This window comes from Isoptericola sp. NPDC055063, assembly GCF_053608125.1.
The window spans coordinates 151,479-203,063 of the sequence record NZ_JBSGUW010000006.1; the positions used below are offsets into that span (position 1 = coordinate 151,479).

44 protein-coding genes are annotated in these 51,585 nt (G+C 74.2%); 32 read left to right on the forward strand and 12 right to left on the reverse strand.

Annotated elements, in window-relative coordinates:
* The first annotated feature begins 350 nt into the window (after positions 1 to 350).
* A complete protein-coding gene (locus ACWF41_RS09300) occupies positions 351 to 1,298 on the forward strand; it encodes a tyrosine recombinase XerC (protein ID WP_380324036.1) in 948 nt (315 codons plus the stop codon).
* A 37-nt stretch (positions 1,299 to 1,335) separates the two neighbouring features.
* Here the strand turns inward: ACWF41_RS09300 and ACWF41_RS09305 are convergent, their stop codons facing one another.
* Positions 1,336 to 1,911 (reverse strand): dihydrofolate reductase family protein, encoded by a 576-nt coding sequence (locus ACWF41_RS09305; RefSeq protein ID WP_380324033.1) that lies wholly within the window; start codon positions 1,909 to 1,911, stop codon positions 1,336 to 1,338.
* Positions 1,912 to 1,983: 72 nt separating this feature from the next.
* Entirely contained in the window at positions 1,984 to 2,805 is an 822-nt protein-coding gene (locus ACWF41_RS09310) for a murein hydrolase activator EnvC family protein (protein ID WP_380324030.1), read from the reverse strand.
* 714 nt (positions 2,806 to 3,519) lie between these two features.
* On the opposite strand from ACWF41_RS09310, the gene rpsB reads away from it, so the two are divergent.
* The 6 genes from rpsB (at position 3,520) to ACWF41_RS09340 (ending at position 9,340) form a co-directional block, all read left to right on the forward strand.
* Positions 3,520 to 5,076 carry a 30S ribosomal protein S2 gene (gene rpsB / locus ACWF41_RS09315; protein WP_452182404.1) on the forward strand — a complete coding sequence of 519 codons (1,557 nt, stop codon included), beginning with the start codon at positions 3,520 to 3,522 and terminating at the stop codon, positions 5,074 to 5,076.
* A gap of 229 nt (positions 5,077 to 5,305) precedes the next feature.
* Positions 5,306 to 6,073, forward strand: a complete 768-nt coding sequence (gene pyrH / locus ACWF41_RS09320; RefSeq protein ID WP_380326771.1) for a UMP kinase — start codon at positions 5,306 to 5,308, stop codon at positions 6,071 to 6,073.
* Between the two features lie 67 nt (positions 6,074 to 6,140).
* Positions 6,141 to 6,698: a ribosome recycling factor gene (gene frr, locus ACWF41_RS09325; RefSeq protein WP_380326774.1), complete on the forward strand. Its 558-nt coding sequence runs from the start codon at positions 6,141 to 6,143 to the stop codon at positions 6,696 to 6,698.
* A 2-nt stretch (positions 6,699 to 6,700) separates the two neighbouring features.
* Positions 6,701 to 7,594, forward strand: a complete 894-nt coding sequence (locus tag ACWF41_RS09330) for a phosphatidate cytidylyltransferase (protein ID WP_380326777.1) — start codon at positions 6,701 to 6,703, stop codon at positions 7,592 to 7,594.
* Positions 7,595 to 7,604: 10 nt separating this feature from the next.
* The gene (gene rlmN, locus ACWF41_RS09335) at positions 7,605 to 8,792 is read left to right on the forward strand and encodes a 23S rRNA (adenine(2503)-C(2))-methyltransferase RlmN (RefSeq protein WP_380326780.1); all 1,188 of its coding nucleotides are present in this window, start codon (positions 7,605 to 7,607) and stop codon (positions 8,790 to 8,792) included.
* On the forward strand, positions 8,789 to 9,340 hold the full coding sequence (locus ACWF41_RS09340; protein WP_380326783.1) for a DivIVA domain-containing protein: 552 nt from the start codon (positions 8,789 to 8,791) through the stop codon (positions 9,338 to 9,340). The genes rlmN and ACWF41_RS09340 overlap by 4 nt, the downstream gene beginning before the upstream one ends.
* Positions 9,341 to 9,441: 101 nt before the next feature.
* Here ACWF41_RS09340 and ACWF41_RS09345 read toward each other — a convergent pair whose 3' ends face one another.
* The gene (locus ACWF41_RS09345; RefSeq protein ID WP_380320480.1) at positions 9,442 to 9,840 is read right to left on the reverse strand and encodes a MerR family transcriptional regulator; all 399 of its coding nucleotides are present in this window, start codon (positions 9,838 to 9,840) and stop codon (positions 9,442 to 9,444) included.
* An 89-nt stretch (positions 9,841 to 9,929) separates the two neighbouring features.
* On the opposite strand from ACWF41_RS09345, the gene ACWF41_RS09350 reads away from it, so the two are divergent.
* Positions 9,930 to 11,210: an MFS transporter gene (locus tag ACWF41_RS09350; protein WP_380320483.1), complete on the forward strand. Its 1,281-nt coding sequence runs from the start codon at positions 9,930 to 9,932 to the stop codon at positions 11,208 to 11,210.
* A gap of 46 nt (positions 11,211 to 11,256) precedes the next feature.
* On the opposite strand, the gene ACWF41_RS09355 is transcribed toward ACWF41_RS09350, so the two are convergent.
* Complete coding sequence (locus ACWF41_RS09355; protein WP_380320486.1) at positions 11,257 to 12,027, reverse strand: hypothetical protein; 771 nt, start codon at positions 12,025 to 12,027, stop codon at positions 11,257 to 11,259.
* Positions 12,028 to 12,241: 214 nt separating this feature from the next.
* Here ACWF41_RS09355 and dxr point away from each other — a divergent pair, with 214 nt between their 5' ends.
* The gene (gene dxr / locus ACWF41_RS09360; RefSeq protein WP_380320489.1) at positions 12,242 to 13,429 is read left to right on the forward strand and encodes a 1-deoxy-D-xylulose-5-phosphate reductoisomerase; all 1,188 of its coding nucleotides are present in this window, start codon (positions 12,242 to 12,244) and stop codon (positions 13,427 to 13,429) included.
* 68 nt (positions 13,430 to 13,497) lie between these two features.
* On the forward strand, positions 13,498 to 14,820 hold the full coding sequence (locus ACWF41_RS09365; protein ID WP_380320492.1) for a M50 family metallopeptidase: 1,323 nt from the start codon (positions 13,498 to 13,500) through the stop codon (positions 14,818 to 14,820).
* A gap of 7 nt (positions 14,821 to 14,827) precedes the next feature.
* Here the strand turns inward: ACWF41_RS09365 and ACWF41_RS09370 are convergent, their stop codons facing one another.
* Entirely contained in the window at positions 14,828 to 17,203 is a 2,376-nt protein-coding gene (locus ACWF41_RS09370; protein WP_380320495.1) for a glycosyltransferase, read from the reverse strand.
* A 133-nt stretch (positions 17,204 to 17,336) separates the two neighbouring features.
* Here ACWF41_RS09370 and ACWF41_RS09375 point away from each other — a divergent pair, with 133 nt between their 5' ends.
* The gene (locus ACWF41_RS09375; RefSeq protein WP_380320498.1) at positions 17,337 to 18,122 is read left to right on the forward strand and encodes a DeoR/GlpR family DNA-binding transcription regulator; all 786 of its coding nucleotides are present in this window, start codon (positions 17,337 to 17,339) and stop codon (positions 18,120 to 18,122) included.
* Between the two features lie 27 nt (positions 18,123 to 18,149).
* On the opposite strand, the gene ACWF41_RS09380 is transcribed toward ACWF41_RS09375, so the two are convergent.
* The 4 genes from ACWF41_RS09380 to ACWF41_RS09395 form a co-directional block, all read right to left on the reverse strand.
* Entirely contained in the window at positions 18,150 to 18,992 is an 843-nt protein-coding gene (locus tag ACWF41_RS09380; RefSeq protein WP_380320501.1) for a class II fructose-bisphosphate aldolase, read from the reverse strand.
* 63 nt (positions 18,993 to 19,055) lie between these two features.
* The gene (locus ACWF41_RS09385; RefSeq protein WP_380320504.1) at positions 19,056 to 20,003 is read right to left on the reverse strand and encodes a 1-phosphofructokinase family hexose kinase; all 948 of its coding nucleotides are present in this window, start codon (positions 20,001 to 20,003) and stop codon (positions 19,056 to 19,058) included.
* Entirely contained in the window at positions 20,000 to 20,950 is a 951-nt protein-coding gene (locus ACWF41_RS09390) for an ROK family protein (protein WP_380320507.1), read from the reverse strand. Before ACWF41_RS09390 ends, ACWF41_RS09385 begins: the two co-directional genes overlap by 4 nt.
* Positions 20,947 to 21,843, reverse strand: a complete 897-nt coding sequence (locus tag ACWF41_RS09395; RefSeq protein WP_380320510.1) for an SIS domain-containing protein — start codon at positions 21,841 to 21,843, stop codon at positions 20,947 to 20,949. Before ACWF41_RS09395 ends, ACWF41_RS09390 begins: the two co-directional genes overlap by 4 nt.
* 206 nt (positions 21,844 to 22,049) lie before the next feature.
* Between ACWF41_RS09395 and ispG the strand changes: the two genes are divergently transcribed.
* The 10 genes from ispG (at position 22,050) to ACWF41_RS09445 (ending at position 34,595) form a co-directional block, all read left to right on the forward strand.
* Positions 22,050 to 23,192 carry a flavodoxin-dependent (E)-4-hydroxy-3-methylbut-2-enyl-diphosphate synthase gene (ispG, locus tag ACWF41_RS09400; protein WP_380320538.1) on the forward strand — a complete coding sequence of 381 codons (1,143 nt, stop codon included), beginning with the start codon at positions 22,050 to 22,052 and terminating at the stop codon, positions 23,190 to 23,192.
* A 69-nt stretch (positions 23,193 to 23,261) separates the two neighbouring features.
* Positions 23,262 to 24,191: a GNAT family N-acetyltransferase gene (locus ACWF41_RS09405; RefSeq protein ID WP_380320513.1), complete on the forward strand. Its 930-nt coding sequence runs from the start codon at positions 23,262 to 23,264 to the stop codon at positions 24,189 to 24,191.
* A gap of 170 nt (positions 24,192 to 24,361) precedes the next feature.
* Positions 24,362 to 26,704 carry an ROK family protein gene (locus ACWF41_RS09410; protein WP_380320516.1) on the forward strand — a complete coding sequence of 781 codons (2,343 nt, stop codon included), beginning with the start codon at positions 24,362 to 24,364 and terminating at the stop codon, positions 26,702 to 26,704.
* Entirely contained in the window at positions 26,704 to 27,633 is a 930-nt protein-coding gene (locus tag ACWF41_RS09415; protein WP_380320520.1) for an ABC transporter permease, read from the forward strand. Before ACWF41_RS09410 ends, ACWF41_RS09415 begins: the two co-directional genes overlap by 1 nt.
* Positions 27,626 to 28,516, forward strand: coding sequence for an ABC transporter permease (locus tag ACWF41_RS09420; protein ID WP_380320523.1), 891 nt, complete (start codon positions 27,626 to 27,628; stop codon positions 28,514 to 28,516). Before ACWF41_RS09415 ends, ACWF41_RS09420 begins: the two co-directional genes overlap by 8 nt.
* Complete coding sequence (locus ACWF41_RS09425) at positions 28,513 to 29,511, forward strand: ABC transporter ATP-binding protein (RefSeq protein WP_380320526.1); 999 nt, start codon at positions 28,513 to 28,515, stop codon at positions 29,509 to 29,511. The genes ACWF41_RS09420 and ACWF41_RS09425 overlap by 4 nt, the downstream gene beginning before the upstream one ends.
* Entirely contained in the window at positions 29,492 to 30,553 is a 1,062-nt protein-coding gene (locus tag ACWF41_RS09430) for an ABC transporter ATP-binding protein (RefSeq protein ID WP_380320529.1), read from the forward strand. Before ACWF41_RS09425 ends, ACWF41_RS09430 begins: the two co-directional genes overlap by 20 nt.
* Positions 30,553 to 32,148 carry an ABC transporter substrate-binding protein gene (locus ACWF41_RS09435; protein ID WP_380320532.1) on the forward strand — a complete coding sequence of 532 codons (1,596 nt, stop codon included), beginning with the start codon at positions 30,553 to 30,555 and terminating at the stop codon, positions 32,146 to 32,148. The genes ACWF41_RS09430 and ACWF41_RS09435 overlap by 1 nt, the downstream gene beginning before the upstream one ends.
* 174 nt (positions 32,149 to 32,322) lie before the next feature.
* The gene (tdh, locus tag ACWF41_RS09440) at positions 32,323 to 33,405 is read left to right on the forward strand and encodes an L-threonine 3-dehydrogenase (protein ID WP_380347118.1); all 1,083 of its coding nucleotides are present in this window, start codon (positions 32,323 to 32,325) and stop codon (positions 33,403 to 33,405) included.
* Positions 33,405 to 34,595 (forward strand): glycine C-acetyltransferase, encoded by a 1,191-nt coding sequence (locus ACWF41_RS09445; protein WP_452182415.1) that lies wholly within the window; start codon positions 33,405 to 33,407, stop codon positions 34,593 to 34,595. The genes tdh and ACWF41_RS09445 overlap by 1 nt, the downstream gene beginning before the upstream one ends.
* Before the next feature lie 37 nt (positions 34,596 to 34,632).
* Here ACWF41_RS09445 and ACWF41_RS09450 read toward each other — a convergent pair whose 3' ends face one another.
* Complete coding sequence (locus ACWF41_RS09450; RefSeq protein ID WP_380325100.1) at positions 34,633 to 35,550, reverse strand: DNA-formamidopyrimidine glycosylase family protein; 918 nt, start codon at positions 35,548 to 35,550, stop codon at positions 34,633 to 34,635.
* Between the two features lie 104 nt (positions 35,551 to 35,654).
* On the opposite strand from ACWF41_RS09450, the gene ACWF41_RS09455 reads away from it, so the two are divergent.
* Complete coding sequence (locus tag ACWF41_RS09455; RefSeq protein WP_380325103.1) at positions 35,655 to 37,460, forward strand: proline--tRNA ligase; 1,806 nt, start codon at positions 35,655 to 35,657, stop codon at positions 37,458 to 37,460.
* A gap of 15 nt (positions 37,461 to 37,475) precedes the next feature.
* Here the strand turns inward: ACWF41_RS09455 and ACWF41_RS09460 are convergent, their stop codons facing one another.
* Positions 37,476 to 38,597 carry a DUF4439 domain-containing protein gene (locus tag ACWF41_RS09460; protein ID WP_380325106.1) on the reverse strand — a complete coding sequence of 374 codons (1,122 nt, stop codon included), beginning with the start codon at positions 38,595 to 38,597 and terminating at the stop codon, positions 37,476 to 37,478.
* A gap of 187 nt (positions 38,598 to 38,784) precedes the next feature.
* Between ACWF41_RS09460 and ACWF41_RS09465 the strand changes: the two genes are divergently transcribed.
* The 7 genes from ACWF41_RS09465 (at position 38,785) to truB (ending at position 46,045) form a co-directional block, all read left to right on the forward strand.
* The gene (locus tag ACWF41_RS09465; protein ID WP_380325109.1) at positions 38,785 to 39,384 is read left to right on the forward strand and encodes a ribosome maturation factor RimP; all 600 of its coding nucleotides are present in this window, start codon (positions 38,785 to 38,787) and stop codon (positions 39,382 to 39,384) included.
* 2 nt (positions 39,385 to 39,386) lie between these two features.
* Complete coding sequence (nusA, locus tag ACWF41_RS09470) at positions 39,387 to 40,454, forward strand: transcription termination factor NusA (RefSeq protein ID WP_380325112.1); 1,068 nt, start codon at positions 39,387 to 39,389, stop codon at positions 40,452 to 40,454.
* A gap of 15 nt (positions 40,455 to 40,469) precedes the next feature.
* On the forward strand, positions 40,470 to 40,814 hold the full coding sequence (locus ACWF41_RS09475) for a YlxR family protein (protein WP_380325115.1): 345 nt from the start codon (positions 40,470 to 40,472) through the stop codon (positions 40,812 to 40,814).
* A 185-nt stretch (positions 40,815 to 40,999) separates the two neighbouring features.
* Complete coding sequence (gene infB / locus ACWF41_RS09480; protein ID WP_380325117.1) at positions 41,000 to 43,852, forward strand: translation initiation factor IF-2; 2,853 nt, start codon at positions 41,000 to 41,002, stop codon at positions 43,850 to 43,852.
* A 104-nt stretch (positions 43,853 to 43,956) separates the two neighbouring features.
* Positions 43,957 to 44,418 carry a 30S ribosome-binding factor RbfA gene (gene rbfA, locus ACWF41_RS09485; RefSeq protein ID WP_380326560.1) on the forward strand — a complete coding sequence of 154 codons (462 nt, stop codon included), beginning with the start codon at positions 43,957 to 43,959 and terminating at the stop codon, positions 44,416 to 44,418.
* Between the two features lie 98 nt (positions 44,419 to 44,516).
* Positions 44,517 to 45,053: an orotate phosphoribosyltransferase gene (gene pyrE / locus ACWF41_RS09490; protein ID WP_380326563.1), complete on the forward strand. Its 537-nt coding sequence runs from the start codon at positions 44,517 to 44,519 to the stop codon at positions 45,051 to 45,053.
* Positions 45,054 to 45,076: 23 nt separating this feature from the next.
* Positions 45,077 to 46,045, forward strand: a complete 969-nt coding sequence (gene truB, locus ACWF41_RS09495) for a tRNA pseudouridine(55) synthase TruB (RefSeq protein WP_380326566.1) — start codon at positions 45,077 to 45,079, stop codon at positions 46,043 to 46,045.
* Positions 46,046 to 46,100: 55 nt separating this feature from the next.
* On the opposite strand, the gene ACWF41_RS09500 is transcribed toward truB, so the two are convergent.
* On the reverse strand, positions 46,101 to 47,219 hold the full coding sequence (locus tag ACWF41_RS09500; RefSeq protein WP_380326569.1) for a hypothetical protein: 1,119 nt from the start codon (positions 47,217 to 47,219) through the stop codon (positions 46,101 to 46,103).
* 113 nt (positions 47,220 to 47,332) lie between these two features.
* Between ACWF41_RS09500 and ACWF41_RS09505 the strand changes: the two genes are divergently transcribed.
* From ACWF41_RS09505 to ACWF41_RS09515, 3 genes are all read left to right on the forward strand, one after another.
* Positions 47,333 to 47,926, forward strand: a complete 594-nt coding sequence (locus ACWF41_RS09505) for a TetR/AcrR family transcriptional regulator (protein WP_380326572.1) — start codon at positions 47,333 to 47,335, stop codon at positions 47,924 to 47,926.
* A 96-nt stretch (positions 47,927 to 48,022) separates the two neighbouring features.
* On the forward strand, positions 48,023 to 48,997 hold the full coding sequence (locus ACWF41_RS09510; protein WP_380326575.1) for a bifunctional riboflavin kinase/FAD synthetase: 975 nt from the start codon (positions 48,023 to 48,025) through the stop codon (positions 48,995 to 48,997).
* 469 nt (positions 48,998 to 49,466) lie between these two features.
* Positions 49,467 to 51,443 carry a peroxidase family protein gene (locus ACWF41_RS09515; protein ID WP_380327104.1) on the forward strand — a complete coding sequence of 659 codons (1,977 nt, stop codon included), beginning with the start codon at positions 49,467 to 49,469 and terminating at the stop codon, positions 51,441 to 51,443.
* Positions 51,444 to 51,585 lie beyond the last annotated feature (142 nt).

A 51,585-nucleotide genomic window follows, 5' to 3' on the forward strand; every position in this document is an offset into this window, starting at 1 on the left:
TAGAAACGTCCCCGTTCGTGGGACCCCGCGATTGCCGCGTTCTCGAGGGCGAAACCGTCGAACGTGGCGACCCTGCCTCTCCCCGCCGCGCCCCGCGGCGGTGACCCGCGCCGCGGCGCGAGGGGCGTGCGGAGTGCTGCAGGCGGCGCGCGGAGGCGGTGAGGGGAGCTACGGGCAGCGCGCGGAGGTGGTGAGGGGCTACGGGCAGCGACTGGAGGAGGCGAGGGGAGGCGCGGGCAGGCTGCGCGCCGGGAGGAGGGCGCGGCCGGGCCGGACGGGCTGGCGTGCGGAACGAGACACGCGCGCCGCCCTCACCCGCCTCGCGGCCCCTCAGGGGCACACTGACCTGGGTGGACACCGATCCTGACCTGCCGCCGCTGCCGGCGCAGCTCGACGAGGCGCTGGCCCGCTTCGACGAGTTTCTCGAGGTCCAGCGAGGCCATTCGGCCCACACGCGCCGGGCCTATCGGGCGGACGTGGGTTCGCTGCTGCGGTACGCCGTGCGCCACGGGGTGACGGACCTTCCCGGCGTGGACGTGGCGATGCTGCGCGGCTGGCTCGCCACGCAGGCCGAGCGCGGGCTGGCGCGGGCCACGATCGCCCGGCGCGGCGCCGCGGCCCGCACGTTCCTGCGCTGGGCCTACCGAGTGGGCCTGGTGGCCGGCGACCCGACTGCTCGCCTCGCCAGTCCGAAGGTGCCCCGCACGCTGCCGACGGTGCTCAGCGCGGAGGCCGCGTCGGCGCTGCTCGACGCCGCACGCGAGACCGCGCACGCCGCGGAGCCCGACGACCGACCCGCGGCGCTGCGCGCCTGGGCGGCGGCGGAGCTGCTGTACGGGAGCGGGATCCGGGTCGGCGAGCTCGTCCAGGTGGACGTCCCGGCCGTCGACCTCACCGAGCGGCTCGTGCGGGTGCTGGGCAAGGGCGGCAAGGAACGGGTCGTGCCCTTCGGGGTGCCCGCGGCGCGCGCCGTGTCGGAGTGGCTCGCGTCCGGCCGGCCGGCGCTCGTTCGGCCGGGCTCCGGTGCCGCGCTCCTGCTCGGCGCGCGCGGCGGACGGTGGGGGCAGCGTCAGGTCCGCGACGCGGTGCACCTGCTGGCCGCGAAGGCCGGGGTCGAGGACGTCGCCCCGCACGCGCTGCGGCACTCGGCGGCCACCCACCTGCTGCAGGGCGGGTCCGACCTGCGGTCCGTGCAGGAGGTCTTGGGGCACTCGGACCTCGGCACCACCCAGCGGTACACCCACGTGGACGACGAACGTCTCCGCAAGGTGTTCGTGCAGGCCTTCCCCCGCGCCTGACCGGGCGCCCGAGCTCCCCCGCCGCCGCGCGCTCGTCCTACGCGCCGCGCCGGACCACCCGGTAGCGCAGCGACGTGCGGGCGCCGACGTCCTGGACGCTCACCTTCTCCAGAGTGGTGCCTGGCGGCACCGATCCCGGACCGTCGCCGAACAGGCGGACGCCCCCGCCGAACAGGACCGGCACGACGTCCACGGCCAGCTCGTCGACGAGCCCGCCGGCCATGAGCTGGCGGAACAGGTTCGCGCCGCCGATGAGGCTCACGTCGCGGTCGCCCGCCGCCTCGACCGCGCGCGAGACGGCCTCCTCGACCCCGCCCGTGACGAACGTGATCCAGAGCCGTTCGTTCCGCTTCGGCGCGACGGGCGGCGGCTCGTGCGTCACCACGAAGATCGGCACCTGGTACTCGTAGCCGTCCGCGTATCCGTCGGGGTCCTCGGCGAGGTCGTAGGTGCGGCGGCCCATGAGCACCGCGCCGGTCTCCTCCTGCAGCTGCTGCATGTACGCGGTGCTCTCGGGTGAGCCGAAGTCCGCGTACAGGGCTCCGAAGTTCCCGCCGGCGTCCTGCACGTACCCGTCCAGCGACACGGTCGCCCCCGCGATCACCTTGGCCATGACATCTCCCTCGTCGAGCGTGCGGTCGCGAGGAGAGACGGTCGCGCGGCGCCGTACTCATCTGTCCCGCCCTCACGGGCCGCCGGGGAGCAGGACGATCGGGGCGTCCTCGCCGACGAGCGCGAGCGGGTCCAGGTAGACCTCGCCGCGCAGCACGCCCCAGTGCAGGCACCCGGCAGGTGCGCAGTGCCCAGGGGTTCGGGCGAGCGAGCCGATCGTGTCGCCGCGGCTCACGGCGGTGCCGAGGTCGACCCCGGCTGTCACCGGCTCGAACGTCGACCGCAGGCCGCCGGCATGCGTGACCACGACGACCGGCTTGCCCGCGACCGAGCCGGCGAAGGACACGGTCCCGTCCGCCGGCGACCGCACGGGCTCGCCCACCGCCGCGGCGAGGTCGACGCCGCGGTGCCCGGCCTGCCATCGCTCGGCCGGCGGGTCGAACTCGTGCAGGACCGGACCCGGCACGGGGCGCGCCCAGCCGCCGCGCGGCGCCAGGTCGCCGGCCAGGTCGCCGGCCAGGTCGCCGGCCAGGTCGCCGGCCAGGTCGCCGGCCGCGTCGCCGGCCGCGTCGCCTGCGGGGTCGCCTGGGGGGTCGCCTGGGGCGCCTGGCCCCGCGCTCGCGGGGACGCCGGCGGGGCTGGTCGGCACAAGCGCGTGGCCCGCCGCTGCCGCCGGGACCATGGCCGTCGTCGTCGCGCCGACCGTGCCCGCCGCGTCGGTCACACGTGTCCACTCCGCCACGGAGCGCCCGGCGAGCTGCAGGCCGGTGCCGGTCGACCAGGTCGTGACGGGAGCACGGACGCCGCCCCGATTGCTGGCGCCCGCATCGAGGCCGCCCCCGACGACGACGGCCGCGGCGCCGAGCAGCAGCGCCAGCCCGGCGAGCAAGGCCACACGGGCGGCCCCGCGTGCTGCAGGCCAGCCCGGCACGGACGCGTCGGCCGGGGGCAGTGGCGTCGGCGACGAGGCGTGTGTCGGCGTGGAAGCGTGGGGTGGCGTGGAACCCGGAGCTCGTGGCGCGTTCGGGCGGGGGAACGGTGCGCCGGGGGCGGAAGTCATGCGGGCAGCCTGACCGGGCCCGGCCGGCGGTGGTGCGGCGGCGTTCGTCGCTGTGGACGAAGGTGTCCTGGGGGCAGGCTCCGATCCGGGCGATCGCTGGGGGACGGCGTCGGCGACGGGCAGCACCCGCGGGCGGCACCGGGTGTGACGAGGCCGGTCCGGGGAGCGCCGGATCGCCCCTTCCCGTCGGGTAGACTGGTGGGTGCGATCGGCTTGTGCCTCGCCCCCCGACCTCTCGGTGTTTCGTGTCCGTCCTCGACGGTCCCGGCCCGCCGACCGGGTGGTGCGGAACGAGCAGGTCGACATCGCGCGTCACGTACGCGCCCCGCGTCCCGGTCCGCCGGTCGCAGGGTGCGGCCGCGTCGGCAGCGGTCCGAGCCCGGTCTCCCGGGAGCGGTGCCGGCCCGGCGTGACGCCAGGGGTGGTGGGCCAGATGCCCGTCACCGACGAACCGAGTACCGCGACCGGACTCCTGCCGAGGGTGCAGGGCCGGTCGCCTGACGCGCGTGCCGCCCGGATGATCCGGCGCACGCGGCGAAAGGACGTGTCATGGCCGTCGTGACCATGCGCCAGCTCCTCGAGAGCGGTGTCCACTTCGGGCACCAGACCCGCCGTTGGAACCCGAAGATGAAGCGCTTCATCTTCACCGAGCGCAACGGCATCTACATCGTCGACCTCCAGCAGTCGCTGTCGTACATCGACCGCGCGTACGAGTTCGTCAAGGAGACCGTCGCCCACGGCGGCACCATCCTCTTCGTCGGCACCAAGAAGCAGGCGCAGGAGCCGGTGGCCGAGCAGGCCGCCCGCGTCGGCATGCCGTACGTGAACCACCGCTGGCTGGGCGGCATGCTCACCAACTTCACCACCGTGCACAAGCGCCTCCAGCGCCTCAAGGAGCTCGAGGAGATCGACTTCGACGACGTCGCCGGCTCCGCGCTGACGAAGAAGGAGCTCCTCGTCCTGCGCCGCGAGAAGGACAAGCTCGCGCGCACGCTGGGCGGCATCCGTGACATGGCCAAGACGCCGTCGGCGGTCTGGGTCGTGGACACTAACAAGGAGCACCTCGCCGTCAACGAGGCCCGCAAGCTGGGCATCCCCGTCGTCGCGATCCTCGACACCAACTGCGACCCCGACGTCGTCGACTACGCGATCCCGGGCAACGACGACGCGATCCGCTCCGTCACGCTGCTCACCCGCGTGATCGCGGACGCCGCGGCCGAGGGCCTCATGCAGCGCCACTCGGGCAAGAAGGGCGAGGCCGACCAGACCGCCGAGGCCGAGCCGCTGGCCGAGTGGGAGCGCGAGCTCCTGGCCGGTGCCGGCATGCTCGACGTCAAGAAGGCGCTCGACGAGGCCGACGGCAACGCCGAGCAGGCGATCGAGATCATCCGCAAGAAGGGCCTGGCGCGCGCCGCCAAGCGCGAGGGCAACGCGACCACCGAGGGCCTCGTGGCCGTCAAGGTCGAGGACGCCGCCGCCGGCCAGGTCGCCACGATGATCGAGCTCGACGCCGAGACGGACTTCGTCGTCAAGAACGCGACGTTCGTCGCGCTCGCCGACTCGGTGCTCGAGGCCGCCGCCGCCGCGGGTGCCACGGACGCCGAGTCCGCGCTCGCCGCCCCGGCCGCCGAGGGCACCGTCGCCGACGCGATCGCCGCGCAGGGTGCCACCCTGGGCGAGAAGATCGTGCTGCGCCGCGTGGCCCGCCTCGAGGCGCCGAAGGTCACGACCTACCTGCACAAGACCGCCAAGGACCTGCCGCCGTCGATCGGCGTGCTCGTCGCCACGGACGACGCGGCCGAGCCCGTCGCCAAGGACGTCGCGCAGCACATCGCGGCCCTGGCCCCGCGGTTCCTGTCCCGTGAGGACGTCCCGGCGGACGTCGTCGAGAAGGAGCGCGAGATCGCGCGCGAGGTTTCGATCGCCGAGGGCAAGCCCGAGGCCGCTCTGCCGAAGATCGTCGAGGGTCGCCTCAACGGCTTCTTCAAGGACGCGGTCCTCGTGGACCAGCCCCTGGCCAAGGACACGAAGACGACGGTCGCCAAGCACGTCGCCACCACCGGCGGCAACCTGCTGGGCTTCGTCCGCTTCCGCGTCGGCAGCTGACAGCCGCCTGCGTCCAGGCCCGACCGCACCGTGCGCGGTGCGGTCGGGCCTGTCGCATACCCACCCGCGCCGGCTGACGGGGCGGGATCCGGCGTCCGGTGCCAGGATGCGCGGAGGGTGACCACCTTCGGTCGGGCGGCGCGGGCCCGACCACGCCCGCGGCGTCGAGCGCCGCGCGGCGACGCAGGACATGCCGACGAGGCATGCGGAACAGACCGAGAGAGCGACGGTGACGCACGTGACCGAGACCAACCAGACCGAGCCGACCGCCGCGGCGGGCGAGGACGCACCGGCACGCCGGGTGCTGCTGAAGCTCTCCGGCGAGACCTTCGGCGGCGGCAGCGTGGGCCTGGCCACCGACGTCGTGCGCCGCATCGCCCAGGAGATCGGCGACGCCGTCCGCCAGGGCGTGCAGGTCGCGATCGTCTCCGGCGGGGGCAACTTCTTCCGCGGTGCCGAGCTGTCCCGGGCGGGCCTGGACCGTGCCCGCGCCGACTACATGGGCATGCTCGGCACGGTGATGAACTGCCTGGCGCTGCAGGACTTCCTGGAGCAGGACGGCGTGACCACCCGCGTGCAGACGGCGATCACCATGGGGCAGGTCGCGGAGCCGTACATCCCCCTGCGGGCGATCCGTCACCTCGAGAAGGGGCGCGTCGTGATCTTCGGCGCCGGGGCGGGCATGCCGTACTTCTCCACCGACACGGTGTCGGTGCAGCGCGCCCTGGAGACGCACTGCGACGAGGTCCTCATGGGCAAGAACGGTGTCGACGCCGTCTACTCCGCGGATCCGCGCACGAACCCGGACGCCGAGCGGCTCGAGCACCTGACCTACACCGACGCCCTGGTGCGCGGCCTGAACGTGATGGACGCGACCGCGCTCTCGCTGTGCCGGGACAACGACGTGCGCATGCGCGTCTTCGGCCTCGAGGAGCCGGGTAACGTGACCCGCGCGCTGCTGGGCGACAAGATCGGCACGCTGGTCACCACGCACTGACGCTGCGCGGTACCGAGCACGACCCACCGACGAGCACGACGAGCACGACGACGAGAATGGAGCACCGGTGATCGACGACACCCTCCTCGAGGCCGAGGAGAAGATGGACAGGGCGATCGAGGTCGCCAAGGAGGACTTCGCAGGCATCCGCACCGGCCGTGCGAACGCCGGCATGTTCTCGAAGATCACCGTGGACTACTACGGCGCGCCCACGCCGCTGCAGCAGCTCGCGTCGTTCAACATCCCGGACGCGCGCACGGTGCTCATCTCCCCGTTCGACAAGGGCTCGATGACGACGATCGAGAAGGCGCTCCGCGAGTCCGACCTCGGCGTCAACCCGTCGAACGACGGCAACGCGATCCGCATCGTCATGCCCGCCCTCACGGAGGAGCGCCGCCGCGACTACGTGAAGATGGCGAAGACGAAGGCGGAGGACGCCCGCATCTCCGTGCGCAACGTCCGCCGCAAGGCCAAGGAGGAGCTGGACCGCATCGTCAAGGACGGCGAGGCCGGCGAGGACGAGGTGGCCCGTGCCGAGAAGGAGCTGGAGTCGCTGACGAAGAAGCACGTCGACGCGATCGACGTGCTGCTCGCCGGCAAGGAGAGCGAGCTGCTCGAGGTCTGATGGTGACCCATCCCCTCGAACCGGGCGAGGACGCGTCCCCGCTCGATCCGGCCACCGGCGGTGCCACAGGCCCGACCTCGTCGCGCGCGGGCCGCAACCTGCCCGCGGCGATCACCGTCGGGGTGCTCCTGCTCCTCGGCGTGGCGGCGTCGCTGTGGTTCCGACCGGAGCCGTTCGTGGCGGTCGCGGCCGTCGCGGTGGGCGCGGCGCTCTGGGAGCTGCGCCAGGCGTTCGCGCGGCGCGACATCCGGCTGCCCATGCTCCCGCTCCTGGTGGGCGGCGTCGGCATGGTGGTCTCGGCATACACGTCGGGGCCCGAGGCGCTGCTGGTCGCGTACGTCCTGACGGTGGGTGCAGTGGTCGTCTGGCGGGTGCTGGACGGCCCGGGGCCGCAGGCCCTGCGCGACTCGGCGGCAGCCGTGTTCGCGGCGACGTACGTGCCGTTCCTCGCGGGCTTCGTGCTCCTGATGCTGGCGCAGCCGGACGGCGAGCTGCGCGTCGCGCTGTTCATCCTGCTCGCCGTCGCGAACGACACCGGCGGCTACATCGCCGGAGTGACGATGGGCCGCCACCCGCTGGCGCCCACCGTGAGCCCGAAGAAGACGTGGGAGGGCCTGGCGGGATCGGTCGTCCTCGCCACGGCGGTGGGCGTCGCGGGCGCGGTGCTCGCCCTCGGCGCCAGCCCGCTGCTCGGCGTCCTCCTCGGGGTCCTCACCGCGATCACGGCCACGGTGGGCGACCTCGCCGAGTCGCTCATCAAGCGCGACCTAGAATTGAAGGACATGGGTTCGCTGCTCCCGGGCCACGGGGGCGTGCTGGACCGCCTCGACTCGCTGGTCGTCACCGCACCGTTCGTGTACCTCGTGCTCACCATGGCGCCGTCCGGCGCCCTGTAAGGAACCTGTCATGCCCCCCACCCCCACCCGCGCGGCGACGTCCGGCACCGACCTCGGGATCCCCGCGGTCCGGCCGGGCGACGAGACCGCACCCCTCCCGCTGCAGATGGCGCCGCGCCGGCGGGGCAAGCCGCCGAAGCACTTCGCCGACCTCACGCCGGCGGAGCGCGTCGCGTCGATGGAGGCGATGGGGGAGAAGCCGTTCCGGGCCAAGCAGCTCGCCACGCACTACTTCCAGCACTACACGTCCGACCCGGAGCAGATGACCGACCTGCCGGCGAAGACGCGCGAGGCCATCGCGACCACGATGTTCCCGCCGCTCATCCGCCCCACACGCCGCCTCGAGGCCGACGGGGGCACGACGGTCAAGACGCTGTGGCACCTGTTCGACGACGCCAAGGTCGAGTCGGTGCTCATGCGCTACCCGCACCGGACCACGCTGTGCGTGTCGTCCCAGGCGGGCTGCGGCATGGCGTGCCCGTTCTGCGCGACGGGGCAGCTCGGCCTCACCCGCAACCTCTCGACGGCGGAGATCCTCGAGCAGGTGCGCGCCGCGAACCGGTCGCTCGCGGAGGGCGAGATCCCCGGCGGTCCCACGCGCCTGAACAACCTCGTGTTCATGGGCATGGGCGAGCCGCTGGCGAACCCGAAGGCGGTCTTCGAGACGGTGCGCGCGCTGGTCGCGCCGCAGCCCGAGGGTTTCGGCATGTCGGCGCGCAACATCACCGTCTCCACGGTGGGTCTGGTGCCCGCGATCGAGAAGCTGACGAAGCTCGAGATCCCGGTGACCCTGGCGCTCAGCCTGCACGCGCCCGACGACGACCTGCGCAGCGAGCTCGTGCCGATCAACACCCGCTGGAGCGTGGACGAGGCGCTCGACGCCGCCCGACGCTACTTCGAGGTCACGGGCCGCCGCGTGTCGATCGAGTACGCGCTCATCAAGGACATGAACGACCACGGCTGGCGCGCCGACCTGCTGGGGGAGAAGCTCAACGCCCGCGGTCGCGGCTGGGTGCACGTCAACCCCATCCCGCTCAACCCCACGCCCGGCTCGATCTGGACCGCGAGCGAGCGTGATGTCGAGGACGAGTTTGTGGCACGCTTGCGCGGGCACGGCATCCCCACCACGATCCGTGACACCCGCGGGAGCGACATCGACGGCGCCTGCGGGCAGCTGGCTGCGGAGGAGGACGAGTGAGCGCACTGTTCAGCACGGTGTCCGCGATGCGCACCGGGTACGACCGCGACGAGGTCGAGGACTTCTTCGACCACGCGCGGCAGGCCTACGAGGGACGCACCGCGGAGCCCCTGTCGCACGCCGACATCCAGGTGTCGACGTTCGACCTGGTGCGCGGCGGGTACGACACGCACGAGGTCGACGCGGCGCTGGACCGGCTGGAGGCGGCGTTCATCGCGCGCCAGCGCGCCGAGTACGTCGCGGCGCACGGGCAGGAGGCCTGGATGGCCGCCCTCGCCGACCGCGCCCGCACGATGTACGGGCGCCTGGGCCGGCCCGACGGCGAGAAGTTCGCCCCGGCGGAGCGTGGCGCTCAGGGTTACGACACCGACGACGTGGACGCGCTGTGCGACCGGCTCGTCGCGTACTTCGACCGCCAGGAGCCGCTGACGTCGTCCGAGATCCGCTCGGCCACGTTCAGCCGCGCCAAGGGCGCGGACGCGTACGCCGAGGGCCCGGTGGACCGGTTCTTCGCCCGCGCGATCGAGGTGCTGCTCGGGGTCGAGTGACCTCGGCACCCGCATCGACGCGCGCCCGCAGGGGCCGCCGACCTCCGGGTCGGCGGCCCCTGCGCAATTCGTGATGGCCTGGGCCGTCGTGGTGGCCGGCGTCAGCCCGCCGGCGACGACGCGGCGGCCGCCTCGGACAGCAGCGCGGCGTGCTCGGTGCGGGCGAGGAATTCGCGGATCGTGTCGCGGCTTCGGGTGAGGCAGGCGATGCGGTCCTCGATGCCGCCGAGCTCGCCGGCGAGCAGCTCCGCGACGGTCCGCGGGCAGGTGGGGTGGTCCTGCGCGCTCGCGTCCTCCATGTCGAGGAGCACCTTGACGAGCCGCGTGGGGATCCCGGCGCGGACCATGCCGGCGACCCGCCCCACCCGCTCGACGTCGGCGTCGCCGTAGTCGCGGTAGCCGTTCGCCGCCCGCTCGGCCGTCAGCAGCCCCTGCTGCTCGTAGTACCGCACCAGTCGCGGCGCCACCCCGGTGCGCCGCGCCACCTCGCCGATCCGCATGCCGGCCTCCCGCCGTCGCCCGCTCGCCCCGGGCCCCGCCGCGGGGGCCCTTGACATTGACATCGATGTCAAACTCTAGCGTCGGTGGCATGACGACACCACGCCCCACCGCCCTCGTCCCCGACCGGCTGCCGTGGCCCTCCCTCCTCGTCCTCGGGGCGGCGACCTTCGCGATGGTCACCGCCGAGATGCTGCCCACCGCGGTGCTGCCGCAGATGAGCTCCGGCCTCGGGGTGCCCGAGGCGCGGACCGGCCTGCTGGTGTCGGTCTGGGCCGCCGTCGTCGTGGTCGCGAGCTTCCCCCTGGTCCGCCTCGTGCGGGGCCGGGACCGGAGGGCGGTCATCGCCGTCGCGCTGACCGTGCTCGCGGCGTCGGCGGCGGCCACTTCGCTCGCCCCGTCGTACGGCGTGGCGGTGGGCGCCAGGCTCGCGGGCGCGGCCGCCGTCGGGCTCCTGTGGGCCAGCGCCAACGCGCACGTGGCCGATCTGGTGCCCGACCGCCTCCTCGCGCGGGCCGTCGCCGTGGTGCTCGGTGGCGCGACGCTCGGCATGGTGCTCGGGACCCCGGTCGCGAGCCTCGTGGCGCGCGCCGCGGGCTGGCGCGCCGCCTTCGGCGGGCTGGCCGTCCTCACGCTCGTGGTGGCCGTCGCCGTCCGCGCGCTGGTCGCCCGGTCCTCTGCGGCTCCCGTCCCCGTCGCCGCCCGCCCGGACGGGGTGCCGGGCGGTGCGCCGGGCCGGGTGCCGGGGGCCGGTCCGATGGTCGCGGTCACCGTGGTCGTGGGCGTCCTGCTCGTCGGGCACTACGGCGCCTACACCTTTGTGACGCGGATCGTCGAGTCCCCGGCGGCCGGGATCCCCGGCGGCGTAAGCGCCCTGCTCCTGCTCTTCGGCCTGGCGTCTGCCGCGGGGGTCGTGCTGGCGGGGCGGTACGGCGCACGGACCTCGCCCGGGCTCGCCGTCGCCGCGGGCGGGACGGCGCTCTCGCTCCTCGGCCTCGCGACCGTCGACGGGCGCCCGGCGCTCGGGGTCGCCGTCATCGTGGCCTGGGGCGTGAGCTCGGGCGCGCTGCCCCCGCTCGCGCAGACCCTGATCCTGCGGCTCGGCGGCCCGGCCCGGCGCGCCACGGCGGGCGCGCTCATCCCCGTCGTGTTCAACGGGGGGATCGCCGTGGGGGCGGCGGCCGCGTCCCTCGTCGTGGCGCGGGGAGGCGTGGACGCCCTGCCGGTTCCCGCGGCGGCGGTGGTCGCGGCGACGACGGTCGCGCTCGCTGTGGGCGCCTGCAGCTGGTCCGACCGCGCGCCGTCCGGCGGCGAGCCGCGGCGGCGGCCCGGTACTCCCGCCGTCGCCGCGTCTCCCCGGGCCGGGCGGTGACCTGAACGCGGTGCCGGGTCAGGAATGCCGGGTCAGGTGTGCCGGGTCAACAGTGCCGGGCCACCGGGCGGCCGGTGCCGGTGTTGAGGTAGGCGTCCGAGACCCAGTTGCTGCGGCCGATCCTGTACCAGAGGTTCGTGGTGCCGCGGCTGCCGGAGACCCACTGCCCGCGGGAGTAGCACAGGAGCGGTACCCGGGCCGTGTTGGCGGCGAGCCCCGTGCGCGCCCGCGCGGTGCTCGGCCCGGACCGGACGTTGAGGGTGCGCCCGTTCGTCACGACGATGCCGGTGCGGGCCGAGCCCTGCCACAGATATGTGACGTCGATCCAGGCGTTGCGCGGCAGGAGCAGGCCGTGACGGTACGTGCCGTCGGCGAGGTCGATGCCCGCGGGGTTGGTGACCTTGCGCCCGTACAGGTCCCGCCCGCCGTTGTACCCGAGCCGGTACGCGGCGGAGGCCTCCGGGGTGCCCTTGGGCAGGCTGCGCGCGGCGTGCCGCGTCGAGCTCCAGTAGTCGTCGACGCTGTTCCAGGGGCCGACGTCCCACACCGGCGCGTACTCGCAGCGGGTGCTGCCCGCCCGGCACACCCGGACGGAGTACGCGCCGGAGCCCTTCGGCGAGAGAGCGCGCCGTGAGGGGAGCGCGACGAAGTGGTCGTTCTTGCGGATCTTGTGCCCGTTGGCGGTGCGCTTGCCGACCAGACCTTCGCGGGTCGCGTAGATGCGGTGTGTCTCGCCGTCGCCGTCCGCTGCGGCCGGGGCGGCAGTGGCCACGACCGAGCCGGACACGAGGACGACGAGACCGGCAAGTGCCGCCACGGGCCTCTTACCGACTATCACGCGATAAGTACGCATGTTTGCGAACGTAACCGGCCTCACACCCGTCCGCGACCGGGCGCGGACGCCTGACGTCGGGAAGTCAAGCACCGGCGCGGGTGAAGTCTGGGCATCTCCGCGGCGTGTCGCCGGGCCCGCCGGACGGCGTCGCACACCACCGCACCGCCGCCGTCGCGCGCCTGGGATGATGGGCGACATGTCCGCCGACGCACCCCGCACCGTGACACTCCTCGGCTCCACCGGCTCGATCGGCACCCAGGCGATCGACGTCGTCCAGGCGCACTCAGGGAGGTTCCGGGTCGAGGCACTGAGCGCCGGCGGCTCGGACGTCGCGCTGCTCGCCGAGCAGGTCGCCGTCACGGGCGCGCGCGCGGTCGCCGTCGCCGACGCCGGGCGGGCGGAGGACCTGCGGACCGCGCTGGCCGACCGCCTTGGCCAGGGCGCCGCGGGCGTCGAGGTGCTCGCCGGCCCCGACGCGGCCACCGAGCTCGCCGGGCGCGGCAGCGACGTCGTGCTGAACGGCATCACCGGGTCCGTCGGCCTGCGCCCCACGCTCGCGGCGCTCGCGGCCGGCTCCACGCTGGCGCTGGCGAACAAGGAGTCGCTGGTGGTGGGCGGGTCACTCGTCAAGGCCGCGGCGGCCCCCGGGCAGATCGTGCCGGTGGACTCCGAGCACTCGGCGATGGCGCAGGCCCTGCGCAGCGGCGCGCGTGCCGAGGTGCGCCGGCTGATCCTCACGGCGTCGGGCGGACCGTTCCGCGGCCGCAGCCGCGACGACATCAAGAAGGCCACGGCCGAGGAGGCGCTCGCGCACCCGACGTGGTCGATGGGACCCGTCGTGACGGTCAACTCGGCCTCCCTGATGAACAAGGGGCTCGAGCTCATCGAGGCGCACCTGCTGTTCGACGTGCCGGCGGACGACATCACCGTCGTGGTGCACCCGCAGTCGGTGGTGCACTCGATGGTCGAGTTCCGCGACGGCTCCACGATCGCGCAGGCGTCGCCGCCGGACATGCGGCTGCCGATCGCCCTCGGCCTGTCCTGGCCCGAGCGGCTGGACGTCGTGTCGCCGCCCTGCGACTGGACGCAGGCGTCGTCGTGGACGTTCGAGCCGCTCGACGAGGCGATGTTCCCCGCCGTCGGGCTGGCACGCGCCGCCGTGGCCGCCTCGGCGACGCACCCCGCCGTCTACAACGCGGCGAACGAGCAGGGCGTCGCGGCGTTCCTGGCCGGGCGCATCGGCTTCCTCGACATCGTCGAGACGGTGGAACGGGTGCTGGGCGAGCATGACGGCGTGGCCGCCGCCGACGTCACGCTCGAGGGCGTCGAGGAGGTCGAGCGCTGGGCGCGGGAGCGCGCGGACGAGATCCTCGCGCGGTCCTGACGAACCCTGCACGCGCGCGGGCACGGGGCGGCACGGCGGGTGCTCCGAGGTGACCTAGGCTCGTGGCCGTGGATCAGATTCTCGCCTGGGTGGTCGGCATCGGCGTGATGGTGGTGGGCCTCGCCCTCTCCATCGGCCTGCACGAGCTGGGCCACATGGTGCCCGCCAAGAAGTTCGGTGTGCGCGTCAGCCAGTACATGGTGGGCTTCGGGCCCACGCTGTGGTCGCGCACGAAGGGCGAGACCGAGTACGGCGTCAAGGCGATCCCGCTGGGCGGCTACGTGCGCATGGTCGGCATGATGCCGCCCGCGCCGGAGGGCGCGCGCCGCCGCGACGGCTTCTTCGGGCAGGTGATCGCCGACGCGCGCGAGGCCTCGGTGAGCGAGATCCGCCCCGGCGAGGAGCACCGCGCGTTCTACCGCCTGTCCACGCCGAAGAAGCTCGTCGTCATGCTCGGCGGGCCCGTGATGAACCTGCTGATCGCCGTGGTGCTGACCTTCGTGATCCTCGTGGGGATCGGCGCGGCGACCATCACCACCACCGTCGGCTCCGTGACGGCGTGCGTCCCGGCGTCCACCACGGCCGAGGGCGCCCCCGTGTGCGGCGCCGGCGACCCGGCGTCGCCCGCCGCCGAGGCGGGGCTGCAGCCCGGCGACGAGATCGTGGAGTGGGACGGCACGGCCGTCACGTCGTGGGACCAGCTCTCGGGGATGATCGCGGACACGCCGGACCAGGAGGTCCCGGTGGTGGTGGAGCGCGACGGCGCGCAGGTGCCGCTGACCGTCACGACCGCGGACCGTCAGGTCCCCGTGACGGACGCGGACGGCGCCGCGAAGGTCGGCGCCGACGGGCAGCCCGTGACCGAGACCGCGGGCTTCCTCGGCGTGACGCCGACGCAGGAGTACACGCCGCTGCCGTTGTCCACCGTGCCCGAGGCCGTCTGGCAGCAGGTGTCCGGCACGGCCGCCATGGTCGTCACCCTGCCGGTCCGCGTCGCCGACGCGGCGGTGCAGGCCTTCACCGACGAGCCGCGGTCGCAGGACTCGGTCCAGTCCGTGGTGGGCGTGGGGCGCATGGCGGTCGACGTCGTCGAGGCGGACCAGCCGGTCGTCACGACGCTCCAGTACCTGCTGAGCATCCTCGCGGCGCTCAACGTGGCGCTCTTCGTCTTCAACCTCATCCCGCTGCTGCCGCTGGACGGCGGGCACGTGGTGAACGCGCTGTACGAGGGCGCCAAGCGCACCGTCGCGCGCGTGCGCGGCCTGCCGCTGCCCGGCCCGGCGGACGTGGCCCGGATGATGCCGGTGGCCTACGTGATGTTCGTGCTCCTGATCGGGACCGGCGCGATCCTCATCGTCGCCGACGTGGTCGACCCGGTCCGGCTGATGTAGCCCGCCCTCAGGACGCCTTGCCGGGAGGGGCGGTCGGCTTCGTCGACGGCGTGCTCCGGTTGTCCTGCGGGTCCGTGGGGCGGTTCGACGGGGTGGGCTTCGGGTCCTGCGTCGGCTTCGACGCCTGCGTGGGCAGAGTGCCGTTCCCCGTGGTGGGCGTGGGGGACGGCGTCGGCTCGTCCGTCGGGGAGGGCGTCGGGTCCTCGGACGGGGTCGTGGTCGGCGACGGCTCGCCGGTGGGCGTCGTCGGGTCGGCCGCCTCGTCGGAGGTCCGGACCACGTCGGTGCCGTCGGTGCCGGGCGGCGTGCTCGTCGGATCGCCCTTCGGCTCGTCGGCCGCGCCCGGCCCGCGGGTCTCGGCGGGGTCGGGGAGGAGTTGGTCGGACGGCACCCGGGCCGCCTCGAGCGCCGACGGGACGCTGGGTCGCTCGGGCAGCCCGGTCGGCCACACCCCGATGACGATGACGGCCGCCATGATGCCCCCGACCGCTGCCGCGCCGCCCCACCAGGCGGTCTCCCAGCTCGCCAGGCCGCGCCGGCGGCGGCGCGCGAGGTCGTCGGGCAGGTGGCTGCGCAGGGCCGCGATGCTGTTGGCGGGGGCGAGGAGGAACCCGATGCCCTGGAGGCACAGGAGCGCCCCCACGGCCACGGCGGAGACCGTGCCCTGGGCGATCGCCACCCCGCCCACCGTGACGGCCACCAGCCCCACGACGAGCTCCGTGAGGTTCGCGCGCAGCGCGTAGGCGGCGCTGAGCTCACCCCGCTGCTTCGGGGTGCGCAGGAATACGCCCTCGCGGGCGAACAGGCCGCGCACCGACGCCGACGCGACCACCCAGCCGAGCGCCACCCACAGGCCGAACGCGCCGAGGGCGTCCCGCCATCGCGCCCCGGAGCTGCGGCGGGTGAGGACGACGGCCCGGCTGAGGCCGAGGAGCACCAGCACCACGGTGCAGAGCACGAGCACGTCGGACAGCCGGCGCACCACGGTGCCCGTCCCGAGGACGGCGTCGGCCGCGCCGAGGAGCAGGAACCCGGTGAAGATCACCGAGGCGACGTCGCCGAACCACTGGAGGCCGCCCACCAGGTAGGCCCAGCGCTGGGCGAGGGTGAGACGGTTGGCGGCGGTGGGGCGGCCGGGCAGCAGCGAGCGCCAGTGCATGCGCAGGATCTGGATTCCGCCGAAGCACCAGCGGAAGCGCTGGCGCTTGAGGGCCTCGAACGTGAGCGGCATGACGCCGCGGCCGTACGAGCGGTCGACGTGCATGCCCCGGCCGCCGGCGCGCAGCAGGCGCAGCGAGAGCTCCGCGTCCTCGGTGATGCACCACTCGTCCCAGCCGCCCTGGCCCTCGAGCGCGGCGCGCCGGATGAGGCCCATGGTGCCGCCGAAGATCGCGCCGTTGCGCTCGTTGCGGGAGGCCTGCGAGACGTCGAAGAAGTAGCTGTAGGAGTAGTACAGGCGCCGGAAGTAGGCGGAGACGTCCCAGTCGCGGTAGTCCTGCGGGGTCTGCAGGAAGCTCAGCTCGGGGTCGGCGAACATCGGCGCGCAGTCGGCGAGGAAGTCCGGCTCCACCAGGTAGTCGGCGTCGATGATGCCGATGATCTCGGCCCGCGGGTCCATGTACCGCAGGGCCAGGTTCAGGGCGCCGCTCTTGAAGCCCTCGAGGTTCTCGACGTGCAGGAACTTCAGGCGGTCGTGCGTGGCGCAGAACGCCTCGACGGGGCGCCAGAGGGACTCGTCGGTGGTGTTGTTGTCGATGACGAGGATCTCGTAGGCGTCGTAGCGCTGGCGCAGCAGCTGTCGGAGGGTCGCCACGACCATGTCCGGCGGCTCGTCGTGGGTCGGCACGTGCAGGCTGACGAACGGCCGCGCGGACCCGGTGGCGGTGTGCCGCGGGTCGACCGACGCCGGCCACTGGCGGCGCGTGAGCACGTCGACGAACTCCCACAGGTGGCCCAGGCCGATGAGGGCGACGAAGGCCTCGACGAGCCAGAGCAGCCCGCTCGCGACCGCGGCCCCCGGCGCGAGCGACGCGGTGACCGTCCAGAGACCCGTGTAGGCGAGGAACGTCACGGAGGCGAGCACGCTGAGCGCCCAGGCGGTCAGCCCGCGCACCGCCCACGACCTGCCGGCCGGCCACCACGCGAGGACGGAGCCGCCGACGACGGCGGCGGCCACCCCGGCGCGCGCGGGCGGGGCGTCCAGGAGGGTGGCCAGCACCCCGGCGGCCAGGGCGAGCCCGAGGGCGACCGCGAGGACCGTGGCCGCCGGGCGGGGCTCGGCGTGCCGGCGACGGCGGCGTCGGCCGGTGACGAGCACCAGCGCGGTGGCGGGCAGCAGGAGGGCGACGGTGACCACGAGGATCAGCCCGAGGAGCGAGAGCACCGCGACAGAGTAGTGGACCGTACGGCGGCGCCCGGCCGTGTCCGCCACCTCCGACGACCGCCGCCCCGGTAGTGTCCACAGCGGCACCGTGCGTCGCGCCCGCGCGTCGTACCCGGAACGAGGAATGGGCCCGATGACCCGGCACAGCCGCCACACGCGCATCCTGGAGCTCGCCGCCGAGCGGGGCGAGGTCACCGTCGACGAGCTGGTCGCGGAGCTCGACACGTCGCCCGCGACGGTCCGCCGCGACCTCGTGGAGCTGGCCAGCCAGCAGCTGGTCACCCGCACCCGCGGAGGGGCGCGCACCACGGCGGTCGCCTACGACCTGCCCCTGCGCTACAAGACCGCGCGCCGGGCCGACGAGAAGCACCGGATCGCCGCGCACGCCGTGTCGCTGCTGCGGCCGGGCGACGTCGTCGGGCTCAACGGCGGCACCACGACGACGATGGTGGCCGAGGGCATCGCCACGGACCCCGACCTGCAGGGGCTGCGCGACGGCGAGCGCCTCACGGTCGTGACGAACGCGGTGAACATCGCCCACGACCTCACGGTCCGCTCGCACGTGCGCATCATCGTCACGGGCGGCACGGCGCGGACTCGCTCCTACGAGCTGGTGGGGCCCCTCGCGGTGCACACGCTCACCCAGGTGACGATCGACGTCGCCTTCCTCGGGGTGGACGCGCTCGACGCCGAGCACGGCGGCATGGCCTTCCACGAGGGGGAGGCGGAGATCAGCCGCCTCATGGGCCGCGCCGCCCGGCGCACGGTCGTCGTCGCGGACTCGACCAAGCTCGGCGAGCGCGCCCTGGCCCCGTTCGCCGACCCGGCCGCGATCAGCCTCGTCGTCACGACGACGGAGGCGGACCCGGAGCAGGTCGCCGCGCTCCGGGACGCAGGCATCGAGGTGGCCGTCGTCTGACGGCCGTCGTCGGCCTGCCCGCCGTCGTCAGTCGGCGCCGCCGCCGAGCAGGCGCAGCAGCCGCGCCACCTCGTCGGCGACGGCGTCGCGGGCCGGGCCCACGTACTTCCGTGGGTCGACCAGGCGCTCGTCGGCGTCCAGGCGCTCGCGCACCGCGCGGGTGAACACGCCGTTGAGGTGCGTGGAGACGTTGATCTTGGTCATCCCGGCGCGCACGGCGCGCACCAGCTCGTCGTCGGGGACTCCGGAGGAGCCGTGCAGCACCAGCGGCACGTCGACGGCCTCGCGGAGCCGGGCGATCCGGTCGAGGTCGAGCGCGGCGGTGCGGTCGGTCATCGCGTGCGACGACCCGACGGCGACGGCGAGCGCGTCCACGCCGGTGTCGGCGACGAACGCCGCGGCCTCACCCGGGTCGGTGCGCACCCCGGGGGCGTGCACGCCGTCCTTGCCGCCGACCTCGCCGAGCTCGGCCTCCACGAACACGCCCGCGGCGTGCGCGGCGCGCACCACCTCGGCCGTGGACGCGACGTTGTCGTCGTAGGACAGGGCGGACCCGTCGTACATCACCGACGAGAAACCGAGGTCGATCGCCTCGGCCACCAGGTCGCGGTCGTCCGCGTGGTCGAGGTGCACGGACACGGGGGCGTCCGTGGCGCGGGCGAGGGCGAGGCACGCCGACCCCACGGGCGCGAGCGACCCGTGGTAGCGGACGGCGTTCTGGCTCACCTGCAGGACGACGCCCGTGCCGACGCGCTCCGCGGCGGTCACGAACGCCTCGGCGTGCTCGAGCTGGACGACGTTGAACGCGCCCACCCCCCGGCCGGCGCCGCGGGCGGGGGACAGGAGGACGTCGGTGGTGACGAGGGGCACGGGTTTCTCGTTTCGGGGTCGGAGGTCGGAGGGCGGGTGTCGGGTGTGGGGGACGCGGCGCGGTCAGGAGACGGCGACCCGCGCGCGGAGCGTCGCGACGTCCGCGGGGTCGACGTCGCCCGCGACGGGCCGCAGCACGGCGGCGGCGGACACGGCGACGGCGAGCGCGAGCCGGTCGGCCCACGGCGTCGCCGGGCCGGGCCCGGCGAGGGCGACCGCCAGCGCGGCGGTCGCGGCGTCCCCGGCGCCCGTGGGGTTGCCGGCCAGCGGCGGCCCGGTGAGCCGGGCGCGGGCGGCCACGCGGGGCCGGCCGTCGCCGGGCGCGTAGGCCGTCATGCCGGCGGCGCCGTCGGTGACGACGACGTCCCCGGCGCCGAGGCCCTGGAGCAGCGCGACGGCGTCGGCCGGGTCCTCGCGGCCGGTGGCGTCGGCGAGCTCGGAGCGATTGGGCTTGAGCAGGTGGGCGCCGGCCTCGGCGGCCCAGCGCAGCGCGGGGCCGGAGGTGTCGACGACCACCCGGGCCCCCGTGCCGCGCGCGGCCGTGACCAGGTCCGCGAACCGGTCCCGCGAGGTCCCCGGCGGGAGCGAGCCGGAGACGGTGACGACGTCGCCCGGCTCGGTGGCGCGGGCGACGGCGTCGAGCAGCGCGGCCCACTCCGCGCCGGACAGCAGCGCGCCGGGCTCGTTGAGCACGGTGGGGTGCGCGCCGTCGGGCGCGGCGGGCACCACGGTGACGCTCTGCCGGGTGGGGCCGGAGACCGGAACGAGGAGGGCGTCCTGGCCGGCGGCGGCCAGGTCGTCGCGGACCGCGGCGCCGAGCGGCCCGCCCGCGGTGCCGACGGCGAGCGACGGGTGCCCGAGGGCGCGGGCGACGCGGGCCACGTTGACGCCCTTGCCGCCCGCGCGGGCCGTCGCGGTCCGCACGCGCAGGGACTCGCCGGGCACGAGCTCGTCGACCCCGTAGGTGACGTCCCAGGCCGGGTTGGGGGTCACAGCCACGACGCGGGTCACGGGCGGGCCCCCGGGACGGCCGACCAGGCCAGCAGCTCCGCGCCCCGCACGCCCGCCTCGGCGCCGAGCTGCGCGGGCACCACCCGGGGCACGGGGTGGTAGGTCAGCTGCCGGGCCGCGGCGGCGCGCAGCGGCACGAAGAGGTCGTCGCCGGCGCGGACGATCCCGCCGCCGACGACGACCAGCGGCAGGGCCAGCACGCGGACGAGGTCGGCGACCAGCCCGCCGAGCCGCTCGACGCCGTGGTCCCAGACCTGGCGCGCCACGTCGTCGCCCGTCCGGGCGCGCCGCAGCACCTCGGCCGACCCGCGCACCTCGGCGGCGCTCGCCCCGGTGCGCTCGCGGTAGTGGCGGGCGATGCCGGCGGCCGACGCGTCCGTCTCGGGGCAGCCGCGCCCTCCGCAGGCGCACGGGGTGCCGCCCTGCGGGCCGCCGTGCCCGACCTCGCCCGCGTACCCGCCGCCGGGGTAGGGCTCGCCGCGCAGCACCAGGGCCGCGGCGATCCCCGTCCCGACGGACAGGTAGGCGTGGTCGGGGGCGCCGCGGGACGCGCCCGCGCGCCACTCGGCGAGCGCGCCCGCGCGCACGTCGTGCCCGAAGCCGACCGGCAGCCCGGTGGCCTCCGCGACCAGGTCGCGGATCGGGAGGTCCACCCAGCCGAGGTTCTCCGCCTGCAGCACCAGCCCGCGCTCGTCGTCCACCGCGCCGGGGACGGCGAGGCCGGCGGCCGCGACCTCGCGCCCGGCGGGGGCGAGGTCGCGCAGGTCGCCGACGACGTCGAGGATCGAGCGGATCACGGCGTCGGGTCCCTGGTCCGCGCGGGTGGGGACGGTGCGCTGGTCGAGGACGCCGTCGCGGCCCGCGAGGACGGCCTTGACGTCCGTCCCGCCGACGTCGAGAGCGACGACGAGCGGTCCCGGCGGGACGTCGGCGGGTGCGCCGGTCATGACGCCGCGGGGTCCAGGACGACCGAGCGCGTGAGGTTGCGCGGGGCGTCCGGGTCGAGGCCCTGGTGCTCGGCGTTCGCGACGGCGAGGCGCTGCAGGCGCACGAGGGCGACCTGCGGGTCCTCGTCCAGGCGGACCGCGAGGGCCCCGGTGCGGGCGACGTCGTCGGCCAGGCCGGGCACCTCCTCGCCGAGGAGGAAGACGACGCTGGTGTCGTCCGCGACGGAGATCGGCCCGTGGCGGTAGTCCATCGACGGGTACGACTCGGCCCAGGCGAGTGACGCCTCGCGCATCTTCAGCGCGGCCTCGTTGGCGATGCCGACGGCGGGCCCGCGGCCGAGGAACACGTACTGGCGGCGGCCCACCCAGGTCTCGGGCAGCGGCTCGGCGACGGCGGGCTCGGCCGCGTCGGCGAGCGCCTCGAGGTCGTCGCCGAGGCCGGCGCGCAGCAGGCCGAGGGCGGAGGTGGCGAACCGCGTCTGCACGACCGAGGTCTCGTCGGCGAAGTCGAGCACGACGGCGTGGTCGGCCTCGGTGACGGCGGGGGAGTCGGGGTCGCCGACGATCGCGAGGGTGGGCTGGGTGCCGCGGACGCGGGCGAGCAGCTCGCGGATCTCCGTGGTGGTGCCGGAGCGGGTGACGGCGACGACCAGGTCGTAGCGGCGCCCGGCGGGGAACTCGCTGCCGGCGAAGGCGTCGGTCTCCCCGAGGCCGAGCTCCTCGCGCCGGGCGGCGTAGGCCTGCGCGACGAACCACGAGGTGCCGCAGCCGACGACGGCGACCCGGGCGCCGGCGGCGGGCAGCAGGTCGGCGCGCTCGCGCGCGACGGCCGCCGTGCGCCGCCAGATCTCCGGCTGGCTCGCGATCTCGGCGGTGACGTGGAATCCGGTCATGTCCCTGGCCCTCCTGGTGATTGCTTGAACATGATCAAGTCTGCCATGAAACGCGCACTAATGGTCGCAGCGACCTCGGGTGAACCGGCGCGCCCCATGGTCGGCGTGCGCAGCCGGTGCGCCGATCTCGTGCGCGTGCCGTCCCCGGGTGCGGTACCCGCGCCGGGACGCGCGATACTGGCACCGTGACTGCAGTGAACCTCGGCATGCCGACCCCGCCCGCTCCCACGCTGGCCCCTCGCCGGAAGTCCCGCAAGATCCAGGTGGGCAAGGTGGCCGTCGGTGGGGACGCGCCGATCAGCATCCAGTCGATGACCACCACCCCGACCACGGACATCAACGCGACCCTGCAGCAGATCGCGGAGCTGACCGCCGCGGGCTGCGACATCGTCCGCGTCGCCGTCCCGACGATCGACGACGCCGACGCGCTGCCGGCCATCGCGACGAAGTCCCAGATCCCCGTCATCGCGGACATCCACTTCCAGCCCAAGTACGTGTTCGCCGCGATCGACGCCGGCTGCGCCGCCGTCCGCGTGAACCCGGGCAACATCCGCAAGTTCGACGACCAGGTCAAGGAGATCGCCAAGGCGGCGTCCGACGCCGGGGTCTCGCTGCGGATCGGCGTCAACGCCGGCTCGCTCGACAAGCGCCTCCTGGAGAAGTACGGCAAGCCCACCGCGGAGGCCCTCGTGGAGTCCGCCGTGTGGGAGGCGAGCCTGTTCGAGGAGCACGGCTTCCACGACTTCAAGATCTCCGTCAAGCACAACGACCCCGTGGTCATGGTGCGCGCGTACGAGCTGCTCGCCCAGCGCGGCGACTGGCCGCTGCACCTCGGCGTCACCGAGGCGGGCCCCGCGTTCCAGGGCACGATCAAGTCGGCCACCGCGTTCGGCGCCCTGCTGAGCCAGGGCATCGGCGACACGATCCGCGTCTCCCTGTCGGCTCCCCCGGTCGAGGAGGTCAAGGTCGGCACGCAGATCCTGCAGGCGCTGAACCTGCGCCCCCGCAAGCTCGAGATCGTCTCGTGCCCGTCGTGCGGACGCGCCCAGGTGGACGTCTACACGCTCGCCGAGAAGGTCACCGCCGGCCTGGAGGGCATGACCGTGCCGCTGCGGGTCGCGGTCATGGGCTGCGTCGTCAACGGCCCGGGCGAGGCCCGCGAGGCCGACCTCGGCGTCGCGTCCGGCAACGGCAAGGGCCAGATCTTCGTCAAGGGCGAGGTCATCAAGACCGTGCCCGAGGCGATGATCGTTGAGACGCTCATCGAGGAGGCCATGCGCATCGCGGAGTCGATGCCCGCCCCGGAGAACGACGAGCAGGCCGGCGCTCCCGTGGTCTCGGTGAGCTGACGGCGCGGCGCCCGGTGCGACGGCGTCCGGCACGATGACGGTGGGGCCCACGGCGGCGAAGGGGGCGTGATGGGCGGCTGGCGACCGGCGGTACGCCCGCGCGGCGGGTCCGCGCGGGGGCTCGACGCGCGCCGGCCCCGCGCCCGGGTGCTCGGCCAGGGGGACCTCGTCGAGGCGCGCGCCCTGTGCGCCCTCGACCCGGTGACCTCGGTGCTCGCGGCCGCGCGGCTCGAGGCGGCCTCCCTCGCCGGCCTCGCCGCCGCCGGCGGGCAGGTCTGGGGTTTCCCCGCGACCGGCCCGCTCGCCGCGGTCTGCTGGTCCGGTGCGAACCTCGTCCCCGTGCTGTCTCCCGGGCTGACGGGGCAGGACGCCGACGACGCCGTCGCCGCGTTCGCCGCCCTCGCGCGGGCGCAGGGCCGCCGCTCGTCGTCGATCGTGGGGGAGCGCACGGCCGCGCTCGCCCTGTGGGAGCTGCTCGCCCCGCACTGGCCCCGGGCGCGGGAGGTCCGCGCGGACCAGCCGTCGCTGGCCATCGCGCGCGACCCCGACGTCGAGCCCGACCCGGCCGTGCGGCGCTCCACCCTCGAGGAGGTGGACGTCGTGCTGCCCGCGTGCGTGCGGATGTTCGCCGAGGAGGTCGGGTACGTCCCCGCCGCGTCCCCCGGCAGCGCCTACGCGCTGCGCGTGCGTTCCCTGGTCGCCGAGGGGCGCTCGTTCGTCCGCGTGGACCCGGACGACCCGCCCGGTGTCGTCGCCTTCAAGGCCGAGCTCGGGGCCGTGGCCGGCGGCGTGGCCCAGGTGCAGGGCGTCTGGGTGGACCCCGTGCGCCGCGGCCAGGGTCTCGCGGCGGCCGGCATGGCGGCGGTCGTGGTGACCACGCGGGCCGAGGTCGCCCCCGTCGTCTCGCTGTACGTCAACGCCTTCAACGCCCCGGCGCTCGCCACGTACCGCCGCGTGGGCTTCGAGCAGGTCGGCACCTTCACGACCGTCCTCTTCTGAGGCGCGTCCCTGCTCGCAGCGCCCGGACGGCGCGCGCGTCGATGATCGGTCGTGATCGGTCGGCCCGGAAATAAGTCACTCACGCTCTTGACAGCGATGTGGCGCGCCTCCAGAATGACGAAACTGCTTTCGCAACGGTGATGAAAGCTACTTCGAAATTGGGGTCAAGGATGTCTGCCATCGACGTGAAGCTCGTGGCCCAGTGCCTGGCGAGCCTGCGGGACCTGGGCCGCGTGACGATCTCGGACCTGGCCGAGCGCACCGGCCTGTCGCGCCCGACCGTCACCGCGGCGCTGGGCGAGCTCGTGGAGTCCGGGCTGGCCGTCGAGCACGAGGCGCGGGTGGCGTCGGGGCGGCCGGCCCGCACCTACTCGCCGGTCGCGGGCTCGCCCGTGGTCGTGGGCATCGACCTGACGCGCAGCGCCGTGCGCATCGTCGTGGCCGACCGCACCGGGCGGGTGCTGGGTCGCCAGGACGCCGAGATCGCGCCGCCGACCACGGCCCAGCCCTCCCTGGCCCCCGTCCGGGCTCTGCTCCAGCAGACCCTGGAGCGCGCCGGGCACCGGCCGTCGAACGTCGCGGCGATCGGCGTCGCGGTCGCCGGCCTCATCGACGAGGACGGCATCCTCGTCTCGGCCCCGCAGATCACCGCGTGGAACGGTCGGGACGTCGCCGCGATGTTCACCGAGTCCTTCGGGGCGCCGGTCGTCGTCGACAACGACCTGTCGCTCGCCGCCGAGGCCGAGTCCCGCGGCGGCGCGCTCGCCGACGCCGAGACGGGCGTCTATGCGCTCACTTGGCACCACGTGTCGGCGCGGGTCACCGCGGACGGCCACGTGCTCCGCGGCCGCCGCGGGCGGGCGGGGGAGGTCGGCCTGCTCCGCGCGTTCAGCGACGTCGAGGTGCCGCCCGGCACCCTGCTCGAGGCCGTCCCGCGGGTCGGCGCCCAGCTGCGGCGGCTGCGCGACGACCCGGCCGACCTCTCGGGGCTGGCGGCGCTGGAGTCGCTGAGCGCCGCGATGGCGCCGGCGCTCGCCGCGCTGCTGCTCACCGTCGACCCCGACGTCATCGTCCTGGGCGGCGAGCTCGGCGAGTACGCCGACCTCGTGGCCGGGCCGCTCGCCGAGGGCATCCGCACCGCGGTGACCGGCATCGAGGCCGGCCCGCGGCTCATCCGCGGCGGGGAGCTGGGCGCCGACGCCGCGGTCCTCGGGGCCCTCGGCCTGGCCTTCACCCAGCACTCCACCCGCATCTACGGGCTGCCGGACGTCCCGGCGCCCCTCGTCACCATCGATCCGGAGAACGAAGAGATGAGCACCGCACGCGTCGCCGAGACGACCCCCTTCCGAGCCGCCGCGATCGGCATCGGCGCCCGCGCCGGCGTCGCGCTGCACGTCACGGAGGCGGGCGGCAGCGTCGTCGCCGCCGTCGACCCCGACCCGCGCACGCACGCCCGCGCCGCGCGCCTCTTCGGCGACGTGCCGGTGTTCGCGTCCGTCGCGGAGCTGATCGCCTCCGGCCTCGAGGTCGACGGCGCGTTCGTCACCACGCCGGACTTCACCCATGCCGACGTCTCCGTCGAGCTGCTCGAGGCCGGCATCGCCACCTACATCGAGAAGCCGCTGGCCATCTCCATCGAGGACGCCGACCGCATCCTCGAGGCCGGTCACCGCACCGGCACCAAGGTGTACGTGGGCCACAACATGCGCCACATGCAGGTCGTGCGGATGCTCAAGGACATCGTGGACCGCGGCGAGATCGGCGAGGTGAAGGCGATCTGGTGCCGCCACTTCGTCGGGCACGGCGGCGACTACTACTTCAAGGACTGGCACGCCGAGCGCGGCAAGGCCATGAGCCTGCTGCTGCAGAAGGGCGCGCACGACATCGACGTCATGCACTGGATCGCGGGGACCTCCACCCGGTCGGTCGTCGGCGTCGGCGACCTCGCCGTCTACGACAAGGTCGACTCGCGCCGCGACAACTCCGACCGCCGCATGGGCGACTGGTTCTCCATGCAGAACTGGCCGCCGCTGGCCCAGCAGGACCTCAACCCCGTCATCGACGTCGAGGACATCTCGATGATCATGATGCGCACCGACTCGGGCGTGCTCATGAGCTACCAGCAGTGCCACTTCACCCCGGACTACTGGCGCAACTACACGGTGATCGGCACCGAGGGACGCATCGAGAACTTCGACGACGACGCCGGCGGCGAGATCCGGGTGTGGAACGCCCGCAGCGACTACCTCGAGAAGGGGCACGTGCGCTACCCGATCGAGGACGGCGGCGACGGCGGGCACGGCGGCGCCGACCCGCTGACGGTCGCGGAGTTCGTCGAGTTCGTCCGGCGAGGCACGCCCACCGACACGAGCCCGGTCGCCGCACGCGACGCGGTCGCGGCCGGCATCGGCGGCGCGCTGTCGATCCGCTCGGACTCCGCCCCGTTCGAGATCCCCCGGCTCCCCGAGGAGCTGCTCGACTACTACGCCGCCCACCAGCCGGCTCGCCGCTGATGCTCCGGTACGCGCTGCGGCGCATCCTGATGATGGTCCCGACCCTCATCGGCTCGACGTTGCTCGTCTACCTGCTGGTCTTCCTCATCCCCGGCGACCCGGTCACCCGGCTCGCCGGGGGAGAGAAGCGGCTCTCGGACTCGACGATCGCGGCGATCCGGGACCAGTACCACCTCGACGACCCGTTCCTCGTGCAGTACGCGAAGTACCTGTGGGGCGTGCTGCACGGCGACTTCGGGCACGACTTCAACGGCAACTCCGTGTCCACGCTGATCGCGACCGCGCTGCCCTACACGGTGGTGCTGGCCCTGACGGCGTTCCTGCTCAAGCTCGTCATCGGCGTGTGCCTGGGGGTCTGGGCGGGGCTGCGCCAGGGCAGGCTGCCGGACAAGCTCAACCTGGTCTTCACGATCTTCTTCCTGGCGGTGCCGGGCTTCATCGTCGCGTACTTCTCGCAGTACGTGTTCGGCATCAAGCTGCACTGGCTGCCGATCTCCGGGGTGCAGGCCGGGTTCCCGCTGGCGTTCGTCATGCCGGCGCTGGTGCTCGCGCTCGAGACCGCGTCCCCGCTGGCGCGGCTGAGCCGCACCAGCCTGGTCGACACCATGCGGTCGGACTACATCGTCACCGCGACGGCGAAAGGGCTTCCTCCGCGTCGGATCATGTGGGTCCACGCGCTGCGCAACGCCTTCATGCCCGTCGTGACCTACCTCGGGCTGAGCATGGCCGCGCTGCTGGGCGGCTCGGTGCTCATCGAGACGATCTTCAACCTGCCCGGCCTGGGCGGGACGCTCGCCCGGGCGATCGACACGCAGAACGGGCCGGTCGTCGTCGGCGTCTCGGTCTTCCTGCTCCTGTTCTACCTGGTCGCGGCCCTCGTCGTGGACCTCCTCTACCCGATCATCGACCCGAGGGTGCGCCATGCCTGAGTCCACCGTCGCGCCGCCGGCCGCCGCCGCTCGCCGGGGGCGCCCCCGCAGCGGCCTGCGCAGCCTGTGGAAGAGCCCGTGGTTCGACCTCGCGGTCCTCATCATCGCCGTCGTCACGCTCATGGCCCTGTTCCCGACGCTGTTCACCCAGCTCGACCCGCGCGACTGCGACCTGTCCCAGTCGCGCCTCGGGCCGGCCCCCGGCCACCCCATGGGCTTCGACATCCAGGGCTGCGACTACTGGTCGAACATCGTCTACGGGGCGCGCACCTCGCTCGAGGTGGGCGTCTACACCGCGGTGATCTCGTTCGTCGTCGCGCTGGTCGCCGGCTCCCTCGCCGGCTACTTCGGCGGCGTCGTGGACTCGATCATCTCCTGGACGTCCAACGTGGTGCTCGGCATCCCCGTCGGCATCGCCAGCCTCGTGATCCTGTACCAGTTCCGCTCCCGCACGGTGTGGACGATCGTGCTCGTCCTCGTGCTGTTCAGCTGGGCCGCGACCATGCGCTACATGCGCAGCTCCGTCATGCAGGTGCGCAACCTCGAGTACATCCAGGCCGCCCGCGGCCTGGGCGTCGGCCCCTGGCGGATCCTCGCCTCCCACGTGGTCCCCAACGCCGTCACGCCGCTCATCGTCATGACGACGCTGTCGGTCGGCGCCGGCATGGCCGCCGAGGCGGGCTTCTCGATCCTCGGCGTGGGGCTCAAGCTGCCGGCGTTCTCCTGGGGCATCCAGATCGCGCTGGCGAGCCAGGACGGCAACTGGCAGATCGCGCCGCTCCTGATGTTCTTCCCCGCCCTGATGCTCGGGCTCACCACGCTCGCCTTCGTCGTGCTCGGCGAGAGCCTGCGCGACGCCCTCGACCCGAAGGCCCGCCGATGACCGCGCTCCTCGACGTCCAGAACCTCTCCCTCGAGTTCCGCTCGCCCGGCAACCCGCCGATCGCCGCGCTGCAGGACGTGAGCTTCACCCTCGACCGCGGCGAGACCCTCGCCGTCCTCGGCGAGTCGGGGTCCGGCAAGAGCATCACCGCCAAGGCGATCATGGGCATCCTGCCTCGGCCGGCGTCGCGCATCACGGGTGGCCGGATCCTGTTCGACGGCGACGACCTGCTCACGCTCCCGCCGGCGAGGCTGCGCCAGGTGCAGGGCGCGCGCATCGCGATGGTGTTCCAGGACGCGCTCAGCGCTCTCAACCCGGTGCAGACCGTGGCGACCCAGATCGCCGAGCTCTACCGCGTGCACCGCGGGATGGGGAAGAAGCAGGCGCACGACGCGGCGGTCGAGATGATGCGGGCGGTGCGGATCCCCGACGCGGCGAACCGCGCCGGCGACTACCCGTTCCAGTTCTCCGGCGGGATGCGCCAGCGGATCATGATCGCGATGGCGCTGGCGCTGGACCCGGACGTCCTCATCGCGGACGAGCCGACCACCGCGCTCGACGCGACCGTGCAGGCGCAGATCCTGGAGCTGCTCGCCGAGATCACCGAGCACCGCAAGATGGCGCTGCTGATGATCACCCACGACCTGGGAGTCGCGGGCCAGCTCGCCGACCGGGCTCTGGTCATGTACGCGGGCAGGGTCGCCGAGGCCGGTCCGATCGGCAGCATGTTCGACCGCCCCGCGCACCCGTACACCGAGGGGCTGCTCGGCTCCATCCCGGGTGCCGCGCACCGCGGCGGCGACCTGCCGACGATCCCGGGACTGCCCCCGGACATCGCCCGCCGGCCGCCCGGCTGCAGCTTCAACCCGCGCTGCGGGTACGCGACCCACGAGTGCCGCACGGCGCTGCCGCCCCTGGACGCGTTCGTCGAGGACCGGGCCGCCGCCTGCCACCACAAGGAGGAGGTGCTCGCCCGTGTCGCTGTTGGAGCTTGAGTCGGTGCGCCGCTACTACAAGCAGAAGCACACGATGTTCTCGCGGGGGGCGCACGGGCAGGTCCGGGCCGTCGACGGCGTCGACTTCACGGTCGCCGAGGGCGAGACGGTGGGCCTGGTCGGCGAGTCCGGCTGCGGCAAGTCCACGCTTGCGCGCATCATCTGCGGCCTGGAGGCACCCAGCGAAGGCGTCGTGCGCTGGAACGGCGTCGACGTCGGCGCCATGTCGCACGCCGACCGCAAGAGGCTGCTGCACCGCGAGGTGCAGATGGTGTTCCAGGACCCGCACGCCTCGCTGGACCCGCGCCGGTCGGTCGGGCAGTCGGTCGCGGAGGGCATCACGACGCACCGGCTCCTCCCGGCCTCGCAGGTCGAGGCGCGCGTGGGGGAGCTGCTGACCCAGGTCGGCCTGAACCCCGAGCACGCGCACCGCTACCCGCACGAGTTCTCCGGCGGGCAGCTGCAGCGGATCGGCATCGCCCGCGCGCTCGCCGTCGAGCCGAAGCTCCTGGTGTGCGACGAGCCGGTCTCCGCCCTCGACATCTCGGTGCGCGCCCAGGTGCTGAACCTGCTCAACCGCCTCAAGCGCGAGCTCGGCCTGTCGATCGTCTTCATCGCGCACGACCTCGACGTCGTCCAGCACATGTCCGACCGCATCGTGACGATGTACCTCGGCAAGGTCGTCGAGCAGGGCGGCTGCGACGACGTGTACGGCGCCACCGCGCACCCGTACACCCGCGCGCTCCTCTCGGCGATCCCGCGCAAGCTCGCCCCCGGCGAGCACCTCGAGCGGGTGGTGCTCGAGGGCGACCCGCCGTCGCCGATCGACCCGCCGCCGGGCTGCCCGTTCCACACCCGCTGCTACGCGGCGGTGGAGCGGTGCGCCACCGACGTGCCCGCCCTCGCGCCCGTCCCGGGCGTTCGACCGGCCCACCAGGCCTCCTGCCACCTCGCCGAGCAGATCACCCGGTCGCGCGTCGGCATGGTCTCCACGATCCCTCCCTCTCCCGTAGTTCCCGCCCTGTCCGAAAGGAACCACTGATGAACCGTAGGAGCAGCCGCATCGCGGTCGGCATCGTCGCCGCCGCAGCGTGCACCTCGATGCTGTCCGGCTGTCTCGGCGAGCCCGGGGGCGGCAGCGACGCCGCCGACGGCTCGACGTCGATCGTCGCCGTCAACAACGGCGAGATCGGCCGGATCACCGGCGCCCAGAACCCCGGCAGCCAGATCGCCATGGCGCTCTGCGAGCCCCTGACCGGCATCGAGGAGGACGGCACGGTCTTCATGCGCGGCGCCGAGTCGCTCGAGAGCGACGACCAGGTCCACTGGACGGTGAAGGTGGCCGACGGCCACACCTTCTCGGACGGCACGCCCATCACGGCCAAGACCTACGTCGACACGTTCAACTTCGTGGGCGCCGGCGTCAACGCGATGCCCTCGAACTACGCGTACGGCCCGATCAAGGGCTACGACGAGCTGAACCCCGCCGAGGGCAAGGCGAAGGCCACGGAGTTCTCCGGCATCACGCTCGTCGACGAGAGCACCTTCACGATCGAGACCAAGGCGCCCAACAACGACGTGCCGTACATCCTGTCGCAGCTGGCGTTCTGCCCGATGCCCGAGAGCGCGTTCGCCGACCCGCTGGCCTACGACAAGGACCCGGTCGGCAACGGCGTCTACACGCTCGAGAAGCTCGACCCGCAGGTCGAGGCCGTGCTGAAGAAGGACCCGGAGTACCAGGGCTGGGTGCCTGACGGCGCGGCGGACCAGATCACCTTCCGCGTCTACACCGACACCAACACGGCCTACCAGGACGTCGTGGCGGGCAACGCGGACGTGCTGCGTGACCTGCCGCCCGGCCTCATCGCCCAGGGGCGCAACGCGCTGGGCGACGACGGGCTCACGGCCATCGACCGCAACGCCCTCGCCGCCTACTTCGCGTGGCCCACCTACCTCGACGAGAAGTTCCCGATCGAGGTCCGCCAGGCGTTCTCGATGATCGTGGACCGCGAGACGATCTCGAAGGATCTGTTCAAGGGCGCGACGCTTCCCTGGGGGTCGCTGATGCCGAACTCGGTGGACGCCTACCGCGAGGACGCGTGCGGGAAGTACTGCACCTACGACCCGGAAGCCGCCAAGGCCCTGATCGAGAAGTCGGGGTTCACCGGCACCATCCCGCTGAACTACTCGTCGGAGAGCACCACCGACGCGGCGACGGCGCTCGCCATCTCCAACTCCGCCAAGGAGATCGGCCTGGTCGTCGAGCCCAAGCCGGTGCCCGCGGCCGCCCTCTCCGAGACCGTCAACTCCTACGGGCTGGACGGCCCGGTCATCCAGCTGTGGGGCTCGTCGTTCCCCGCGGCGTCCGAGTGGGTGGCGTCGGTGTACATCGACGCGAACTACCGCCTCAAGTACTCCGACCCGGTGGGCGAGGCCGCGGTCGCCGCGGCGCTCGCGGCCAAGACCCCGGACGAGTCGATCGCGCAGTGGCAGAAGGCCGAGGACCGCATCCTCGCCGACCAGGTGCTGCAGCCGCTGTACCAGCAGGTCCGCTACATCGCGCACACGCCGTGCGTGGTCCCGCACGCCGCGGGCGGCGACCAGCAGATCTACCGCACCGAGGTCACCTGCTCCTGAGCGGGGGACGGACAGGAGCCGGGTGGGGCGGCGCGCCCCGCCCGGCTCCTGGGCAGGGCGGCAGGTGCTCGACCCCCGCGAGTTGCCGCGAGGGGTCCGGATCGTGAGACAGTTCACCGCGGTGGCCGCGCGACGACGTGGGGCCGGGTGACGACGGGTGTCAAGGAGAGCTGAGTGAAGGCGCTGTTCAAGCCGGGCCCGGGCGCGGGCCTGGAGCTCGTGGACCGGCCCGAGCCGGAGGCCGGGATCGGCGACGTGAAGATCCGCGTGCTGCGCACCGGGATCTGCGGCACCGACCTGCACATCGAGCGGTGGGACGACTGGGCCGCGTCCACGATCACCACGCCGCTGGTGCCGGGGCACGAGTTCGTCGGCGAGGTCGTGGAGGTCGGCGAGCTGGTGCACGACGTCGCCGTGGGCGACATCGTGTCCGGCGAGGGGCACATCGTCTGCGGCACGTGCCGCAACTGCCGCGCCGGGCGTCGCCAGATGTGCATCCGCACCCAGGGCCTGGGCCTGCACCGCGACGGTGCGTTCGCCGAGTACGTGGTACTGCCCGCGACCAACGTGTGGGTGCACCACGCGGGCGTCGACCTCGATGTCGCGGCGATCTTCGACCCGCTGGGCAACGCGGTGCACACCGCGCTCGCGTTCCCCGTGATCGGCGAGGACGTGCTCGTCTCGGGCTGTGGGCCGATCGGCCTCATGGCGATCGCCGTCGCCCGGCACGCGGGCGCGCACCTGGTGGTGGGCACCGACGTGAGCCCGGCGCGCCTGGAGATGGCGCGGGCGATGGGCGCGGACGCGGCCCTCGACGTGCGCACGGCGCGCGTCGCCGACGCCCAGCGCGAGCTGGGGCTGCGCGAGGGCTTCGACGTCGGCTTCGAGATGAGCGGCGCGCCCAGTGCGCTGCCCGAGATGATCGCGAACATGAACCACGGCGGCCGGATCGCGATGCTCGGCCTCCCGGCCGGGCCGATCGCCGTCGACTGGGGCACGGTGGTGACGCACATGCTCACGCTCAAGGGCATCTACGGCCGCGAGATGTTCGAGACGTGGCAGGCGATGGACGCGATGCTGCGCACGAGCGAGACGCTGCGCACGGCGATCGCGTCGGTCGTCACGGACCGGCTCCCCGCGAGCCGGTGGCACGAGGGCTTCGAGGCCGCGGCCTCGGCGCACGGCGGCAAGGTGGTACTGGACTGGACGGACTGGGCGGACGGGGCGCAAGGCCACGCCGGGGTGGAGGACTACTGATGTACGGGACGTTCCGGGAGCACGTGGCGGGTGAGCTCGCCGAGATCGAGCGCGCGGGCCTGACGAAGCGCGAGCGCGGCATCGCGGGCCCGCAGGGCGCCCGCATCAGCGCCGACGGCGCGGAGCTGCTCAACTTCTGCGCCAACAACTACCTGGGTCTCGCGGACGACCCGCGCATCCTCGCGTCGGCGCGTGACGCGCTGGACACCTGGGGCTACGGCCTCGCCAGCGTGCGCTTCATCTGCGGCACGCAGGACCAGCACCGGACGCTCGAGCAGCGGCTGGCGGGCTTCCTGGAGACGGACGACAGCATCCTGTTCTCGTCGTGCTTCGACGCGAACGGCGGCGTCTTCGAGACGCTGTTCGGCGCGGAGGACGCGATCGTGTCGGACGCGCTCAACCACGCGTCCCTCATCGACGGCATCCGGCTGTCGAAGGCGGCCCGCTTCCGGTACCGCAACCGCGACATGGCCGACCTCGAGGACCAGCTGCGCGCGGCGCGCGACGGCGGCGCCCGGCACGTCGTGATCGTCACCGACGGCGTCTTCTCCATGGACGGCTACCTCGCGCCGCTGCGGGAGATCTGCGACCTCGCCGACCGCTACTCCGCGCTGGTGCTGGTCGACGACTCGCACGCCGTCGGGTTCATGGGCGAGCACGGCCGGGGGACCCCGGAGCTGTGCGGGGTGGCCGACCGCGTCGACATCCTCACCGGCACGTTCGGCAAGGCCCTCGGCGGGGCGTCCGGCGGCTACGTCGCCGCGCACCAGGAGATCGTCGACCTGCTGCGCCAGCGCGCCCGCCCGTACCTGTTCTCGAACACGCTGGCGCCGATGATCGTGGCGGGCACCCTCACAGCCCTCGACCTCGTGGAGACCGCCGGCGACCTGCGCGAGAACCTCACCCGCAACGCCGAGCTGTTCCGCCGCCTCATGACCGAGGCGGGCTTCGACCTGCTGCCCGGCGAGCACCCGATCGTCCCGGTGATGTTCGGCGACGCCGTGCTCGCCGCCAGGGTCGCCGCGGCGATGGGGGAGCGCGGCGTGTACGTCACGGCGTTCAGCTTCCCCGTGGTGCCCCGCGGCGAGGCGCGCATCCGCGTGCAGCTGTCCGCCGCGCACAGGCCCGAGCAGGTGCGCGCGTGCGTCGACGCGTTCGTCGCGTCGCGGGAGGCCGTCGCCGCGGGCTGAGACGGGGTCGCCGGCCGGGCGGTGTCGAGTCGCGGAACTACTTCAGCAGCTTCGACATCCGCCGGTCGGCGAGCACCTGCCCGCCGGTCTGGCAGGTGGCGCAGTACTGCAGGGAGCGGTCGGCGAAGCTGACCTCGCGCACGACGTCCCCGCACACCGGGCAGGCCTCGCCCGTGCGGCCGTGCACGCGCATGCCCGCGCGCTTGGCGTCCTTGAGCTCCTTGGCGGGCTTGCCCGACGACGCGGCGACGGCGTCGCGCACGGTCGTCACGACGGCGTCGTGCAGGGCGGCGACCTCGTCCTCGGTGAACGACCGCGTGAGCTTGAACGGCGACGTCCGCGCCACGTGCAGGATCTCGTCGGAGTAGGCGTTGCCGATGCCGGCGATCGCCCGCTGGTCGCGCAGCAGGCCCTTGACCTGCTGGCTGCGCTCGGTCATGAGCGCCGCGAGGGCGGCCACCGTGAAGTCCTCCGAAAGCGGGTCGACGCCGAGTGTGGCGACCTGCTCCACCTCCCGCGGGTCGCGCACCACGTGGACGGCGAGCCGCTTGCGCGTGCCGGCCTCGGTGAGGTCGAACCCCGCGCCGTCGTCCAGGCGCACCCGCAGGGCGAGGGCGGGCCCGCGCGACGAGCCGCCCATGCGGGGGCGCACGGGCGTCGTCGGCGCCTGGTCCGACCAGCGCACCCACCCGCCGCGCGACAGGTGGAACAGCAGATGCAGGCCGGTGTCCTCCTCGCCGCCGTCACCGTGCGGCTCGACCCCGGACACACGCACGTCAACCCACTTGCCGTGGCGGGTGACACCCGTGACCTCGCGCCCGACGAGCGCGCTCACGGGCGGGTCGAACGTTTTGAGCGCGGCGATCGCCGCGACGTCGGCGGCGACGATCCGACGCCCGGACGTGCGGGTGTCGAGGAACTCCGCCAGCGCCTGCACCTCGGGAAGCTCGGGCATGCGGCCATGCTGCCAGCACGGTGCGACGGCGACCAGAGGTGCGGCCGCACCGGCGGCGGCGACACCGGCCGGGGGAGGCCCGCCGCGCCGCTAGGCTTGCCCCCATGTCGATCGTGTCCGCCCGCCAGACCCAGGGCGACCTGCTCCGCCTGTCCCAGCTCTTCGTCCGCACCCTGCGTGAGGACCCGGCCGACGCCGAGGTCGCGAGCCACCGGCTGCTGGTGCGCGCCGGCTTCATCCGCCGCGCCGCCCCCGGCATCTACTCCTGGCTGCCGCTCGGCCTGCGCGTGCTGGCGAAGGTCGAGGCCGTCATCCGCGAGGAGATGGACGCGATCGGCGCGCAGGAGGTGCACTTCCCGGCGCTGCTGCCGCGCGAGCCGTACGAGGCCACCGGTCGCTGGACCGAGTACGGGCCCAACATCTTCCGGCTGAAGGACCGCAAGGAGGCCGACTACCTCCTCGCGCCCACGCACGAGGAGATGTTCACCCTGCTGGTGAAGGACCTGTACTCGTCGTACAAGGACCTGCCCCTCGCTCTGTACCAGGTGCAGACCAAGTACCGCGACGAGGCGCGCCCCCGCGCGGGCCTCATCCGCGGGCGCGAGTTCATCATGAAGGACTCGTACTCCTTCGACATCGACGACGCCGGTCTCGACGCGAGCTACGCCAAGCACCGCGCCGCCTACCAGCGGATCTTCGACCGGTTCGGGTTCGAGTACGTCATCGTCTCGGCGCACGCCGGCGCGATGGGCGGCTCCAAGTCGGAGGAGTTCCTCGCCAAGTCGCCGATCGGCGAGGACACGTACGTGGAGTGCGCCGCCTGCGGGTACGCCGCCAACGTCGAGGCCGCGCACGCGCCCGTCCCCGACCCGGTGCCGTGGGACGACGCACCGGCCGCGCACGCCGAGGACACGCCCGACACCCCGACGATCGAGTCGCTCGTCGGCGTCCTCAACGAGCGCTTCGCCCGCGACGACCGGCCCTGGCAGGCGAGCGACACGCTCAAGAACGTGCTGTTCCGGCTGCATCACCCGGACGGCAGCACCGAGGCCGTCGCCATCGGCGTCCCCGGCGACCGCGAGGTGGACGTCAAGCGCATGGAGGCCGCCTTCTACCCGGCGGAGTTCACGCCGTTCGGCGACGAGGACTTCGCGGCCCGCCCGGAGCTGGTCAAGGGCTACATCGGGCCCGGCGCGCTCGGCGAGGAGGGTCCCTCGAAGGTCCGCTACCTCCTCGACCCGCGCGTCGTCGAGGGCACGCGCTGGGTCACCGGCGCGGACGAGCCCGGCAAGCACGTCATCGACCTCGTCGCGGGGCGCGACTTCACCGCCGACGGCACGATCGAGGTGGCGGAGGTCCGCCCCGGGGACCCCTGCCCGAACGGCGACGGAACGCTCGAGACGGCGCGCGGCATCGAGATGGGCCACGTGTTCCAGCTCGGCCGCAAGTTCGCCGAGGCGCTCGACCTCAAGGTGCTGGACGAGAACGGCAAGGCCGTCACCGTGACCATGGGGTCCTACGGAGTCGGCGTGACCCGCGCGGTCGCCGCGATCGCCGAGGGCAACCACGACGACAAGGGCCTCGCCTGGCCGATCCAGGTGGCGCCGGCCCACGTGCACATCGTCGCGACCGGCAAGGGCACCGAGGTTTTCGAGGCCGCCGAGAAGCTCGCCACCGAGCTGGTCGAGGCGGGCGTCGAGGTGATCTACGACGACCGGCCCAAGGTGTCGCCGGGCGTGAAGTTCGCCGACGCGGAGCTGTTCGGCGTCCCGCTGATCGTGGTGGTCGGCCGCGGGCTGGCCGACGGTCTCGTCGAGGTCCGTCCCCGCGCCGGCGCGTCCGAGCAGGTGGCCGTGGCCGACGCCGCCCAGGCCGTCATCGCGAAGGTCGTGGCGCTGCTCGACCGGTAGACCGGTGGGCCCGGGTCAGTCCCCGGCCTGCTCCGGCAGGCCGGGGAAGGGCACGGGCTCGGCGCCCCAGTCGTCGAGCGTGACGGCGGAGTCGACGAGCAGGTCCACGAGCACGCCGCGCGTGCCGGCGGTCGTCGTGCCGACGAGCGTCGCGTAGTCGGTGGCGAGGTCGTTCTCCAGGTCGAGCACGAGGCCCTTGTCGCCGAGGTCGGCGACCCGCGGGACGGTGTACGCGGCGCGGCGGGGGTCCTGCTTCGTGGCCTGGGTGCCGGCGACGGCGGCCCACCCGTCGGCGCGCTCGGCGTGCTGGGTGACGCGCTCCAGCAGCCGCGCGCGCCGGTCGCCGGAGCCGATCGCCGCGCGCAGCTGCAACGCGTAGCGGGTCGCGTCCTCGGACACCACGAGGGTGCTCAGGTCGTGCGCGGTGAGGCCCTCGGGCACCGTCCCGTCGCGGTCCCGCTCCTCCTCCTCGGCGGTCTCGCCGTCCTTCGAGCCGCTGGGCGAGGGGGACGCCGAGGCGTCCTCCGCGGCGCGTCCCGACCCCGTCGGGGCGGGGATCTCGGGCACGACGACGTCCGGCCCGTCGACGCGGGCGAGCGCCGCGAGCCGCTGGGCGGAGACGGTCTGCGCGGCCCCGACCGAGGCGACGAGCCGGGCCAGCGGGCCGTCGGTCGTGGTCCCGGCCGCGGTGCGCGAGCGCGCGGCGGCGTCCTCGAGCGCCTTGACCACGTCGGCGGGGTCGGCCTTGTCCCAGGTCGACGACTGCGAGCCGGTCGGCTCGCCGGTCGCGAGCCCCGAGTCGTACTCGCCGCCGAGCGCCTCGGCCTGCGCGCGGGAGTCGGCCACGATCCGGGTGAGCTCGTCGACCAGGTGCTTCCGGTCGGTCGGCACGTCCTCGAGGGCGACCTCGGCGCCGTCGGCCACCAGGAGCGCGTCCGAGACCGCGGTGCGCCGCACCACCTCGTGGGCGTCGGGGACCGGCTCCGCCGCCGGCGGCGCCTCCAGCCGCACGCCGCACCCGGCCAGCACCCCGACCAGCACGAGGGCGCCGGCGGCGGCCGCCCGCCGGCGGCGACGGGAGGCGACCCCGGCCGCGGCGGAGGCGGCGGGCCGGGCGGGGGCGGGCTGCGGTTCCATCGAGGCCGATGATGCCACGCGCGCGGGGGCGCCGGTGTGACGTTCCTCCGTGCGGCCCGGCACGCCGCGCGGCGCGAACGGGGCCCGTCGTTCGTTACGCTGGACGCTGCACACAACGACACACCGGCCGCGGGACGTCCCGGCGCGGGAGCACACGGCAGATCGACGTGACCCACGGGAGGCAGCGATGGCAGCGCAGCACGGCCGGACGACGACGGCCGGGTCGAAGGCCGAGGCGGTGCGGCGGGTCGTGGCCCCCGCGGTCGAGGCGGCCGACCTGTACCTGGAGGACGTCGTCGTGACGCAGGCCGGCGCGAAGTCGGTCGTGCGCATCACGGTGGACCTCCCCGAGGACGCGCTGGGCAGCCTCGACTCCGACACTCTCGGCGACGTGGCGCGCGGGATCTCCGCGGCGCTGGACGCCGACGACGTGGTGCCGGGCGCGTACACGCTGGAGACGTCGACCCCCGGGACGTCGCGGCCGCTGACGGAGCTGCGCCACTTCAAGCGCGCCCGCGGCCGCCTCGTCACGCTGCGGCTGCGTGACGGCGGCACGGCCGAGGGCCGCCTGACCGCCGTCGAGCCCGTGCCCGAGGACGGCGACGCCGCGGACGGCGGGCCCTGGCTCGTGCTGGACGGCGACACCCGCCTGGCCGTCGCCGACGTGCGCAAGGGCAAGATCGAGGTCGAGCTGAAGCGCCTCGACGCCTCGGACGAGACCGACACCGACGCGGGCGACGACCCGCAGGACGACACCACGGGCGACGCCCGTCGCGAGAAGGGCTGACGATGGACATCGACATGAGCACGCTCCGGCTGCTGGAGCGGGAGCGGGACATCAGCCTCGACGTCCTCGTGGCCGCGATCGAGCAGGCGCTGCTGTCGGCCTACCACCGCACGCCCGACGCCTACCAGCACGCCCGCGTCGAGGTGGACCGCAAGTCCGGGCACGTCGCGGTCTGGGCCCGCGAGGAGATCCGCACGCCCGACCCCGAGGACCCCGACGCGCGGCCCACGATCGAGCTGGGCCCGGAGTTCGACCACACGCCGGCCGACTTCGGCCGCATCGCCACGGCCACCGCCCGGCAGGTCATCGTGCAGCGCCTGCGCGACGCCGAGGACGACCAGGTGCTCGGCATGTTCCGCGGCAAGGAGGGCGAGGTCCTCGCCGGCGTCATCCAGCAGGGCCGCGACCCGCGCGTCGTGCTCGTGGACGTCGGCGGCACGGAGGCCGTGCTGCCCCCGCACGAGCAGGTCCCCACCGAGGAGTACGTGCACGGCGAGCGCCTGCGGGCCTACGTCGTGGAGGTCTCCCGCGGGATGAAGGGCGCGCAGGTCGTCCTGAGCCGCACCCACCCGGGCCTCGTGCGCAAGCTCTTCGAGCTCGAGGTGCCGGAGATCGCGGACGGCGCGGTCGAGATCACGGCGATCGCGCGCGAGGCGGGGCACCGGTCCAAGGTCGCGGTGCGGTCCAAGGTGGCCGGGCTCAACGCCAAGGGCGCGTGCATCGGGCCGATGGGGTCGCGCGTGCGCGCCGTCATGGCAGAGCTGCACGGCGAGAAGATCGACATCGTCGACCACAGCGACGACCCGGCCCGCTTCGTGGCCAACGCCCTGTCGCCGGCCCGTGTGACGTCCGTCACCGTGGTCGACGCGGACGCCAAGGCCGCGCGCGCCGTGGTGCCGGACTACCAGCTGTCGCTCGCGATCGGCAAGGAGGGGCAGAACGCCCGTCTCGCCGCGAAGCTGACGGGCTGGCGCATCGACATCCGCTCCGACGAGGCCGCGGCCCCCGCCGAGGACGGGACCGGTGACGCCGCAGGTGGCGCCGCGGTCTCCCGCGGGGCCGAGGGCTGAGGCCGGTCACGGCACGTGGGCGGTCGCGCTAGACTGTCGGGGACCGGGCCACGCGCCCAGCCCTCGACCTCCCCACGGACCATCCCGGAACGCTCCGGGCCGGTACGGACGTGCGTCGGGTGCAGGGAGCGTGACCAGCGGTCCGCTCTCCTGCGGTTGGTGCTCGAGACGTCGGATCACGAGGAACGTCTCGTGGCCGACGTGCGAGGGTGCCTTCCGGGGCGTGGCGCCTGGATCCATCCGACGTCCGCCTGCCTGGCGCTCGCCGAGCGTCGTCGGGCCGTGCCGCGCGCGCTGCGCGTCACGGGACCCCTCGACCTCTCCGGCGTCCGGGATCAGCTGGAGCAGCTGGAACGTTGAGTCCCTCCGGCACGCGCCGCCCCAGGCGGCCGCGCCGTCGCGACCGAGCACGCTCGGCCGCATCCATCGAAGTCGACAAGGAAGCGGGTCAGAAGCCGATGGGCACCCGATGAGTTCCGTGCGATGAGTACTCGGTACTAACGACGGTCCTCCCTGTCTCGCAGGAGGGCCGAGACAGGAGAGTTGTGGCGAAGATCCGCGTTCACGAGCTGGCCAAGCAGCTCGGGGTGGAGAGCAAGACCCTGCTCGCCGACCTGAAGTCGGCGGGCGAGTTCGTCCGGTCGGCGTCCTCGACGCTCGAGGCACCGGTCGAGCGAGCGATGCGCGACAAGTACAAGGACGCGGCCCCCGCGTCCTCGGGGGCCACCCCGGCGAGCAAGGCCGCGGCGCCGCGCGCCGAGCAGAAGGCCGCTCCGGCGAAGCCTGCCCCCAAGCCCGCCCCGAAGGCGGCCCCCGCGCCTGCAGCCGAGGCGCCCGCCGCCCCGGTCGCCGACGCGACGCCGGCCGCGCCCGCGGAGCCCGCCCCGGAGAAGCCCTCCGGCGCGCGCCCCGGTGCCCCGACCCCCGGCCCGCGCCCCGCGGCGCCGAAGCCGGCGCCCGCCGCGCGGGAGCAGCGTGACGGCCGTGACGGCAAGGGCGGTCGCACCCCGCGCCCGGGCAACAACCCGTTCGCCTCGAGCCAGGGCATGCCGCGCCAGGGGCAGCGCCCCGGCGGTGGCGGTGGCCCGCGCCCGGGCAACAACCCGTTCGCGTCCAGCCAGGGCATGCCGCGTCCGGGGCAGCGCCCCGACCGTGGCGGCGACGCCGCGGCGGCGGAGCGGTCGGGCGAGCGTCCCGGCGGTCCCCGTCCGGGCGGTCCTCGCCCCGGTGGCCCGCGTCCCGCGGCGCCCCGTCCCGGCGGCCCGCGCCCGAACCCCGGCATGATGCCGGGCAAGACCTCGATGCCGCGTCCCGGCGAGCGTCCGGCGCCCTCGGGCGGCGGCCGTGGTGGCGGGCGTGGCGGCGGCCCCGGCGGTGCCGGCGGCGGTGGCGGCTTCCGCCCCGGTGGTGGCGGCGGGTTCGCCGGCCGTCCCGGCGGGCGCGGTGGCGCCGGTCGTGGCTCCACGCAGGGTGCGTTCGGTCGCGCCGGCGGACGCCCCGTGCGCGGACGGAAGTCGAAGCGCGCGAAGCGCCAGGAGTTCGAGCAGATGCAGGCGCCGTCGCTCGGCGGCGTGCAGGTCCCGCGCGGCAACGGCTCCACGGTCGTCCGCCTGCGGCACGGCTCGTCGCTGAACGACTTCGCGGACAAGATCGACGCGAACCCCGCCAGCCTGGTCACGGTGCTGTTCCACCTCGGTGAGATGGCCACCGCGACGCAGTCGCTGGACGAGGACACGTTCGGCACGCTCGCGAACGAGCTCGGGTACGTCATCGAGATGGTGTCGGCCGAGGAGGAGGACCGCGAGCTGCTCGGGGCCTTCGACATCGACCTCGACGCCGAGCTCGAGGGCGAGTCGGACGACGTCCTCGCGCCGCGTCCGCCCGTCGTCACCGTCATGGGCCACGTCGACCACGGCAAGACGCGTCTTCTCGACGCGATCCGCCAGACCGACGTCGTCTCCGGCGAGGCCGGCGGCATCACCCAGCACATCGGTGCGTACCAGGTGCGCCGTGAGCACGAGGGCGTCGAGCGCCCGATCACCTTCATCGACACCCCGGGTCACGAGGCGTTCACCGCCATGCGTGCCCGTGGTGCCCAGGTGACGGACATCGCGATCCTCGTGGTCGCCGCCGACGACGGCGTCATGCCGCAGACGGTGGAGGCGCTCAACCACGCCCAGGCGGCCAACGTGCCGATCGTGGTCGCGGTGAACAAGGTGGACAAGGAGGGGGCCAACCCCGACAAGATCCGCCAGCAGCTCACCGAGTACAACCTGGTGGCGGAGGAGTACGGCGGCGACACGATGTTCGTCGACGTGTCCGCGAAGCAGAACCAGGGCATCGACCAGCTCCTCGAGGCCGTCCTCCTCACGGCGGACGCCTCCCTGGACCTGCGGGCGAACCCCGACAAGGACGCCCGAGGCGTGGCCATCGAGGCCAACCTCGACAAGGGCCGCGGCGCCGTCGCGACCGTCCTGGTCCAGTCGGGCACGCTGCAGGTGGGCGACGCGATCGTCGCGGGCACGGCCCACGGCCGCGTGCGCGCCATGTTCGACGAGCACGGCAACGCGCTGACCGAGGCGGGCCCGGCACGTCCGGTCCTCGTGCTCGGCCTCGCGTCGGTGCCGAGCGCCGGCGACACCTTCCTGGTGGCGCCCGACGAGCGCACCGCGCGTCAGATCGCCGAGAAGCGTGAGGCCGCCGAGCGTGCCGCCCTCCTGGCCAAGCGCCGCAAGCGCATCAGCCTCGAGGACTTCACCAAGGCGCTCGAGCAGGGCAAGGTCGAGACCCTCAACCTGGTCCTCAAGGGCGACGTCTCCGGTGCCGTCGAGGCGCTGGAGGACGCGCTGCTCAAGATCGACGTCGGCGACGAGGTCGAGCTGCGCGTCATCCACCGCGGTGTCGGTGCGATCACGCAGAACGACGTCAACCTGGCCACGGTCGACAACGCGGTCATCATCGGCTTCAACGTGAAGTTCGGTGAGCGCGTCGAGGACCTCGCGGACCGCGAGGGCGTCGAGGTCAAGTTCTACTCGGTCATCTACCAGGCGATCGAGGACGTCGAAGCCGCCCTCAAGGGCATGCTCAAGCCGGAGTTCGAGGAGGCCCAGCTGGGCACGGCGGAGATCCGCCAGGTCTTCCGCTCCTCGAAGTTCGGCAACATCGCGGGCTCGATCATCCGTTCCGGCACCATCCGCCGGAACACGAAGGCCCGCGTGCTGCGGAACGGCAAGATCGTCGGGGACGACCTCACGATCGAGTCGCTGCGCCGCGAGAAGGACGACGTCACCGAGGTCCGCGAGGGCTTCGAGTGCGGTATCGGCCTCGGGTCGTTCAACGACATCACCGAGGGTGACATCATCGAGACCTTCGAGATGCGCGAGAAGCCGCGCGCCTGACGGTCGCGCCGCACGGTTCAGCCCGACGGCGCCTCGCCCGCCCCGCCTCGAGAACGAGCGGGTCGGGCGAGGCGCCGTCGGCGTCGAGAGAGGGAGACACACGCATGCCCGGTAAGGCCGACAGGCCCGAGAACCCGCGCGCCCGCAAGCTGGCGGACCGCATCAAGGAGATCGTGGCGCAGCTGCTCGACAGCCGGATCAAGGACCCGCGCCTCGGGTTCGTCACGATCACGGACGTCCGCGTCACGGGCGACCTGCAGAACGCGTCGATCTTCTACACGGTGCTCGGCACCGACGAGGAGCGTGCAGGCACCGCCGCGGCGCTGGAGAGTGCCAAGGGCATGATCCGCTCCGAGGTCGGCAAGCAGACCGGGGTGCGGCTCACGCCGGCGATCGAGTTCTTCCTGGACTCGATGCCGGAGAACGCCGCGCACCTGGACGCCGCGCTCCTGGAGGCGCAGCGCCGCGACGCCGAGCTCGCCGCACTCCGCGAGGGCAAGTCGTTTGCCGGCGAGTCGGACCCGTACCGCAAGCCGCGCGAGGACGACGAGGACGACGAGGCCTGACCTTCCGTTCCTGACCTTCCGTTCCTGACCCGGCGGTCCTGACCGGCGGGCCCGGTCGGCGGGCCCGGTCGTGGGCGCCGTGCGCGAGGATGGGGGCCATGAGCGCCCCCGACACAGACCTCGCCCGCGACATCGACCGGGCCTGCCGGCTCACCGGGTCGTTCACCCTGCGCAGCGGCCAGGTGGCCGCCGAGTACTTCGACAAGTACCTGTTCGAGACCGACCCGGTGCTGCTCGCCCGGGTCGCGACGCAGATGGCGCCGCTGGTCCCGGCCGGCATCGACCTGCTCGGCGGCCTCGAGCTGGGCGGCATCCCCCTGGTGACGGCGCTCAGCGCGACGACGGGCACCCCGGCCCTGTTCGTGCGCAAGGCGGCCAAGCGCTACGGCACGGCGAAGCAGGTCGAGGGCCCGCCCGTCGCCGGCCGCCGTGTCGTGCTGGTCGAGGACATCGTCACGACCGGCGGCGCCGTGCGCGACGCGACGCTCGCCCTGCGGGCCGAGGGCGCCGTCGTCGAGACCGTGCTGTGCGCGATCGACCGCAGCCCCGTCGGCACGCATCCGCTCGCGGACCTCGGGCTCGACGTCCGGCCCGTCCTCACCAGGGCGCAGCTCGACGCGAGCCGCCCCTCCTGACCTACGACGACACCGGAGCACCCATGACCGCAGCCCCCCGCACCGCGCCGCCGCCTCGTCGCCCGACGGCGCCCGACGGGTTCCTCGTCGTCGACAAGCCCGCGGGGTGGACCAGCCACGACGTGGTGGGTCGCTGCCGCCGGCTGGCCGGCACGCGCAAGGTGGGGCACGCGGGCACGCTCGACCCGATGGCGACGGGCGTGCTCGTCGTCGGCGTGGGGCGCGCGACCAAGCTGCTCACGTACGTGGTCGGCGCCGACAAGGCGTACGACGCGACGATCCGGCTCGGCGTCGCGACCACGACCGACGACGCCGAGGGCGAGGCGACCGCCGCGGCCGGCGTGGGCGACGGCGTCGACCCCGGGGACCTCGCGCGCGGGGTCGCCGCCCTCACCGGGGACATCCGCCAGGTGCCCACCACGGTGAGCGCGATCAAGGTGGACGGCAAGCGGGCGTACGCGCGCGCCCGGGCTGGGGAAGACGTGGTCCTCGAGGCCCGGCCGGTCACGGTGAGCCGCTTCGACGTGCTCGGCTCGCGGCCGGAGACGACGCCGGACGGCGTGGCCGTGCTCGACCTCGACGTCGCGGTGACCGTGTCGTCCGGGACCTACGTGCGCGCGCTGGCGCGCGACCTCGGGGCCGCGCTCGGCACCGGCGGGCACCTCACGGCGCTGCGGCGCACCCGTGTGGGCGGCTACGACCTGGCGGGCGCCAGCACCCTGGAGGAGCTGGAGGCGCAGGCGGACGCGGACGGCGTCCTCGCCACGCTGCCGCTCGCCGACGCGGCGCGCGCGACGTTCCCGGTGCGCGAGCTCTCCGCCGACGAGGCGCGCGCGCTCGGGTACGGGCAGTGGGTGCCCGCCAGCGGCGAGCGGGGGACCGTGGCGGCGATCGGCCCCGACGGCGCGCTGGTCGCGCTGCTCGAGGACACGCGCCGCCGGGGCGAGGCGCTGGCGAAGCCCGTGCTCGTCCTCGCCCCGGCGGGCGGCTGACCGGCGCGACCCGGAGCGACCCGGCGTGCCCGACTCAGCGTGCCCCGGGCCGGCGTCAGCCCTGCAGTGCCGGCGCGGCGTGCCGTGCGGCGCGCTCGAGCGCCTCGTCCCGGGCCGCGTCGGCGTCGGGCTCGGCGCCGCCCGCGGTGCGCAGGTGCCCGACCAGCGACATCAGGACGCCCACCCCGGCCCAGAGCCCGAGGGCGAGCCAGGCGCGCCCGGCGTCGGCGGCGGGGAAGTAGGACAGGTCGCGCAGCAGCGTGGCGCCCGCGCCCGGCGGGAACCACTGCCCGATCGCGCCCCAGTGCCACGGGAGGAACTCCGGCGGCATGGTGGCGCCGGAGATCGGGTTGGCGACCAGCATCATCGTCACCGCGCCGAGCGCGATCCCGGCGCGGCCCAGCAGCGCCACGACCCCGGTGATCGGCGCCGCGACGGCGGCGAGGGCGAGCGCGGCGGCCCCGGCGTTGGTCCACCAGGCGCCCTGCAGCGCGCCGAACCACGACTGCAGCACCGCGACGAGCACGACGCCGCCCACCGCGGCGTACACGGCCACCGCGAGCACCCGGCGCAGCGCGCCCACGACGAGCAGCGAGATCGCGATCCCGCCCACCATCCCGCCGAGGAGCAGCGGGAACATCGCCGCCGTCAGGCCGGCGCCGCGCGGGTCGTCGGCGGACAGGGGCACGACGTCGGTCACCGCGACGGTGGGCACGGCGGACGCGTCCGCGCCGGAGGCGAGGGCCTGCTGGCTGAGGCCGGCCTGCAGCTGTCCCGCCGCCGCGGTGAGGAGCTGGGTCGTCACGGTGCTCGCGGCCGAGGCCGTCAGCACCTCCGGCGCGGCGCCGAGCACGATCGCGCCGTAGGCGTCGCGGGACTCGACGGCGGCGACGGCGGCGTCCCGGTCGGCGACCGGGACGAGGTCGACCGCGCCGGGCTGGGCCTCGTCGAGCGTCGCGCCGAGGGCCTCGACGGCCTGCGGCGGGCCGGCCACGGCGACGGGGAGGTCCTTGGGCTCGGCCGTGACGGCCGGCCACGAGAAGGCGAGCACCAGCACGCCGACGAGGGCGGCGACGCCGAGCCCGAGGGCCACGACGCGGCTCCACGGAGTGTGCGGGACCGGGCCTGGCGGGGTGGTGGACGGGACGGCGGGGGCGTCGGTGGTCGACGACATGGTGGACTCCGAGGTGCGTGGTATCAAAAACGAATGTTCGTTCTTTATGGAGAGGGTGCGCCGGGGTCCCTAGACTTGTCAACCGTCCGCCAGCGCCCTCGGGAAGGGGTCCGATGCCACGAGTGACCGAGGCGCACCGCGAGGCGCGTCGCGCGCAGATCCGGGCCGCCGCCCTGCGCGTGTTCACCGCCAAGGGCTACCAGCGCGCCTCCATCTCCGACGTCGTGACCGAGTCCGGCCTCTCGGCGGGCGCGATCTATGGGCACTACGACGGCAAGCAGGCGCTGTTCGCCGCCGTCGCCCAGGAGGTGCTCTCCCGGCGCGGCACCGAGATCGGGGGCGCGTCGCGGGACGGCGTGCCGCCGCCGCCGCTCGACGTGCTGACCATCCTCACCGGGGGCATGGCGCGCGACCTCGAGGACGGACGGGTGATCGTGCAGCTGTGGGCGGAGTCCACCGTCGACGACGTGATCCACGACGTCGTCCAGGAGGTGGTGAGCACCCTGCGGGGCGTGATCCGCGACGCGCTCCGCGCCTGGTACGCCACCCGCCCGGACCTGGCTCCCGACGGTCCCGACGCCGCCGCCGACCTGCTCCTGCCCGTGATGATGGGCCTGGGCCAGGGGTTCCTCATGCAGCGCGCGATGCTCGACGACTTCGACGCCGAGCGCTACCTCGCCGGCGCCGCTTCCGTCCTGCCGCGCTGACCCGGCAGGCCCGTGGGCGGCGTCGTCGTATCCTTGACGGCTGGCGCCCGCAGCGGGCGCCGGCAGCCGGACCCTCGACGAGACGGAGCGCGACGCGTGCAGGTGTTCACGGACCTGGACCAGGTCCCCGACGGGTTCGGGCCGTCGGTCGTCACGATCGGCAACTTCGACGGCGTCCACCGCGGCCACCAGGCCGTGCTGGGGCGCCTGGTGGGCCTGGCCCGCGCCGACGACCGCCTCGCGGTGGCGCTCACCTTCGACCCGCACCCGGCCCGGGTGCACCGCCCGGAGACCGCTCCCGAGCTGCTGACCGGCCTGTCGGACCGCCTCGACCTGCTCGGCCGCACCGGCCTCGACGCCGTCCTCGTCGTGCCGTACACGCTCGACCTCGCCGCGCTCACGCCCGAGGAGTTCGTCACCCGGTACCTCGTGGAGGGCCTCGGCGCGCGCACGGTCGTCGTCGGGCACGACGTGCGGTTCGGCAAGGGCAACGCCGGCACTCTCGCCACGATGGTGGAGCTCGGCGGCACCCACGGCTTCGAGGTCGTCGCGGTCGACGACGTCGGCGAGTGCGCGCCGGGCAGCGCCGGCGCGCGCGAGCGTTGGTCGTCGTCGGCGGCCCGGGCGCTGCTGGCCGAGGGCGACGTGGCGCAGGCCGCGGACGTGCTGGGCCGGCCGCACCGCGTGCGCGGCACGGTCGTGCACGGCGACGCGCGGGGTCGCGAGCTCGGCTTCCCGACGGCGAACCTCGGACGTGCCGAGGGCATGGTGCCCGCCGACGGCGTCTACGCGGGCCGGCTCCTGCGCCCCGGGCTCGCCGCGACGGACCCCGCGAGCCCCGACGCCGACCTGCCCGCCGCGATCTCCGTGGGCACCAACCCGACGTTCGACGGCGTGGAGCGCCGCGTCGAGGCCTACGTCCTCGACCGCGACGACCTGGACCTCTACGGCGAGACCGTGGTGCTCGAGCTGGTCGAGCGCCTGCGGCCCACGCTGCGCTTCGAGGGCATCGAGCCGCTCATCGAGCAGATGCACGCCGACGTCGCGCGGGCGCGCGACATCCTGGGCTGACCCCCGCACCGACCGGTCGAGCAGGCGGTTGCCACCGGTATCGGGGCCACCCGGCCCCGATACCGGTGGCAACCGCCTGCTCGGCGACGAGGGCAGCGGGTGAATCCGCGCGCGGCCTGTCACGGGCGTCCCGGGACTCGCTCCTTCCAGGCGTGACGGACCGGGCAGCGCCCGGCCGTGGGCCGCGGGAGCTCCCGCGGCTCCGTCGCGGCGCGGGCCCCGCCCTCCCTGATCCACGGCGGTGCCGCCTCGTCGCAGCGCGCTGTCCCGGGGGGGACCCCTCGGCGGGCGGGGAAGAAACCCCACGCCAGCGGGTTTCTGAGCTCCTTGTTGTGCCCCCCCCTCTTCTGCCCTTTTTTGTCTGTTCCTTTCGTACCGCGTCTTTCCCCGTCCCCCCTCCCTGCCCCCCCCGGCCCGCGCCCCGCGCCGGGCTGCTCCCGGCGCTCGCGCCTTCGAGAGGGGCAGAGCCATGACGGCTCAGCAGACCATCGCGCTCGACGCGCCCGAGCCCGGGCGTGACATCCACTCCGACCCCGTCGGCCGGACGGTGCGCAGCGTGCGGCACGGCGGCCAGGTCCGGCCGCGCCCCGGGTCGCACCCGCGGCCCGGCACCGACCCGGGGTCGTCACCGGCGCCCTTGCTCACCGAGACGGAGCTCGCCGTCCTGCGCGATCTCGTCGAGGACAGGTTCGAGGCGACGACGTCGTTCGACTACCTCTTCCGCGACCTGCGCGGGCGGTTCCCGGCGGCGCACCTGCCGGTCACCGGCCGCGGCGCCCCGCCCCAGGGGCCGATCTCCAACCGGACCGTCACCGCCGTCGTCGCGTCCCTGAAGAAGCTGGGCGCCGCGATGGTCGAGCCGGCCGGGCCGCCGAACCCGGCGCTCGACTCCACGATCCCCGCGGTCTACACGTACTGGGGTCAGTTCATCGACCACGACATCACTCTCAACACCAACGGGCCGGACGGGCCGCCGGAGCCGGGGGAGCCGCCGCGGCCGGGCGACCTCGTGCTCGGGGACATCGTGTCCGACCCGTTCTCGGCGTTCCCGCCGGAGGTCGTGGTGCGCAGCCTGCACAACGGGCGACACCCGTTCCTCAACCTCGACAGCCTCTACGGCAGCGGGCCGCGCTTCCCCGGGGAGCCGGGCCGCGGGACCACCCGCAGCGAGGCCGCCTACGCCACGACCGACCCGGCCAAGCTCGCGCTCGGCCGGGTGGCGACGACGGCGGTCCCCGGCTTCGAGCTCGTGGCGCCCGGCGACGACCCGCAGCGCGACCTGCCGCGGTTCTCCGCCGCCGAGGTCGCGGGGATGTCGGCGGACGTGGCGGACCGCCCGGCACCCGGGTCGGCGAAGATCCCCGAGGGGCGCAACGACGAGAACCTCGTCGTGGCCCAGCTCCAGGTGGGGTTCATCCGCTTCCACAACGCCGTCGTCGACTGGGTCCGGGCCACCGAGCCCTGGCTCACGGTGGACGACCGTGCGGTGTTCGACCGCGCGCAGCGGCTCACCCAGCACCACTACCAGTGGCTCGTCGTGCACGACTACCTGCGCACCCTCACCAAGCCGGGCGTGCTCGACGAGGTCCTCGTGGAGCCTTCCCTGCTGTTCCGGCCGCGGCGCCCGGTCGCGATGCCGCTGGAGTTCGCCGTCGCGGCGTTCCGGTTCGGGCACTCGATGGTGCGCGGCGGCTACGACTTCAACCTCAACTTCGGCAAGGTCGTGCCGCCGGCGGCGGCGCCCCGCGCGGCGTTCGCGAGCCTCGAGCAGCTCTTCGAGTTCACCGGGGGCGGCGGCCTCGTCCCGACGGGCGCGCCCCGCGGCGACGTCCTGCCGTCCAACTGGCCGATCGACTGGTCCCGGTTCGTCGACAAGGGCGACCCCGACCGCCGCCGGTCCGCGGCGAAGATCGACCCGTTCCTCGCGGCGGGGCTCGCGACGATGCGCAACGAGGGCAACGACGCAGGCCTGGCTCCCCGGGTCAGCGCGCTGCTCAAGCAGCTCGCGCAGCGCAACCTGCTGCGCGGGTACTGGCTGTCGCTGCCCACGGGGGAGGCGGTGGCCCGTGCGCTGCACGTGCCCGCGCTGACGCCCGAGCAGCTCACCCGCGGCGCCGCGCAGGAGGTCAAGGACGCGCTGGCGGAGCTCGACGGCACGCCCCTGTGGTACTACGTGCTCAAGGAGGCCGAGATCCAGGGGAACGGCAACTTCCTCGGGGACGTCGGCAGCCGGATCCTGTGCGAGACGTTCGTCTACCTGCTCACGGCGGACGCCGACTCGTTCCTCAACGAGGGCTGGACCCCCGCGCAGGGGGTGCGGGCCGACGGCGGGAAGATGATCACGACCCTCCCCGACCTGCTCCGGTTCGCGGGTGTCCTCACCCTCGACGACGGCACGACGTTCCGGCAGGTCGACGGCCGGCCGGCGGGGCACGACGGGGACTGACCGCCCGTCGGGATCGAGAGGCTCGTCGAGAGATGTGTCGTGGCCCACGTCGCGGGGGGGGGGGGGGGGGGAGGGCGGGGGGTGACTTAGCGCGGGGGGGGGGTGGGGACGGAGAGAAGAAAAAAGTGGAACCGAGAGGAAA

Bases quoted from the DNA above. Each gene is read 5' to 3' on its own strand.
- ACWF41_RS09305 (WP_380324033.1), bottom strand. From the start codon at position 1,911: ATGGCCAAGGTGATCGCGGGGGCGACCGTGTCGCTGGACGGGTACGTG.
- rpsB (WP_452182404.1), top strand. From the start codon at position 3,520: ATGGCCGTCGTGACCATGCGCCAGCTCCTCGAGAGCGGTGTCCACTTC.
- rlmN (WP_380326780.1), top strand. From the start codon at position 7,605: ATGCCCCCCACCCCCACCCGCGCGGCGACGTCCGGCACCGACCTCGGG.
- ACWF41_RS09345 (WP_380320480.1), bottom strand. From the start codon at position 9,840: ATGCGGATCGGCGAGGTGGCGCGGCGCACCGGGGTGGCGCCGCGACTG.
- ACWF41_RS09350 (WP_380320483.1), top strand. From the start codon at position 9,930: ATGACGACACCACGCCCCACCGCCCTCGTCCCCGACCGGCTGCCGTGG.
- dxr (WP_380320489.1), top strand. From the start codon at position 12,242: ATGTCCGCCGACGCACCCCGCACCGTGACACTCCTCGGCTCCACCGGC.
- ACWF41_RS09375 (WP_380320498.1), top strand. From the start codon at position 17,337: ATGACCCGGCACAGCCGCCACACGCGCATCCTGGAGCTCGCCGCCGAG.
- ACWF41_RS09390 (WP_380320507.1), bottom strand. From the start codon at position 20,950: ATGACCGGCGCACCCGCCGACGTCCCGCCGGGACCGCTCGTCGTCGCT.
- ACWF41_RS09395 (WP_380320510.1), bottom strand. From the start codon at position 21,843: ATGACCGGATTCCACGTCACCGCCGAGATCGCGAGCCAGCCGGAGATC.
- ispG (WP_380320538.1), top strand. From the start codon at position 22,050: ATGCCGACCCCGCCCGCTCCCACGCTGGCCCCTCGCCGGAAGTCCCGC.
- ACWF41_RS09405 (WP_380320513.1), top strand. From the start codon at position 23,262: ATGGGCGGCTGGCGACCGGCGGTACGCCCGCGCGGCGGGTCCGCGCGG.
- ACWF41_RS09410 (WP_380320516.1), top strand. From the start codon at position 24,362: ATGTCTGCCATCGACGTGAAGCTCGTGGCCCAGTGCCTGGCGAGCCTG.
- ACWF41_RS09415 (WP_380320520.1), top strand. From the start codon at position 26,704: ATGCTCCGGTACGCGCTGCGGCGCATCCTGATGATGGTCCCGACCCTC.
- ACWF41_RS09420 (WP_380320523.1), top strand. From the start codon at position 27,626: ATGCCTGAGTCCACCGTCGCGCCGCCGGCCGCCGCCGCTCGCCGGGGG.
- ACWF41_RS09425 (WP_380320526.1), top strand. From the start codon at position 28,513: ATGACCGCGCTCCTCGACGTCCAGAACCTCTCCCTCGAGTTCCGCTCG.
- ACWF41_RS09435 (WP_380320532.1), top strand. From the start codon at position 30,553: ATGAACCGTAGGAGCAGCCGCATCGCGGTCGGCATCGTCGCCGCCGCA.
- ACWF41_RS09445 (WP_452182415.1), top strand. From the start codon at position 33,405: ATGTACGGGACGTTCCGGGAGCACGTGGCGGGTGAGCTCGCCGAGATC.
- ACWF41_RS09450 (WP_380325100.1), bottom strand. From the start codon at position 35,550: ATGCCCGAGCTTCCCGAGGTGCAGGCGCTGGCGGAGTTCCTCGACACC.
- ACWF41_RS09455 (WP_380325103.1), top strand. From the start codon at position 35,655: ATGTCGATCGTGTCCGCCCGCCAGACCCAGGGCGACCTGCTCCGCCTG.
- ACWF41_RS09460 (WP_380325106.1), bottom strand. From the start codon at position 38,597: ATGGAACCGCAGCCCGCCCCCGCCCGGCCCGCCGCCTCCGCCGCGGCC.
- ACWF41_RS09465 (WP_380325109.1), top strand. From the start codon at position 38,785: ATGGCAGCGCAGCACGGCCGGACGACGACGGCCGGGTCGAAGGCCGAG.
- nusA (WP_380325112.1), top strand. From the start codon at position 39,387: ATGGACATCGACATGAGCACGCTCCGGCTGCTGGAGCGGGAGCGGGAC.
- rbfA (WP_380326560.1), top strand. From the start codon at position 43,957: ATGCCCGGTAAGGCCGACAGGCCCGAGAACCCGCGCGCCCGCAAGCTG.
- pyrE (WP_380326563.1), top strand. From the start codon at position 44,517: ATGAGCGCCCCCGACACAGACCTCGCCCGCGACATCGACCGGGCCTGC.
- truB (WP_380326566.1), top strand. From the start codon at position 45,077: ATGACCGCAGCCCCCCGCACCGCGCCGCCGCCTCGTCGCCCGACGGCG.
- ACWF41_RS09500 (WP_380326569.1), bottom strand. From the start codon at position 47,219: ATGTCGTCGACCACCGACGCCCCCGCCGTCCCGTCCACCACCCCGCCA.
- ACWF41_RS09505 (WP_380326572.1), top strand. From the start codon at position 47,333: ATGCCACGAGTGACCGAGGCGCACCGCGAGGCGCGTCGCGCGCAGATC.
- ACWF41_RS09515 (WP_380327104.1), top strand. From the start codon at position 49,467: ATGACGGCTCAGCAGACCATCGCGCTCGACGCGCCCGAGCCCGGGCGT.